This is a genomic window from Xanthomonas sp. CFBP 8152, assembly GCF_014199025.1.
In the GTDB taxonomy this organism is placed as follows: domain Bacteria; phylum Pseudomonadota; class Gammaproteobacteria; order Xanthomonadales; family Xanthomonadaceae; genus Xanthomonas; species Xanthomonas arboricola_B.
On sequence record NZ_JACHNO010000009.1, the window covers coordinates 1 to 57671 of the forward strand.

The window sequence follows — 57671 nt, forward strand, 5'->3', positions numbered from 1 at the left end:
GCGTGGCCTGGCACCGCATCTGGTCGGCCAACGCATCCATGGCGTCATCCTGCGGCGTCCCGACCTGCGCTGGCCCATCCCAGAACAGATCGAGCACTTGTTGCCCGGCGCGATCATCACCGATGTGCGTCGCCGGGCCAAATACCTGTTGATCGATACCGATGCCGGCGGCAGCGCGCTGCTGCATCTTGGAATGTCCGGAAGTCTGCGCGTATTACCCGGCGATACGCCGCCGCGAGCGCACGATCATGTGGATATAAGCCTGCAGAATGGCCGTGTCCTGCGCTTCAACGATCCGCGTCGGTTCGGTTGCCTGCTATGGCAGAACAATGCACGCGTGCATGATCTGCTGGCAGCACTTGGCCCGGAACCATTATCGGATACATTTACTGGCGATTATCTGCATGCGCTGGCGCGTGGCCGGCGCGCGGCGGTGAAAACCTTTCTGATGGATCAGGCTGTTGTCGTCGGCGTGGGAAACATCTATGCGGCAGAAAGCCTGCATCGTGCGGGAATCAGCCCATTACGCGAAGCCGGGAAGGTGTCATTGGGACGTTATCGGCGCCTGGCTGCGGCAGTGAAAGACATCCTCGGCTACGCCATCCAGCGCGGCGGAACCACGCTGCGTGATTTCATCAGCCCGGACGGGGCGCCCGGTTACTTCGAGCAGGAACTCACGGTGTATGGGCGCGAGGGTGAAACCTGCAAGCAGTGTGGACGCGTGTTGAAACACGCCACGATCGGGCAACGCGCGACGGTGTGGTGCAGCAATTGCCAGCGTTGAATGCCGGCCACGTGACCCACACTGATCGAAACACCAACCTCCAGTTCTGGATCAGTGACGACCGCTGGCCAGTAGCCCTCGGATAACAGCAAACGGCGCGCTTGGAGCCGCAGTGGCCGATGCTTGATGGTGCGTTGCCGTGCATCGCGCCACAATCGTGACGTCCTGCGATTGGAGTCGTCCATGCCTGCCTCACTGCGCTACTTTATGCCGATCGTGCTTGTGGGTGCATCAGCGTTGCCGCTGGCAACAGGCGCATGCGCGGATGAGCTTGCGTCCAACACCAAACCTGCAGTTGAGCGCATCCAGTTGCACAACGGGGTTGTTGAACTCAGTGCTACGCCCGCGTTCGGTGGGCGCGTGCTGTCCTTCAATTTGCGTGGACACCCCAACGTGTTGAAGACGGGTGAGGCGGTTGATCAGCAGCCCGCGCCAGAAGTATCCGCGACTGCCGGCGATATCCCGTACCTCGGCCACGATGTCTGGGTGGGGCCGCAGAGTCAGTGGTGGATGCACCAACAGGTCAACCCGACACGCAAGGCGACCACCGCGGTTTGGCCACCGGATCCGTATCTGTCGTTGGCAACCACACGTGCAGTCACACGTAGTGGCGATCAACTGATCCTGGAAGGCGTGCCTAGTCCAGTCACCGGCGTGCAGCTACGCAAGCGGGTGGCTCTTTCATCCACGCGTGCCGATACCGTCGAGGTGGAAGCAATCGCTCGGAATATTCGCAAGGAGCCGATCGCCTGGGATCTGTGGTTCAACACGCGGGTCGCGGCGGGCACGCGTGTATTCGTACCGGTGGCCAATGCAGCTGATATCCGTGTTCAGCCGCCGACCGAGGCCGGCACGGTTGCGCCGACCTACCGGCATCAAGGCGGTGTGTTTGCATTGCGTGCCGATGCACGACAGGACGGGCTGATTCAGCGCGGCAAAGTGTTGTTGCAGCCTTCGGCAGGCTGGATGGCGGGGTTTGCGGGCGACCAGGTGCTGGTGATCCGCTTTGCGCATCAGCCGCTGTCTGCGATCCATCCGGAGCAAGGGCAGGTGGAGCTGTACCTGGACGCGCCGCCGCAGCACCCCGAGCGCGGACTGCTGGAAATGGAAGTGCACGCACCGTACCGGCAGCTGGCGCCGGGCGAGCGCATGCAGGCGAGCGAGCAATGGACCTTGCTGCGCTACACCGGACCCGACGCGCAGCAGGCGCAACAACAGTTCCTGTGCAGCAAGGCGCAGGAGCTGCAGCTGACCAATGCGTGTGCGCCTTCGTCTGCGGCGCCCTGACCTGCGCATTCACCTGCGTGCCGCGCTGTGGCTATGATGGCGGCCATTCCCTGAGCAGACCGATGCGCATGCAACGACGCCACTTCCTGAAGAATGCCGCCGCCGCATTGGCCGCGCTCGGTTTGCCGGCGCTGCCGCAGTGGGCGTTGGCGGCCAAGGCCGTTGGTCTGCGTCGCCTGGGGCAGCCGCAACCATTCGACTATGGCTGGCTCAAGGGGCAGGCGCGTGCGTTGGCCACGGCGCCTTACAAGAGCCATAAGCAGCTGCTTCCGGGGTCGTTGGAAGCGTTGAACTGGGATCAGTACCAGTCGATCCGCTACCGCCAGGACCATGCGCTATGGGCCGACGGCAATGGCAAGTTCCAGGCGAAGTTCTTCCATCTGGGGCTGTATTTCCACACCCCTGTGCACATCTACGACATCGTCGACGGCCAGGCGCAGCAGCTGGCCTACGACCCGGCGGCGTTCGATTACGGCAGCAGCGGGCTGGGCGGCAAGCAGTTGCCCAAGGACCTGGGCTTCGCCGGCTTCCGTCTCAACACGCGCAAGGACACCGATCGCGATTTCTCGGCCTTCCTGGGTGCGAGCTATTTCCGTGCGGTCGGCAAGGAAGGCCAGTACGGGCAGTCGGCGCGCGGGCTGGCGATCGACACCGGTACCGGCGGGCCGGAGGAGTTCCCGGACTTCATTGCCTATTACCTGGAGCAGCCGGCCGACGATTCGAACACCGTGGTGGTGTACGGGCTACTGGACTCGCCCAGCGTTGCCGGCGCGTATCGTTTCGCCATCACCAATGGCGAGGTGCTGGTGATGGAGATCGACAGCGCGCTCTACCCGCGCAAGACCATCGAACGGCTGGGCATCGGTCCGTGCACCAGCATGTATCAGGTCGGCGAAAACGATCGCCGCATGGACTGGGACTGGCGGCCGGAAATCCACGACACCGATGGCCTGGCGATGTGGACCGGCGGCGGCGAGTGGATCTGGCGGCCGTTGTGCAACCCGCCGCAGCTGCGCTTCAACATGTTCGTCGATGAGAACCCGCGCGGGTTCGGCCTGTTGCAGCGCGATCGCAACTTCGACCATTACCAGGACGACGGCGTGTTCTACGAGAAGCGCCCCTGCCTGTGGGTGGAACCCAAGAGCGGCTGGGGCAAGGGCTCGGTACAGCTGGTCGAGATTCCGACCGTGGACGAAACCTTCGACAACATCGTGGCGTTCTGGAATCCGCAGGACAAGCCGCAGCCGGGGCAGGAGTTGCTGATGGGGTACCGGTTGTATTGGGGCGCGCATCCACCGGCCAGCTCGCCGCTGGCGCATTGCGTGGCCACCCGCACCGGCCTGGGCGGCATCGTCGGGCAGAAGCGCAGCCACTTTTCGTGGCGGTTTGCGGTGGATTTCGCCGGAGGCGAGCTGGCTGCGTTGACCAAGGACCCGAAAGCCAAGGTCGAGGCCATCATCCAGGTGTCGCGTGGCAGCACCGAGATCGTGTCCGCGCGTCCGCTGCATGAGCTCAAGGGCTACCGGGCGATGTTCGACCTGGTGCCGCCGGATGACGGTACCCAGCAGATCGACATCCGTCTGTTCCTGCGCGCCAACGGCAAGCCGCTGACCGAAACCTGGCTGTACCAGTGGACGCCGCCACCGGCGAGCGAGCGCAAGGTCTACTAGCGCACAGGCACGTCGCGCGCCCGATAAGGTGCGCGATTGTCAGGCAGGTGCGGATGTTGCAGTGACGACAGGCCGCGGATTTCGAATGTCGAGCGTGGCTGCGTTGCAGCCGCATAGTCGATGATGCGTCGCCCAGGCGCCGCGGACTCAGGCCGACGTCGAGCTGTTGACCAACTGCATGCGCGCACGCGGGCGCACGCAGGCCAGATCCACCCGGAAGCAGGTGCCGTCCTTGTCGCTGAGGATACGCAGTTCGCCCTGATGGGCGCGGGCGATCTGGGCGGCCATATGCAGGCCCAGATCCACTTCGGGCAAGGCGCGTCCGCCGGTATGCACGTGGGTGGAGGCGTGCAGCACGTCGAGCCGGCGCGGATCGATCCCGTCCAGATTGCAGACCTCGATGCGCAGGCGGCCCTGCTCGGTGACCGCGATCGCCTTGATCAGCGAGCTCTGTTGTCCCTGTACCACGGCGTTGATCATCAGGCTGCCGAACATCTGCGCCAGGCGCACCGCATCGCCATGCACCGGCTCGTCGATGGCCACATGCGTGGACAGCACCTGGTTCGGGTACGCGGCACGGGTTTCGTCCACAACCTGGGACAAGGCATCGAGCAGATCGCTGCCATTGCCGTAATCCAGTTGCAGCCAGTCGCGTTCGATACCGTGCGCGAAATCGCTGGCAAAGTCGATCAGTTCTTCCATGCGCCGCAGGCTGCGCTGCATCGACCGGATCGCACCGCCCTGGCGTTGGTTGAGCGGGTCGATCGCCAGCATGTCCACCACCGCATGCATGGACTGCAGCGGGTTGCGCAGATCATGGCCGAGGATGCCGATGAATTCTTCGCGCAGGCGGGCGGAGGCGCCGATACGCCCCAGCTCGCGGCGCGCACGCCGCGATTCCTGCGCGCTCTCTTCGGCGCGTTGTTCGGCCTGGATCTGCGCTGCCAGCAGTTGCGCTAGCAGCTCGACCTTTTCCACCATCGGCGCATCCATGACGCGCGGCAGGGGGTCCAGCGCGCACAAGGTGCCGAACACGCTGCCGTCGTCGAACTTGATCGGCACCGAGACATAGCTTTCGAAGCCGTACAGCTGCGGCGTGGGGTGGTCGCGGAAGACCGGGTGCTCGGAGGCATGGCCGAACCACAACGCGTTGCCCTGGGTGCGCACGCTGTCGCAGAAGGTGGTGACCAGGGGCAGCTCGTCACCCGGCGCCAGGCCGAACGACAGGTCGTCACGGACCTGGCAGGTGATCCAGCGCGTATCGGTCACGCGCGCAACGGCAGCGAACCCCATGCCGGTCAGACGGGTGAGAATGGTCAGGACATCGGGCACCGACGATAGCCGGCCAACGCGCGCGACATCTGCGCGTAACTCGGGGGGAAGCGGATCCATGGGTGCCTCCCGACAAGTGGATGGTCGCCATTTTACAGGACTGCCGTGCCCCTGGTTGCGCGTGGACCGCTGCAACGGCATGGCAACGATACGCTTGTTGCTGTGTGGCGGACATACGGCCGATAGCAAATGCCCGCAAGGGTTAGTGACGCATCACAAGCAGCATGCCGGAACCGCGTGCTGGCGAGATTGCGGCTGAATTCTTCAGCCGGTCACCACGCGGGTTACCTGTCCGACGAGCCCGCTGGCGGCAGCGGCAGCGCGATCTGCAGCGGGTCGATGCGGCCTTCGCCACGCATGATCTTCTTGAACTCGGCGCGGCTGACCGACACGTAGCGTTCGTTGCCGCCGATCTCCACCTGCGGGCCGTCCTGCACCGCGTGCCCCTGTGCGTCCACGCGCACTGTCATGGTGGCCTTGCTGCCGCTGTGGCAGATGGTCTTGATCTCCTCCAGCTCGTCGGCCCAGGCCAGCAGAAACTGGCTGCCCTCGAACAGCTCGCCGCGGAAGTCGGTGCGCAGGCCGTAACACAGCACCGGAACACGCAGACGGTCGACCACCTCGCTCAGCTGCCAGACCTGGCCACGGTTGAGGAACTGCGCTTCGTCTACCAGCACGCAATGCAGCGCGCCCTCGGCCTGGATGTCGCGTTCGATCAGCTGCTGCAACTCGGTGCCGCGATCGAAGGTGCGCCCGTCCGCGCGCAGGCCGATCCGCGAGGCCACCACGCCGCTGCCGGCGCGGTGATCGAGCTTGGGCGTGAGGATCAAGGTGCGCATGCCGCGTTCGCGGTAGTTGTGCGCCGACTGCAGCAAGGTGGTGGTCTTGCCGGCATTCATTGCCGAGTAGTAGAAGTAGAGCTTGGCCATCGGTGGATTTTAGCGGGCCGGGCGGCTTGCGGTGACAGCCATCTGCATGAACCGGCGGCGCAGGCCTGCCCGACGCGGCGCCGGTACAATGGCCTGCTCTGTTGGAAGCCTCTATGCACGGTCTCAATCCCCCGCAAAGCGCCGCAGTGCTGCACTGCGAAGGTCCCTTGTTGGTGCTGGCCGGTGCCGGCAGCGGCAAGACGCGCGTGATCGTGGAGAAGATCGCGCACCTGATCGCCACTGGCCGCTACCCGGCCAAGCGCATCGCGGCGATCACCTTTACCAACAAGTCGGCCAAGGAAATGCGCGAGCGTGTGGCCAAGCGCATCCGTGGCGATGGCGCCGATGGCCTGACCATCTGCACCTTCCACGCGCTGGGACTGAAGTTCCTGCAGATCGAGCACGCCGCTGCCGGCTTGAAGCGCGGCTTTTCGATCTTCGATTCCGACGATGCCGCCGCCCAGATCAAGGACCTGATGCACGGCGCCAAGCCCGATGCGATCGAGGATGCCAAGAACCTGATTTCGCGCGCCAAGAATGCCGGCCTGTCCCCCGAGCAGGCGATGGCGGCGGCACGCAGCAATCGCGAAAAGGAAGCCGCCAGCCTGTACGAGCGCTATCAGGCGCGGCTGACCACCTTCAACGCGGTGGACTTCGACGATCTGATCCGCCTGCCTGTGCAGATCCTGGAGGCCAACGAAGAGATCGTGATGGGCTGGCGCGAGCGCATCGGCTACCTGCTGGTGGACGAGTGCCAGGACACCAACGATGCACAGTACCGCCTGCTGAAAATGCTGGCCGGGCCGCGCGGCAACTTCACCTGCGTGGGCGACGACGATCAGAGCATCTACGCCTGGCGGGGTGCCAATCCGGAAAACCTGCAGCAGATGGGCCGCGATTATCCGGCGCTGCAAATCATCAAGCTGGAACAGAACTACCGTTGCTCCAACCGCGTGCTGCGTGCGGCCAATGCCTTGATCGCACACAACCCGCACGAGCACTTGAAGACGCTGTGGAGCGACCAGGCCGACGGCGAGCGCATCCGTGTGTGGGAATGCCGCGATAGCGAGCACGAAGCGGAAAAGGTCGCCGCTGAGATCTCGTTCCTGGGTACCGCCAAGCAGGTGCCGTGGAGCGATTTCTGCATCCTGTTTCGCGGCAATTTCCAATCGCGGCCACTGGAAAAGGCGCTGCAGCTGCTGCGCGTGCCGTATCACCTGACCGGCGGCACTGCGTTTCTGGAGCGGCAGGAAGTCAAGGACGTGCTGTCGTGGTTGCGGCTGATCGTCAACCCCGAAGATGACGCGGCGTTTTTGCGCGCGGTGCAGTCGCCAAAGCGCGAGGTCGGTGCGACCTCGCTGGCGCGGCTGGCCGAGCTTGCCAGTGCGAAGTCGGTGCCGATGTCGCGCGCGGCCGAGTCGATGGGCGCGCTGCAGCACCTGCCGCCGCGTGCGGCCAATGGCCTGAGTGCGTTCACCGATATCCTGCGCGATATGCGCGAGCATTCGGCCAGGCTGCCGGCGGGGGAGCTGGTACGCATGCTGGCCGACAAATCCGGCCTGCTCAACGACCTGCGCAACCAGTCCAAGGACGAAACCGGCTTCCAGCGGCGCAAGCGCAATCTGGACGAGCTGGCAGAGTGGTTCGAAGGCGGCCCGCGTGGTGCAAGTGCCAGCGATCTGGCCGCGCAGCTGGCGTTGTTGTCGCGCAACGACAAGGACGATGGCGGCAACCAGGTACGCATGATGACCATGCACGCGTCCAAGGGCCTGGAATTCCGTTACGTGTTCATCGTCGGCTGCGAAGACGGCGTGCTGCCGCATGAAGTGAGCCTGGAAGAAGGCAACCTGCAGGAAGAGCGCCGCCTGCTGTATGTGGGCATCACCCGTGCCAAGGAGCAGCTGTGGATGAGCCACAGCAAATTGACGCGCAAGTTCGGCGAGCATGTGCGGCTCAAGCCCAGCCGCTTCTTCGATGAGATCCCGGCCGAAGAATTGCAGCGCGATGGCGCCGACCCGGTGGCCGATGCCGAGCGCAAGAAAGAGCGCGCCAGCGCGGGCTTGGCGGCGATCCAGGCGTTGTTCGACTAGCGGTTGTTGCGTACCGCGCAGGCTTGCCAGCGACACGCCTGCACGGCAGTCTGGTTTGCCCTGATGCCGGAGTGCGCCGTGACTGTCGTGATCGAAACCCCGCGTTTGCGCCTGCGTACGTTGGATCCCGAGCGCGATGCCGATGCAGTGCTGACGCTGGTCAACGACCCCGGTTTCATCGCCGGCATCAACGACCGCGGTGTGCGCACCCGCGAGCAGGCGCGTGACCATCTGCGTGAGTGGGCGCAGGCGCACCAGGAAAAATACGGCTTTGCGCACTGGGCGGTGGAGACGCGCGCCGAAGGGGCGTTTGCCGGCACATTGGGGTTGTTGTGCCGCGATACCCTGCCGATGCCGCATATCGGCTTTGCACTGCTGCCCGAGCACCGCGGCAAGGGCTATGTCAGCGAGGCCGGGCGCGCAGTGCTGGACCATGCGCGCGATGTGCTGGGGTTGCCGCAGTTGTGCGCGATCGTGTCGCCGGACAATGCCGATTCGATTCGCGCGCTGGAAAAACTCGGATTGCAGCGGCAAGGTCTGCGCGTGTTGAGCCAGGAGGACCACCCGGTGCTGTATTACACGATCGCGCTCGCTCCGGCCGACATGGACAGCCGGGCAGGCCTGCGGCACCCTGGCGGCGACTCTCACCGCTGAACGCGGCCGACACAACGCAGCAAACAGTCGTCAGCGTGGCGGGCACGGCGCGCAGGCGCTTCGGTGGACGAGCGGCGTAGCGACTCCGCACCGCACCTGCCTGGCGATGAGCGCCGTCGTTGTGTCCGTCGCCCCAACAAGGACACTTGCATGCCATTGCTGGTCAACGCCTATTCCACGCTGCGCGAGCCGTTGTGGCCGGATTTCCTGCCGCGCGCCGCCGTGCAGCACCGTGACCACGCCGATCCGGAATTGGCCACGCATCTGCATGGCTTCGTCGGCTACGTGAGTCAGGCCGGCGACGGCCAGATGACCCAGCCGCGCTATCACCTGATGCGGCATGTGCAGCGGGTGCGTCAGCATTTCACTTTCGAGGTCGACGATGCGGCGTTCGGGGAATTGGCGCAGTGGGCCGAGCAGGCCAACGCAGTGTGTTTCCTGGCCGACGGCAGCGTGCGCGATCCGCACGGGCGGGTGCTGATCAGCCAGGGCGAGCCGGCGATCGATGAGCAGGCGCAGGTGCCGTATCCGCCGGATGCCTTGCAGCGGCGTGCGCAGCAACTCGCGCAGTTGACCGCGCAAGGCATCCGCGTGCCCCCCAGCCTGCCGCCGGTGCCTGGCGAGGCCGAAGCGCGGGTGCGCGATGCGGCGGCGGTGACGCAGCGCATGCTGGCGTTGTTTGCGGTGGCCTTGCGCGCGGAGATGCTGGCCTCCGGCGATACGCCACCGGCGTTGGAAGCGATGGACGCCCGCCTGCCCGGTGTGGCGGCGGCACTGTCGCCGCAGGAGCGCGCCTTTTTTGCCCAGCCCGTGCCGGAGCCGCAGCAGCTCGCCAACTTCGGCTGGCGCTACGAGAGCCTGGCCGTGCTGCAGTGGGCCCTGGGGCTGGCCGAGGCGCTGCCGGAGCCGACCAGCCTGTGCGATGTGCCTCTGGCTGCCCAGCGCGCGCTGGAGCATGCTGAGGCCGCGACGCGGCCGTTGCTGACGCTACGGCCGGTGCCCGAACTGCTGGATGCGCTGGACCGGCACTTGCGCCTGCATTGGGCGGTGCGTCAGGCCGGCCAGAGCGAGCAACCGCCACCGGCCGGCATCGTGCCGGGCGTGGTCTACGAGCGTCATTACACCCTCAACTGGCTGCTGCACTTCGAAGACGCCGACTGGGACGAGGTGGATACGCCGACCTGAGCGGAGCGGGCACCGCTGCGACGTTGGTGCTGCCAAGCCCCTCAGCGGCGTGCATCCGCATGGCGTCGTGGCGCGGTGGGATCTTGCGCGCTAGCCGAGGAAGGACAGGGCGTGGGTCAGCGAGCGGTCGGTCTGCAGATCCAGCAGGCGGCCGTGTGCGTCATGCAACAGCAGGTGGCCGGGCTGCTCGCGCACCTTGACCGCGATGCCCGCAGGCCAGTCCAGCGACGCCACGATGCCGCCGTCATGGTGGCGCACCAGGAAATAGCGCGCGCCGTGCGGCCAATGCAGGCCAACCAGGAATCCCAGTTCAAGCGCCACCACGCTCGATCCATCCGGCGCGCCGGATGCGTCGCTGCGGTGATGCAACCGGCACTGACGGGCGTTGCCGAGGTGCTGGTAGTGCAGGCAGATGTCGCCATCGGGATCGGTGCGCACATCCGCTTGCTGCACGCTGCCGAGCCGATGCGCGAGCACTGGCGTTTGCGGGTCCACGCGCAGGGGATCGCGCGCCTTGAGGCGTCTCTCGGGCAGGCTGTAGGTCCAGTCCTCCAGCTGCTCGCGGGCCTGCACCAGATACACCTCGCAATCGCTGAAGAATCCCGCCGCAATCACCGGGCCAGGCAGATCGCCGACATGCCACAGCACGCTGTGCAGATCCTTGTCGGTATCGACGACCAGTAGCCGGTTGTCGACCACGATGCTCCAGCCGATTCCGCTGTAGCTGGGCGCGGCGTATTGCAGCGCGATCTGGCCAAGGTCGCGCATCGCGTGGGTGATCAGATCCAGCCGATGGACGGTGGACACGCGCTCGCGGGGGGCGATTGCCAGGGCGACCTGTCCGCTATCGGCGATGACGACTCCGAATGCAGGCGCCGGGTAGCGCCGCAGCAGGCGCCCGTGCGCGTCCACCACCGCCGCACCGGCTTCGCCCAGGGCCAGCAGATAGCGGCGATCCGGGAGTGCGGCCACGTCGTGGATGGCCGCCAGGCCGGCCTGCGGTGCCTGCAGGTGCACGGTGGTGGCGCCCTCCCATAGCCTGGATTGGCTGGTCGCGGCGCGTGGTTTGAAGGCTGGGATATCGGCGCTGAGCAGGGGGTCCTTGGCCAGCTTCAGCAGCGTGGTCAGATCGCCGACGGACAGGCTGTTCCGTGCGAACGCATGATCGGCGGCGATCGCCGGCAGCAGCTGCCGCGCCAGCTGTTGCAGCGAGCGGTTGGGGGAAGCATCCACCAGCAGCGCCGCTGCCATTTCACTGCGCGGTGCGGCGTCGGCGGTGGGGTCTGCAAGCGCGGCGATGCGCTCGGCATAGTGTTCCAGCGTGTCCGGCAACAGCTGCGCGCGCTTGACCAGGGCGCGTGCGCGCAGCGTGCTGCCGGCCTGTTCGGCGGCCAGCAGCCACTGCGCGGCCTGATTGCGCGCCGCGTGCAATGGCCACACCGCGTCCACGGCGGCCAGCCAGTCGCCGGCCTGCACCAGTGCCTGGCCCCATTCCAGCCGCAGCGCGTCGGCCAGTGCGCGGTCGGTGCCGTGCAGCAGTCGGATTGCCGCGGCGAAGGCGCCATCGCGGCGCGCGACCTGCACGGCACGTGCATGATCGCCGGCCAGCATCAGCAGCCGGATGATCATCGCCGCCGGCATGTCCCAGCCCAGCGCCAGCTCTGCGGCCTGTGTGTAACGGGCGTGCTTGACCAGATAGTCGAGCGCCTCGTGGCGCGCATTGAGCAATTCGGCCAGGACGAACACCGCACGATCGATCTGCCCCTCGCGGTCCAGGCGCGCGAAGGCGCTGCGATAGGTCGCGCGCAGATGCGCCTGCAGGTCTTCGCCCAGACCGATGCGGGTGCCGGCGCCGCGCGTGCGCGACAAGCTCAGGTCGCTGCGCCGCTGTGGCACCCCGAACGCCTGCCCCAAGGACTCGCCCACGCCATCGAGCGGCAGCGCATTGCGCAAGGCTTCGTCCAGATCGCCGTTCTCGAACTGGCGCAGCATCCGGCGCATGTAGGCACCCTGGCGATGTCCGACCAGGCCGGCCAGCCGCGAGGCAACCAGTGCGCGGGCAAGCCGCGTGCGCCAGGCCGAGACCGCTGCTGCGTCCCGGCGTGCCGGCACGTGCGTGCGCTGCCCGGTGGCTGCGGATCGGTTCGATGCCGGCGCATGCGCGCTGCCCAGCGTGCGCTGAGCGCGCGCCAGCAGGCGTTGCCACAGCGTGCTGTTCTGCACCTCGGGGCGCTGCGTCTTCAGCGCGCGGAGGAACGCATCGCGCTCTGCGCTGGCTGGCGGGACGGCATCGCCCAGCAGTTGCCGCAGCGGTTTGCCGCGCAGCCGGTCCACCTCCAGCGGTGGCGCGCTCGGGCTGCAGTCGTAGGGCGTGTGCAGCGGGTAGCCGGTCATGTCGATCGCCTCGGCAGGATCCAGCGGTAGCGCCTGGTGCCACTGCAGCGCGATCACCTGGGCGCCATGTACCAGACCGATATCGGCGGGGGGCAACTGCGCCGCCTCGGCGGCGGTCAACGCGCCGGAAAACAGGCCGCCATGCGCCTGGCACAGCGCCAGGCCGGGCGCCTGCTCGCAGACCAGCGCACGCGGCGCGGCGAAGCACAGCACATCGCCGTCGGCGAAGCGCAGCGCCCGGCTGCCCGGTTGCCAGGCGCGTACGAGCCTGGCCAGGCGTTGCTCCGGGCCGAGCCACGCCGCCGAGAACCACAACGCCGACACCATCTGGCTGCCGTGCCATAGCGGGTACCGCACGCTGCCGCCAGCGTTGTCCGTGCGCGCGGGGCTAGTCATGGCCGGGTTGCTCTGCCTGGCCTTGCACCACCATCAACGGGGTCAGCCCGCCATCGCCCAGGATCCAGGCCTGCCCCTGCAGGGTGACCAGGGCGACCCGCGCGCCATCGCTGGACACCGCCGCAGCGCTGATCTCGCTGGCGGCGCGATGCAGTGTCCGGCGCCCGGTGGCGCCGATGGCGAGCAGTGCGCGACGATCGGCGCGCAGCACCAGCAGCAGGCTGTGTTGCGGCGCGTCGGGGTCGCCGATCAGGCCGATCGCCCTGTCGCCGGACGCCACGATCGCCTCGAATTCCTGGAAGCCATCGGCCGGCCCCCCGTGCAGTACCCGGTAGGCCAGCGAGCGGTCGCCGCCGGCCTGGCGGCTTGCCAGTTCCAGGGCGATGGCGCCACGCCATTGGCCCTCCTGGACCAGGTTGCGCAGCAACACGACCGGCGGACGCGACCCCAGCGCCCGCTGCAGGACGAGGTCCTGCTTGCCGGTGCGATGCAGGCGCAGCAGCCGCAGTTCGCCCGCGACATGGGTGGCGTAGACCGCGTGCTCGGCATCGCCTTGCGCCAGCGCCACCACCTGCCCGGCGATCTCGCTGCCGTGCGCAACCCGCTGCCGCTGGGCGCTATCGCGCGTCCACGACATCAGCCGGCCGTGCTGGTCCCACAGCAGGAACCGCTGCGGCTGGCCGCCGCTGTTGAGCCACACGCACGGACGCAGCCGCACCTGGCCGGGTACGGGACAGATGCTCTGACCGCCAGCCTCGATGGAGCGGGGCATGCCATCGAGATTCCAGCACTCGGCCTGCTGACCGATCGCGACGATGCCGCCCACGTGCTTGTTCTGCGCCGCAAGGCACAGCAGCTGTCCGCCCTGCGTCCATTGGTGATAGCGCGGCGCCCCCCGTTTGACGCTGTCGGCGGGCTGCACCTTCACCATCGCGCTGCGGTAGCCGTCTGCCAGCAGCAACGCGACATGGCTGCCGTCCGGGCTGAACAGCGGTGCGTGGCGCAGCGAGAACTTGCCCTTGACCACGTGTTTTGCGGCGTCGGCCTCGGCGGGGCGTTGGGTGTCGATGAAGTGCCCGCGCAGCAGCTGCGTGGCGGCCATGCTGGCAGGCACCGGCAACAGGCTGCTGCGGGTGCCGTGGCGCGTCTGCAGCCCCACCTGCAGATGCGCATCGGCTGCAGGCGCGATGCTGGCCTGGTGGTGGAACGGTGCTGCGCGCACCGGTTGCGCACCGATCCACCAGCACTCGCTGGTGGTCGGCGTGGCGGTTGCCAACTGCGTGGCCCAGGCGTGCGCGTGCTGCGTGCCGGTCGCCTCGAAGGTGCGGCCCTGCAGCAGCTGTTGCAGCCGGGCGGGGCTGTCGGCGTCGTGCAGCTCGCCGGGCAGATGCGCCAGGCCCCAGACCAGGCGCGCATTGGCCGCCTGCGCACGGCGTGCCAGCAGGATCCACAACGCGATCTGTGCCAGGCGCGGTGCGCCCCATTGCGCCGGGCCGGCATCGAAGATCGCCACCAGGCGCGCATCGCGCGTGCGGGTCTGCATCCGGGGCACCAGGAACAGGTGCTCGGCGTGTGCGGCGCGGCGCAGGAATTCCTCCGGCAGTGCGTCTGCCAGGGCCCACTCGCTCAGCAGCAGGTGCTCGTAGCTGCCGCGCCGACGCAGATCGTCGATGCCGTCCGGCTCGCTGTCGCCGTCTTGGCGGCGCAGGCGACTGGTGCGGCCGAGCAAGGGGTCCAGGCGCACCAACCAGGGACCGAGCTGGGCGGCGATCTGCGGGTCGAACCAGTCCAGCCACAGCCGCCAGGGCTGTAACGGTGCAGGCATCTGCAGCACGGCGCTCACGCGGCCTCCCAGCGCTGACGGATCTGCGCCACGACCTCGGCACGCGCCGGCAGCAACCGATGCAGCGGCAGCACCAGTGCCGGTGAGCGCAGCAGCAACAGCGGCTGCGCCCCGTGCTGGCGGCGCAGCGCACGCTCCAGCAGTTCCAGCGGCAGGTCGGGACGTTCGGCGGTGGGCAACCACAGGCCGGTGGTGTCCGCGCGCGGCGCCACGTACTGCACGCCGTCGGCCCAGGGGAGCTGCGGCGCAGGGCCGGTCAGCAGCAAGGCCTGCGCGGTGGCGGTGACCAGCAAGCCCGCGCCGTCGGACAAGCGCGCCCATGCCGCCAGCAACCCGCGTGCGGCATCGCCCACGCCGATCACCCCCTGCGGGGCGACCGGCACCGGCCCGTCCTGCCACGACCAGTTCACGCGCCGCTGCCGATCTGCTCGATCAGGCGCGTGCGTTCGTGGGCCAGCTCGGCCGGCAGCGAGGCTGCGGTGAAGTTGGCATCGATCTCGCGCAGCAAGGCTTCGGCCATGGTGCGCACGGCGGGATTGTGCTGATCCTGCAGGCAGCACTGGGCGGCCTCCACTAGCCGGGCAGTGCGCGAGAGCGGTTGCAGGGCGGCCTGTTCGACGGCCGCGCGCAAGGTGGGATTGGTGGCTGCGGCCAGGGTGCCGCGCAGCAGGTCGCGTGCGCTGGCTTGCTGCTCGCGGGTCGGCAGCACATAGAACAGCGGCCACAGATCGGCTTCGCTGGCCTGGGTGCGTCCGGCCAGCACGCAGGCGGCGGCGATCAGCCGCTGGGTCTTGACCAGGCGACGGTCCGACAGCTGCACGCCTGCGCCGCGCAATGTCCGGATCGCTGCGGCGAGCGCCGTGCGTGCGCCATCCATGTCCACCGCACGTGCCTGTTCGCACAACAGGTCCAGGTCGGCCAGCCCGGCGACCGGGTGCAGCGGCGCACGCTCGACCTGCCATCCGCCGGACAGCAGCGCTTCGAGCTGATGGTCCGCCACCGGGTCGACGAACAGATGCAGCAGGAAGCGGTCGCTGAAGGCCGCCAGCGCATCGTCGTCCGGCAGCGCGTTGGCCGCGCCCACGCACAGGCGCAACGGGCAGTGCAGGTCGGTCTGGCCACGCCGGAAGCGGCGTTCGTTGAGCAGCCCGAGCAAGGTGTTGAGGATGGCGGTGGAACCCAGGAAGACTTCGTCGAGGAAGGCGATGTCCGCCTCGGGCAACATCCCGGTCACGTCGATCTGCACGCTGCCCTCGCGCAATTTGCGCAGGTCCACCGGGCCGAACAACTCTGCCGGTTCGGTGAAGCGGCCCAGCAGATATTCGAAATAGCGACCGCCCAGTGCGGCGGCGACGCGCCGCACGACCGCGCTCTTGGCGGTGCCCGGCGGGCCGATGATCAGCAGATGTTCCTGCGCCACCGCTGCGAGCACGATCAATTCGGCCAGCTGATCGCGCTCGATCAATCCGGTCGTGGCGGCCTGGACGGTGGCGCGAATGCGCGCGGCGGCGGGATGGGCGTGCATGCGATCGGTCCTTCGAGCAAAACGTGCGGCGCGGTGCAGGCACCGGCGACCGCCTGTGGAACGGGTGATGAAGCGGTGGCGCATGGCATTAACGAGGCTGCCACGAGCGTGCGGGTATCCTGTGCGCTCACCGAGCCAGGGAGGCAATGCAATGACGATCGGCGAGTATTCGGAATTCTATCGCGGCAAGCGCGTGGTGGACTTCAGTGTGGACCAGCCCGCCAGCGGCGGCGACGTTGTGTACCGGCTGCGCCAGGACTACGAAGGCGAAGGCAGCCAGGCGGAGTTGCTCGACAGCCTGCTGGCGCAGGTCGACCCGGCCAGCATCCAGGCATTGATCATCGGCCCCTGGCGTGAATCCTACGAGGAAGGCCCCAGCGGCTATCTGCAGCGGCTGATCGAACGCCGCGACGAACTGACCGCGTTGCGCGCGCTGTTCGTCGGCGACATGGTCTGCGAGGACTGCGAGGTGTCGTGGATCATCCAGACCGACTACACCCCGCTGCTGGCCGCATTTCCGGCGCTGCAATCGCTGCGCGTGCGCGGTTCGTCCAAATTGGCGCTGACCCCGTTCACGCATACACAGCTGCAGGAACTGGCGATCGAATGCGGTGGGCTGCCGTCAGCCATCGTGCAGGCGATCGCCGACTCCACGCTGCCGGCGCTGCAGCACCTGGAGCTCTGGCTGGGCGTGGAGGATTACGGTTACGACGGCGATCTGGGCACCTATCAGCGGCTGCTGGCAGCCATCCGCCCGGAGCGTCTGCGCTATCTGGGCCTGCGCAATGCAGCCAACACCGACGAACTGGCGAGCTGGCTGGCCACCCAGCCGTGGCTGGGCAGCCTGGACACGCTGGACTTGTCGCTGGGCACCATCGGCGATGTCGGCGCGCGGGCCCTGGTCGAAAGCACGCAACTGGGCCAGCTGCAGCGGATCGATCTGAGCCATCACTACATTTCTGCCGACTGGCAGGCGCGTCTGACGACGTTGCCGGTCACGGTGATCCTGGAAGACCCCGAAGAGGAAGAAGAAGACGAGCGCTACGTCGCTGTCTCCGAATGACGTGAGCGCGCATTGGGTCTTGGTGGGGCCACGGGACAGCCGCAGGGTTGCCGCCCTGCAGCAGGCATTGCAGGCGCAGGGCCAGCCTGCGGCCAAGGTGTTCGATTATCTGCAGCTGCTGGACACCACAGCGCCGTTGCAGGACTGGCTGGCGCGGCATCCGGCCGCGCTGGTCAAGCTGGAATCGCCGGGCGAGGCGCCGGGGTTGCATCAGGCGCTGATCGTGCGCGGTTGGCAGTGTCTGGGCCGGCCTGGGCCGGCACCTGCGCCATTGGCGCATGGCGAACTGGCGCATCAGCATCTGTGGCATGCGGGGTTTGCGGACCTGTTTGCGACCTTGCCGGCGGCGCGCTATCTGAATCCACCGGCGGATCTGCTGGCAATGACCGACAAGCTTGGCTGCCAGCAGCGCCTGGCTGCGGCAGGTGTCACCGTGCCTGCCCTGCTGGGCACGGTCGACAGCTACGCCGGCCTGCGCGAACGCCTGCAGGCGAGCGGCTGCAACCAGGCATTTCTCAAGCCGCGCTACGGATCGTCCGGCGCGGGGGTGCTGGCGTATCGCTGGCACCGCGATGGGCGCCAGATCGCCAGCGGCTCGGCCGAGCTGGTGGTGCAGGGCGGCCAGGTGCGGGTGTTCAACGCATTGCGCCAGCGCCGCTATACCCGCACCGAGGAGATCGCGCCGCTGGTGGATGCGATCGCCGCGCAGGGCGCTTACCTGGAGCGGTGGATTCCCAAGCCGCGCGCGCCCGGCCTGCCCGGCTATCACTACGACCTGCGCGTGATCGCGTTCGACGGTGCGGCGCGGCAGCGTGTGGCGCGTGCCAGCCGCGGCCCGCTGACCAATCTGCACCTGGGCAACCGGCGCCTGCCGGCGCAGGCCTGGCAGCGTGCCGACGTGGATGCGGCGGTAGCCAGCACCGTGGCGCAGGCGGCCAGCGCGTTTGCCGACTGTCGCATGATCGGTTTCGACCTGATCCAGCGCGCCGGGCGCTGCCATGTGCTGGAAGCCAACGGCTTTGGCGACCTGCTGCCGCAGCTGCGCTGGCAGGGGCGCACGACTTACGAGGATCAGGCGGCACTTGGCGCCACCGTCGGCAGCGTCGCCGACACCGATTGCGAGAACCGCCTGCATGGTTGAGACGCTGCCGGACATGCGCGCCATCGTCGGTGCGTACGACATCGTGCTGATCACCTTGGATACGCTGCGCTACGACGCTGCGCAGCGCTGTTTTGCACGGGGCGAGCTGCCGGTGCTGGCGCCGTATCTGCCGGCCGATGGCTGGGAGCGGCGGCACACGCCGGGCAGCTTTACCTACGCGGCCCACATGGCCTTTTTCGCCGGGTTTTTACCGACCCCTGCGCGCCAGGGCCCGCACCCGCGCCTGTTCGCGCTGGCCTTCGACGGCAGCGAGACCATCGTCGCGCAGACCCAGGTGTTCGCCGACAGCGGCGATATCGTCGATGGGCTGTCGCGCTGCGGGTATCACACGCTGTGCATCGGTGGCACCGGCTTCTTCAACAAGGCCAACGCGCTCGGTGCGCAGTTGCCCGGCCTGTTCGGCGAGAGCCACTGGTCGCCGGCGTTTGGCGTCGCTGCCGCCGATTCGACCGAGCGCCAGGTCGCCCTGGCCTGCGCACGCCTGGGCGATCCCGCCCTGCGCGATACCCGCTGTTTTCTCTTCATCAACGTCTCGGCCCTGCATCAGCCCAATTGCCATTACCTCCCCGGTGCGGTACGCGACGACTTCGACAGCCACTGCGCCGCGCTGCGCTATGCGGATGCGGCGCTGGCGCCGTTGTTTGCCGCACTGCGTGCGCGTGGTGGCGCGTTTGCCATCGTCTGTTCCGATCACGGCACGGCCTACGGCGAGGATGGCTACCATGGCCATCGCCTGGCCCACGAGGTGGTGATGACCGTGCCTTATGCCCATTTCCTGGTGACCCCATGAGCCTGCCTTCGTTGGCCGAGTTGCTGCGCCAGCCGCCCTATCAGGCCTATTCGTACTCGTATCCGCACAAGACCAGTTACCGGCCGCTGCAGCCGGCCGTGCCGTTGTCGCAGGTCTGGGCCGACGAACCCCGGCAGGCGCTGTTTCTGTACCTGCATATCCCGTTCTGCTCGTACCGCTGCGGGTTCTGCAACCTGTTCGCGCTGGCACGCCCGGCAGCGGCGCAGGTGGAGGCCTATCTGCTGCAGATGGAGCAGCAATTGCGCGCCACCGTGCAGGCCTTGGGCACGCACCGCTTCGTGCGCTTTGCGATGGGCGGCGGCACGCCGAGTTATCTGACTCCTCCGCAATTGCAGCGCGTGTTCGACATGGTGGCGCGGCACGCGACGATTGCGCTGGACACCATTCCGGCCGGCATCGAGGTCTCGCCGGAAACCGTGGATGCCGAGCGGCTGCGGGTCTGCCGGCAGGCTGGGATCGATCGCGTCAGCATGGGCATCCAGAGTTTCAGCGCCGCCGAAGTGAGCGCACTGGTGCGGCCGCAGCAGCGCGACACGGTGGAGCGGGCGATCGCCACCATTCGCGCCCAGGACATCCCGACGCTGAATCTGGATCTGATCTACGGCATCGCCGGGCAGACCGTGGACAGCTTCCTGGCCTCCATCGACAGCGCACTGCGGCATGCGCCCGAAGAGCTGTATCTGTATCCGCTGTACGTGCGGCCGATGACCGGCCTGGGCCGGATCGAGGCCAAGAGCGGCGGGCGACGCAGCTTCATGCTGCACCCAGAGCCGCTGGACGAGCGCCTGGTGCTGTACCGGGCCGGACGCGATCATCTGCTGGCGGCCGGCTACACGCAGGTCTCGATGCGCATGTTCCGCGCCCCGCATGCGCGCGATGGCGACGCGCCGGTGTACTGCTGCCAGAGCGATGGCATGGTGGGCATCGGCTGCGGCGCGCGCTCGTATACCGCCGGCCTGCATTACTCCAGCGAATACGGTGTCAGCCGGCGCTCGGTGGCGGAGATTCTCGATCACTACCTGGCGCGCGATCCGGCCAGCTTCGCCTGCGCCGACTACGGCATCGCGCTGGATGCCGACGATGCCATGCGGCGGCATGCGATCCAGTCGTTGCTGGTGTTCCCGGGGCTGGACCGCGACGACTTCCGTCAGCGCTTCGGCCTGGATTGCCTGCAGGCCTTGCCGCAGCTGCAGGAGTTGCTGGCGCTGGGGCTGGCGCAGCAGCACGCAGCACTGTTGTCGCTCACCGCCGCAGGCATGGAGCGGGCCGACACCATCGGCCCGTGGCTGACCTCTGCGCCGATTGTCGAGCGCATGCAGCAGTACCAGGTCGGGTAAGCGGCCGATGCATCTGTCATTGCTCTATCGGGGACGGCTGAGCAGCTGCAATTACGCCTGCGATTACTGCCCGTTCGCCAAGACCTACGACAGCCCCGCCGCGCTGCGCCGCGATGCGCAGGATCTGGCGCGGTTCGTCGGCTGGGCGCAGGCACAGACGCGGCCGTTGTCGATCCTGTTCACGCCCTGGGGCGAGGGTCTGGTGCGGCGGCATTACCGCGACGCGATGGTGCAGCTGAGCCAGTTGCCGCAGCTGCGCCGCGTGGCGATCCAGACCAACCTGTGCACGGGCATGCGCTGGCTGGACGCGGCCAATCTCGACCGCCTGGCGCTGTGGTGCACCTACCATCCCAGCCAGGTGACGCGCGCGGCCTTCCTGCGGCGCTGCCAGGCATTGCGCGAACGCGGCGTGCGCCACAGCGTGGGCATGGTCGCCTCGCACGCGCACATGGACGAGATCGAGGCGCTACGTGCTGCACTGCCTGCCGCCACGCCGATGTGGCTCAACGCCTTCGATCCGCGCCCGCCGAACTACTACACGCCCGAGCAAGTGCAGCGTTTGAGCCGGATCGATCCGCATTTCGGCTACAACCTCGCCCCGCCGCCCAGCTTCGGCGCGCCCTGCCTGACCGGCGAGTCGGTGCTGTCGGTGGATGGCGATGGCACCGTGCGGCGCTGCCACTTCGTCGCTACGCCGCTGGGCAATCTCTACGACGGCAGTTTCGCCGCGCAGCTGCGTGCCCGCAGCTGCCCCAATACGCGGTGCGATTGCTTCATCGGCTATGTGCATCGGCCGGACCTGCCGTTCCAGGCCGACTATGCGGGCGGCGTGCTGGAACGGGTGCCGGCGACGGTGTGATCCGTCAGTGCCGAGCGGTGACCTGCCCGGAGCGGCTCGCACCGTGGCGGGCAGTTGTCAGGGACAGCGCGCAGTTACCGCAGTGCACGCGCGGGCCGTGCCGCACCTGGCATTGGCCGCGTGCGACTGGCGGCGGGGCGAGCGCTTCGCTTCCTGCGCTTACTCGCCCAGGCGGGTAAGCAGCGCGGTCACCTGCTCGCGCAGTTCCTGCAGCTGCTCTTCCAGGCTCTGCACGCGCGCTTCCAGGGCAGCGCTGTCGGCGCCGCGCGGCGTGCTCTCGCGCGTGGCAGCTGCGGCCTGCAGTGCGTCCAGATCCAGCTCGCCGCTGAGCAGATGCATGTAGCGGTCCTCGCGCTGGCCGCTGGCACGCGGCAGTTGCACCGCCAGGCCGCGCTGGATGAGCCGGTCCAGATGGTGGCGTACGTCGTCGGCATCGTTGAAGCGCGCCAGCCGCTCGCTGCGCGCGAACAGCTCGCCCAGCGTCTGCGGGCCGCGCAGCAGCAACAGGCCGATAAGGGCCACCTGCTGGCGGGTCAGGTCCAGAACGCTGCCCAGCCGGTGTTCGTAACGCTCAGCGCGCGAGGAGAACTGCTGGCGGACCAGCCCCAGGGTTTCGAGTTGACGCAGGGCGTGATGCACCACGCCGGTCTGCAGGTTCAGCACCGGCTCGCGCGCGGTCTTCTGGTTGGCGGCCACCTGCGCGGCGTTGACCGTGAGCGGATATGCATCCGGCGTGGTCGCCTCTTTTTCGATCAGGCAGCCAAGCACGCGGGCCTGGGCGGTATCGAGGACGGGCGGGGAAGGTGCATCTGTCATGGGGGCGACTCCGGGGCAATCAGCTCACAAGCATATGCCGATCCTGCATTGGCGTTCTTCAGGCCGCGATCCCATGTAGGGCAGCCAGAGCGGCAACGGGATCGAAGCGGCCGTCAGTCGTCGCAGGCGCATGAAGCACGCGTGCAACGCCAGCAAATCCCAAAGTGGCCACGTCGCCGTGCGTGCGCACGTGCCGCTGCCCGCAGCACTGCCGTCGGCCGGAGCGGGCGGTGCGGCGCGAACCCGCTAAAATCGCGGTCTTCATTGCCGCTCCTGTTCTGGTGGATGCCATGCGCCCCTCGCTTTACGCCCCGTTGTCCCTGCTCGCCTGCACCGCGCTGGCCCTGAGCGCCTGCAAACCCGGCGACAAGGAGCTGGCACAGCGCGCGCAGGACGCCGCCGTGTCCGCCAATGCGGCCGCAGGCGCCGCCGCAGCCAAGACCGCCACGCCGCCCGTGGCCGCCACCGCGCCGGCCGGCGACGACAACCTCAACGCGGTGCTGTGGATGCAGCGCTCGGAGGAATACCGCGCCGTGGCCGAGCAGACCTACCGCGCCGCTGCCGACAAGCTGGACGCTGCGCTGAAGCAGCCCAACTGGGACGCGCTGGTGCCCGAGGAACGCGGCAATGCCGCCACCGGGCTGAAGCCGGCGGTGGTGCTGGACGTGGACGAGACGGTGCTGGACAACTCGCCCTACCAGGCGCGCCTGCTGCGCGACGGCAAGGAATACGACGAGCTGAGTTGGGACCAGTGGGTGGCGGAGAAGAAGGCCACCGCGATCCCGGGCGTGGTGGATTTCGCCAAGGCCGCCAACGCCCGCGGCATCACCCTGGTCTACATCTCCAACCGCGCCGTGCACCTGAAGGACGCCACGCTGGCCAACCTGCGTAGCGTCGGGCTGCCGGTGGCCGATGACAGCGTGTTTCTCGGCCTTGGCACCGTGGTCCAGGGCTGCGAGCAGAACGGCAGCGAGAAGAACTGCCGGCGCCAGTTGGCCGGCCAGAAGTACCGCGTGCTGATGCAGTTCGGCGACCAGTTGGGCGACTTCGTGCAGGTCACTGCCAACACCGGCCAGGCGCGTGGCGCGCTGCTGCAGCAATACCACGACTGGTTCGGCGAGCGCTGGTGGATGCTTCCCAACCCCAGCTACGGCGGCTGGGAGCCGGCGCAGTTCAACAACGATTACGCCCAGCCCTGGCAGCAGCGCCACGATGCCAAGCGCGCCGCGCTGGAGGTGGCCCGATGAGCCGCGCCCCGCTGCCGCTGGCCGCGCATGAGCGGCTGATCTTTGCGCTGGATGTGCCCGGCCACGACGAGGCGATCGCCTGGGTCGACCGCCTGGGCGAGTCGGTGTCCTTCTACAAGATCGGCATGGAACTGCTGGCCTCCGGCGAGTATTTCCAGGTGCTCGACGCCCTGGCCAGGCGCGACAAGCGCGTGTTCGTGGACCTGAAGTTCTTCGATATCCCCGCCACCGTGGCCGGCACCATCCGCCGGCTGGCGCAGTGGCCGGTGAGCTATTGCACCGTGCACGGCTGGCACGCCGGCATGCTGCAGGCCGCTGCCGAGGCCAACCACGGCGACATGCGCCTGCTGGCGGTGACCGTGCTGACCTCGATGGGCCGGCCGGACCTGGCGGCGATGGGCATCGACCGCGAGCCGGTGGAGGTGGTGGTGGAGCGCGCGTTGGCCGCGCAGGCCGCCGGCATCGACGGGGTAATCGCCTCTGGCCAGGAGGCCGGCCCGATCCGGCGCGCCACCGGATCTGCGTTTTCGATCGTTTGCCCCGGCATCCGCCCAGGCGGCCCGGTCGGCGACGATCAGCAGCGCACCGTGGGTGTGGCACAGGCCTTCCACGACGGCGCCGATGCCATCGTGGTCGGCCGGCCGATCCGCCTGGCGGCCGATCCGGCCGCTGCGGCGAATGCGATCCAGGCAGAGATCCAGGCAGTGCTGCGAGCGGAGCAGCACTGACGGAGCATGGAATAGTGCACGCTGCGCATGGTGCAAGCGTGCAAAATCAATAAGTTAAAGCGATAGAATTAAAGTGTTGCTTTAACGTTAAAGCCTGCGTACGATGCCCCTCGTCCGATGTCAGTCGGAAGCTGTGCCACTCATTGTCCACCGGGCTTGTCCCGGTTTTCGAAGGGATCGGGCCTTGTGCCCGGTCCTTTTTTTTGCCTGCCGATCGGTGCCTGCGCCGGCGGTGCCGTCGCTCAACGCGGCGCGGCCGCCTTGCAGTAGCGATCGATGAACTGCTGGTGGGTCGGCATGACGTCCACGCAGTGGCCGATGGTCTGCGCCACGCTGGCCAGGAAGCGTTCGGCGTCGTGATCGGGCACCTGGTCCACCAACGGGTGGTAGCCCTGCGGCAGGATGCCCTGGCCGACCATCACCTGCACCCAGCTGATCTCGGCGAACATCTCCTCGGCATTGCGGTAGAAGCGCCCGCTGTCGCGGAACAGGTCCAGCGTGGTCTGCAGTTCCGGGGTGATCGGCATCGTGCGGCAGTGGCGCCAGAACGCGCTGTCGTCGCGCTCGGTGGCGTGGTAGTGCAGCACCAGGAAATCGCGGATGCGGTCGAACTCGAACGCCAGCCGGTCGTTGTAGCGCTGCACCAGCACCGGGCTGATGCCCTCGCGCGGAAACAGCTCCAGCAGCCGGGAAATGCCGGCCTGGATCAGATGGATGCTGGTCGATTCCAGCGGTTCCAGGAAGCCGCTGGCCAGGCCCAGCGCCACCACGTTGCGGTTCCAGAACTGCTTGCGCCGGCCGGTGGTGAAGCGCAGCGGGCGCGGGTCGGCCAGCGGCTTGCCCTCCAGGTTGGCCAGTAGCGTAGCGGCGGCTTCGTCGTCGCTGATGTGCGCGCTGGAGTACACATAGCCGTTGCCGGTGCGGTGCTGCAGCGGGATGCGCCACTGCCAGCCGGCCGCGCGCGCGGTGGAGCGCGTATACGGCGTGGGCGGGCCGACGTTTTCGCTCGGCACCGCCAGGGCGCGGTCGCAGGGCAGCCAATGGCTGAAGTCGTGGTAGCCGGTGTGCAGCGCTTCTTCGATCAACAGCCCGCGGAAGCCGGAGCAGTCGATGAACAGGTCGCCGCTGACGACCTGCCCGGAGGCCAGCTGCAGCGATTGCACGTGGCCGCTGTCCGCATGCAGCTGCACCTGCTCGACCAGGCCTTCGATACGGGTGACGCCGCGCTGTTCGGCGTAAGTGCGCAAGAAGCGCGCGTACTGCGTGGCGTCGAAGTGATATGCGTAGGCGATATTGGCCAGCGGCGAATTGGCCGGCACATCGCCGGCCGAGGTCATGAACTTGCCGCGCACCGCGGCCACGGTGTTGAGCGTATAGGTGCCCAACGGCTGCGCCTTGCCGCGCGCGTGCTGCTTGATCCAGTACTGGTGGAACGGCAGCAGCCCGAGCGGGTGCCCGATCTGGGTGCCGAAGCCATGGATGTACGACGTGCCGGGCCGCTGCCAGTCGACGAACTCGATGCCGAGCTTGAAGCTGCCCTGGGTCTGGCGGACGAATTCGGCTTCATCGATGCCGAGCAAATTGTTGAAGGCCTTGATGTGCGGCACGGTGGCCTCGCCGACGCCGACAGTGCCGAGCTGTTCGGACTCGATCAGCTGCACCTTGAAGCCGGGGCCAAGCACGCGCGCGAAGGCCGCGGCGGCCATCCAGCCGGCGGTGCCACCGCCGACGATGACGATGTTGCGGAGGGGAGCGGGGATCATGGAAGTCCGGTCCTGAGAAGAAGAGAAGCTGCCAACAAAACGTCTGTGATCATTGCCAGGCAGTTGCAATCGATACACGGGACAACATGCACCGCGTGCACACCGTTACGTCGCAAGTGTGTGATACCCAACAGACGACTGCCCGCTATGTTTTGTTCGCCACTTTGAAAGCTGACATGCGAACGGGGCCACGCGGCCCCGTTCGACTCACGCGCATGCAGGCGCACGCGCGTGCACGTTGCAGTGGATCAGAACTTTGCACCCACTTCGAAAATCACGCTGCGTGGCACGTAGCTGATCTCGCCGTCGTTGACCACGGTGATGTCCGGCTCCAGCCGACCATTGCTGCCGAAGCTGTTGTACTGGTACTGGGTGAAGTTCTTGAAATCGAACACGTTGAGCACGTTCACCCGTGCGGTCAGCTTGAAGTCGCCAGCCACGGTGAAGTCCTTGGTGGCCTGCAGATCCACGGTGCGGTAGCCCCAGATCTTGCCGCCCAACAGGAACTTGCCGTTGCCCGGCGGAGTGACGCCGATCTGCTGGCAGGTGCCGCCATCGGGATCGGTGAAGCCGTAGCAGGCAATCGTGTTGATCGGCTCAGGCGTTGCCAGCACCAGCTTGGCACCGAAGGTGACGCCCCACGGACCATCCAGCGAGCCGGAGGCCACGAAGCGGTGCGCCGAGACCGCATCGGACTTCACGAACGGATAGTCGCGGATGGTGGCCTTGTCGAATGCAAACGGCTCGTCGATGTTGCGGTTCTGGCGCGCGCTGGTATGCGTGTACGCCAGGTTCAAGCCCCAGCCAGATTCCTTGGTGTAGGGCTTTTCCGCCGACAGCAACACCTGGCTGCTGCGCTGCTCCAGACCGTTGTTGCCGATGATGGTGTTGCGATAGCCCGGCACCGGCTCGCCCCACGGCACGCCGCCGTTGGCATCGAAGTACGCGCCGTTCGGATAGCGGTTGACCAGGCTCATCACCAGCCCGTCGTAGGACAGGATCCGCTGGAAGGTGACATCGGTCAGCCAGTCGCCGACCTGGTTGCTGATGCCGATGCTGTACTGGTCGCTGTACGGGGTCTTGAGCTTGTTCTTGAACATGAAGAGCTCGGAGCTGTCGCTGGTGCCGGGGATCGTGTTGAGCTGATCGATGCCGGTGAGAAACGCCGGATTCCAAGGCGCACAGGCGCGGTCGTCGCGGAAGCAGCCCTGGCCGCTGGCGGCATCGCTGAAGTACACCACCACCGGCGACAGCGCGGCCTTGACCGATTCCAGCGCGAGCTGTTCGAACAGGTTGCGGTCGTAGGAACGGCCTGCGCCACCGTGGATCACTGCCGCCTCATCGCCGAACAGGTCGTAGGAGAAGCCCAGACGCGGTGCCCAGGCGTCCTTGAAGTTCTTGCGGTTGTTGCCGGTACTGATGTAATCGGCAACGTTGACGCCGCTGGGCAGCAGGCGGTTGGCCCACGGCTGGCCGGGGTTTTCCGGGTCGTCGGAATACAGCGCATCCACGAACGGCTGCGAGGTCACGAAGTCGGTATAGGCCGGGGTGTCTTCGTAGTCGTAGCGCACGCCGATGTTGATCATCAGCTTGTCGGTGGCGGCCCAGTCGTCCTGCAGATAAATGCCGTACTGCTTGGACGGCGACTCGACTACCGGCAGCTGGCCGGGGTTGTCAAACGCGCGGATGTAGCGCACCTGGAACGGCACCGGCGCCACGCCGTTCTGGCCGACTTCATAGCTGAACTGCGGATTGAGCGAGCTCGATTCGCGCGAGGTCAGCTTGATGTCGCGATAGGTCACACCGGTCTTGATGGTGTGCTCGCCATGCCACTGCAGTGCGTTGAAGGTCAGATCGTTCTGGAACGACCAACCCTTCTGGCTACGCAACTTGAAGTCTTCGCCACTGGCAGCGCCGGTGTTGAGGAACACCCATTGGCGCGGATCGGCCTGGGTGCGGTCGATGTAGGTGTAGATGGAGCCGTTGCCGACACCGCGCGGCGTCGGCACATTGCGCGAATCTTCGGTGGTGAGGATGGCTTCGTTGAACCAGCTGTCGGCACTGTGCTGCCAACGCAGGCTGGTGCGCTTGTCCTTGTTGATCTTGTCCACCGCGCGGTCGGGCGCGTTCTGGCCGCCCACATTGCTGACCTGGGTTTCGTCGCGATACTGCGTGGCCAGTTCGATGCGATCGTTGTCGGTCGGTTCGAAGTCGATCTTGCCGAAATACAGATCTTCGGTGAACGGCATGTTGGACGCGCCGTATTGGTCGCGCAGGTTCGACGGCAGCAGGCCGACGAACGGTGCCGCTTCGGCACTGGGCTGCACGCTCTTGGGCGCGACATTGTCCTTGCCTTCGTAGGCGAAGAAGAAATGCATGCGGTCCTGGATCAGTGGGCCGCCGATCGCAAAACCATATTCCTTGGTCTGCGAATCGACCTTGCCATCGGCTTCGTCCGGGCGTTGTTTGCGCAGGTCCTGATTGGTGAAGCGGTAGAACGCTTCGCCATGGAACTCGTTGGTGCCGGACTTGGTTGCCGCGGTGATCGCTGCGCCGCTGATCTGGCCGTATTCGGCCTTGTAGTTGGAGGTGACGACCTTGTACTCACCGATCGCCAGCTGCGGGAACGGATTGCCCTGGGTCTCGTCCTGGCCGGCAATACCGCCACCGGAGACATAGCTCTTCTGGCTCACGCCATCGATGTACAGATTGCTGGAGCTGGCGTTGGACGCACCGCCGCGCAACTTGGTGTTGCCGTCCTGGTCGATGGTGAACACCATGCCCGGCACGGTGTCGGCAAATTCCAGGAAGTTGCGCGTGGCCTGCGGCAGCTGCTGGATCTGGCGCAGCGACACCGTGTTACCCACCTCCGAGGTCTTGACGTCGCGAATCATCGGCGCGCTGACCGTCACCGTGTCCAGTGTGGTCGCGTCGCCGGCGGGTGCTGCGGCCGCCTCGGTGCCGAGATCGACAGTGGCGCTGGAGGCCACCGACAGGGTCACCGTGCGGCTGGCGCCGTTGGATTCGACCTTGTAGGTGCCCGGCTGCAGACCGACGATGGTGTAGTTGCCGTTGGCATTGACCGGTGCGCGTCGCACCGAGCCGGTGGCGAGGTTGGTGACGACGACCTCGCTGCCGCTCTGTGCGGAAGCGACCTGTCCGCGCAACGTGGCGTTGCTGGACTGGGCCATGGCCGGGGTGGTGGCGAACAACGAGGCAGCCAGGGCGCAGCACAACAGGCTACGTGCCGGCAGGGTGGAGACGGTACGGTGAGTCTTCATGACTTTCCCCCTCCCAGGGGTAAAGCGCGAACCAGTGAAGTGACTGGCGCGTCAGGTTGATGCTTGGTGTGGATGGAACGGGTACAGCGGGCAACAGACAGCAGGGACGGCAAACAACAAAAACGATCGCCAACGGGAGCGTGCTGTCTGCAGCATCGTTCGCATCGCGCGTCGCGCCTCAGGAACACACCTCAATCGGGACAATGAACAACCATGCAGGCGGCCCCGCCCCATTGCCGTGGGGCCGTGCAGCGTCGGCAGCGGTTGCGGCACCGGCGCCGAGACGCCGGATGCCGCCAACACAGCCGTTACCAGATGATGCGTGCGCTCATGAACAAGGTCCGTGGCGGAGTGGACATCGCGCCGTACTGGTTGATGCTCACGCGCGGGTCGTACGTGCCGGCACTGCCCCAGTCGATGCTGTACTGATCGTAGTTGCGGAAGTTCAGCGCATTGATCAGATCGCCGCGCACCTGCACCGTCACCGCATCGGTGATGTGCATGTCCTTGGACAACGACAGGTCCAGCTGGCGGGTGCCGAAGATGTCGCCGCCGGCGATGAACTTGCCGCCGGGCGCATCCACCGAGACCACGCGGATGTTGTCCGAACTCGGGCCGCCGTACTGGTCGTAAGAGATCGCTTCGTTGCGCGGCGGCACCGTGGCCAGGGTCAGCTTGGCCGAGCCGCTGATGCCCCAGAACAGGTCGTAGATGCCGGTGAGCACCAGGCGGTGGCGCGGCACCGCGTTGAGGTCCAGGAACGGATAGTCGGCAATGGTGGCCGCATCGAATCCGTAGCGATCGTCGTTGCCGCGATTGCCGCGCGCGCGCGAGAAGGTGTACGCCGCGGTCAGGCCCCAGCCGCTTTCCTGCGTATAGGCCTTGTCCGCCGACAGCAGCAGCTGGCCGGTCTTGGTCTCCACGCCGTTGTTGCCGATGATCAGGTTGCCGAAGCCGCGGGGCGTCTGTCCGAATGCCTGGCCGCCGTTCTGGAAGAAATCGCCGTTGGCATAGCGGTTGCCCAGGGTGAAGATGAAACCGTCCTTGCTATGGATGTAGGACACCGTGGCCGAGGTGTTCCAGTCGCCCAGCTGGGTACGCAGGCCCAGCGAATACTGGTCCGCATACGGCGTCTTCAGATCGTTGTTGAGCAGGTCGATTTCGCCGTTGCGCACGCGCGCATCGACCAGGTTGCCCAGGCTGTCGGGATTGCTCACATAGGTCGGATCGAAGGCGGTGCAGGTACCCGGCGCCGGGACGCAGTTGGTGGGCCCGGCAAAGCGGATCGTGTACTGCGCCAGCGCGGATTTGATCTGCTCCAGGCCCATCACGTCGAACAGGTTGCGGTCGTAGCTGCGGCCGGCACCGCCGAACAGCACCAGCGACTCGTCGCCACGGAAGTCGTAGGAAAAGCCCAGGCGCGGTGCGAAGTTGTTGTTGTCCTGTTTGCGATTGCGCCCGTTGCTGATGTAGTCGTTGATATCCACCCCGCCCTTGGCGAGCTGCTCGGCGTAGGTGGCGCTCACGGCCGGATCGGTGCCGGGGCCGTTCAAGGCCGCCACCACTTCCGGCGGGGTCACGTTGTCCAGGTACGAGGGAATCTTTTCGCCATCCCAGCGCACGCCAAGATTCAACTGCAGCTTGTCGTTGACGTCCCAATCGTCCTGGATGTACAGGCCCAGCTGCTTGCTGGTGGTGGTCACCGACGGCGCGGCACCGGCGAACGGCAGGTTGAAGCGCACCTGGTAGGGAATGGCCGAGGTGCCCGTGCCATCGCCCACCGCGTAGTAGAACGACGGGTTGGCCGCAGAGTTCTCGCTCTGGGTCAGCTCCACTTCCTTGTACTTCACGCCCATCTTGATGACGTGATTGCCGTGCCACTCGAGGTTGTTGAAGGTCAGATCGTTCTGGAAGCTGGGGCCTTTCTGGCCCTTGCGCTGGATCGCCAGGCCGCTGGTGGCGCCGTCGTTGAGCAGCACGTCGTCTTCGGCGATGCCGCGCGTGTACACGCTCTGGCTGCCCACGGTGTAGGCGGTAGGATTGAACAGGATGTCTTCATAAGACACGCGCGCTTCGTTGACGTAGCGCTCGCCGTAATGCTGCCAGCGCAGGTCGACGCGTTTTTCGGTGTTGAGGTTGATCTTGGAGGCGATCGCAGTGGTCTGGCCGCCGACGCTGTCGCGGCTTTCCTCGTCGCGGTACTTGCCGGTGAGCTCCAGGCGGTCGTTCTGGCCGACGTCCCAGTCGACCTTGCCGAAGTACAAATCTTCGTTGAACGGACGGGTGACCGAGCCGAGCCGGCTCTGCACGCCGGCCGGCAGGTCGTCGCTGAGCGCGCTGAAGCGGTCGGGCACGGCGACCGGATCGGCCGAAACCTCGAAGCCCTTGCCTTCGTAGCTGAAGAAGAAATGCGCCTTGTCCTGCACGATCGGCCCGCTCAGCGCGAAGCCGTATTCGTCCTGGTGGGTCTTGCGCTTGCTGCCATCGGAGTTGGGCGCGCCGGCGCGTTCGTCGGGCTGGCGCGCGCGGAAATCGGTATTGCTGGTGCGCCCGAAGATCTCGCCGTGGAATTCATTGCCGCCGGACTTGGTCGAGGCCACGATCGCCGCCGAACCGACCTGGTCGAACTCGGCCTTGTAGTTGGAGGTGATGACCTTGTACTCGCCGATGGCCAGCTGCGGGAACGGGTTGCCCGCGCTCTGCTCCTGCCCGGACACGCCGCCGAACAGGTAGCTCTTCTGGCCGACGCCGTCGATGTACACGTTCACCGCCGAGCTGCCCTGCGCGCCGCCGCGGATCTGGCTGTTGCCGTTGGAGTTGGTCTCGAACTGCATGCCCGGCACGGTGTCGGCGAACTCCAGGAAGTTGCGCGTCAGCTGCGGCACCGTGCTGATCTGTTTCAGCGACACATTGGTGCCCACTTCGGAGGTCTTGACCTCCTGCAGCGTGGTGGCGGTGACCTGCACCGCGTCCAGCGTGGTGGCATCGCCGGCAGGCGCCGCCGCCGCGCCGCCGCCCAGGTTCAAGGTGACCGACGAGGCCACCGACAGGGTCACGGTCTGCTCGCTGCCGGGGCCGGCGTCCACCTTGTAGGTGCCCGGCGGCAGGCCGACCAGCGCGTAGCTGCCGTCGGCACCGGTAGGCACGCGGCGGACGGCGCCGTTGGCGACATTGGTCGCGGTCACGGTGGTGCCGGCCTGTGCCGCGGCGACCTGGCCGCGCAAGGTGGCGTTGCTGGACTGGGCCATGGCGGGCGTGCTGGCCAGCAACGAGGCGGCCAGCGCACAGCACAACAGGCTGCGCGCTGGCAGGGTGGAGACGGTGCGGTAATTCTTCATGACTTTCCCCCTCCCAGGGGTAAAGCGCGAACCAGCGGAGTGACTGGCGCGTCGGTACGGCGTAAAGCGGAACAGCTGGCAACAACGGCAGGGACTGCAAGCAACACACGTGCGGCAACGCGCGGTGGCGCGTCTCAGAGGGGAGGCGCCGCACGCGGCGCGCTGGACGCGCGCACGATCAGTTCGGGAACCATCTCGGAAAACGCCGGTGGTACGGCGTCGGCGGGCGGGGCAGGCGCATCGATCAGTTGCTGACCCAGCAACAGCTGCAATGCACGTGCGCCCAGCCCGGCGATATCCACCCGCATGGTGGTCAGCGCCGGCAGCACGTAGCGCGCCATCGGCACGTCGTCGAAGCCGGCCAGCGCGATGTCCTGCGGCACCTTCAGCCCCGCATGGCCGAGCGCGAACAGGCAGCCCAGCGCCATCATGTCGTTGGCCGCGAACACCGCATCCGGGCGCGCGTCCTGCGCCAGCGTCTGGCCGGCACGGTAGCCGGACTCTTCGTCGAAGTTGCCCGGCAGCACCCAGGGCTGCGCCTGCGCATCCAGCGCCAGCTCGTCGCGGTAGCCGCGCAGACGCTCGTGCGCATCGAAGTTGTCGGCCGGCCCGGCGATGAAGGCGATGCGGCGGTGGCCGCTGTCGCGCAGATGTCGCGTCATCGTCCGCGCGCCGCCGTAGTTGTCCACGTTGAGCACCGGGCGCTGGCTGGCCGTGCCGGCGCAGTTGAGCAGCACCGCCGGCAGGCCGCCGGGCAGGGCGTCCTCATGCACGCCGGAGTCGCCTAGCGACGGCGACATCACCACCACCCCGTCCACGCGTCCGGGCAGGCGTTCCAGCGCCCGGCGCTGCGCCTGCGGGTCACCGTGCGAGCTGGACACCAGCAGGTGGTAGCCCTGCTCGCGCGCCACCTGGTCGATGCCGCGGATCAGTTCGGAAAAGAATTCGCCATGCAGGTCCGGCAACACCACCCCGATGGTGTGGGTGCGCCGGCTGCTGAGGCTGCGCGCGGCGTGATGCGGGATGTAATGCAGCGCACGGGCCACCTGCAGCACGCGCTCGCGCACCGACTCGGCCACATGCTGATGCCCATTCATGGTGCGCGAGACCGTCGCCACCGACACCTGCGCTTCGCGCGCGACGTCCTTGATGGTGACGCTACCGCCTTCGGAGCGTGGCCGACTCATGGCGAAACCTCCAGAACAATGCGGTATGCACCGCACGCCGGAAAGGGGCGCACGGTCCGCTGGCGCAGAACGTTCGTGTCACACGTGCACATGAATGACATCGGCCCCAACCGATGGCGACCTCAGAGCGAGATGGCGCGCACGCTAGCAGGAACTGCAAGCGCTTACATGATGCGCTGCAGCATTGGGCCAAACGCTGGTGGCACAAGGGCTTACCAGCATCGTCTGGACAAGTTTGTCCGGAGGGGACAACGCCGGTCAACATCGGACACTGGACGGCAATATGCCCGGAACTACGAAAAACTAACGTTTTCAGAACCGTACCCGGGCGCACGGTGGTGGCGCGCCTTGCCGCCAACGCATTCAGACAGCAAGATGCGCCGATCGATCAGGGGAACAGCGTGCGCATGTCGCCATCCACCGTCCGCGCCGGCCGGTTCCAGTCCATCGCGTGGGTGCTGCTGGCAGCGCTCTGCCTGGGCAGCTGCCAGCGCGCCGACAACACCGCTGCCTTGCCAGGCGCCAGCGCCGAGCCGGCCGCGGCGATGCAGTCGATGACCCTGCCACTGCGGCGCAACGACCTGGTCGCCTATGCGCGGATCCGGGTCACCCCCGCGCAGTACACCCAGCTGGAGGCGGCCTGGCGCAGCGGTGCCAGCCGCTGGCCGCTGACCGAGCTGCCGCTGCCCAACGAGGTCGGCAGCCTGCTCGGCAGCTTGTCCGCGCCCGGCGCCGAGCGCCAGCTGCAGCAGGCCTTCGATGCGCAGCTGGCCGGCCAGTCGCAGGGCATCCGCCAGGCCGCGCAGTCGCTGGGCCAGTTCGGCGTGCAATACCTGCGCAGCCGCAGCGATTATCAGTCCGAGCAACGCGCTCACTACGTGCAACTGGTCGATGCCTTGAGCGACTGGGCCGCCACTGCGCCGCTGGCCGATCGCGCGCGCGCCAGGGCCAGCATCACCGACCTGGTAACCGCCGCCCGCGCCACCGGCATCGGCTCGGACGCCGATCTGCAGCGTTTGGGGATGGAAGAGAGCCTGCGCCGGCTGGGGCCGTTCTGGGCCGCGGCCAAGCAGGTGCTGGAGCGTTACGGCCTGTCGCTGGACAGCAGCCTGGATGCGTTGCGCACCGGCCTGATCAGGCAGGACGGCGACCGCGCCCAGGTGCGGCTGCGCTATCCGCTGGCCGCGCACGACATCGACCTCAGCATCGGCCTGATCAAGCGCGAGGGCCACTGGTACCAGCAGCAGACCCAGGACGAGGTGCAGGCGCTGCTCGGCGCCGCGCCGGTGGCGCCCGTACCCGACGCCGCTGCAACGCCTGACACCCCGGCGGCCGCGCCCGCCACGCCCGCCGCCACCGGGCAAGGCCCCGCTAGGCGATAATGACCGTGATGCCAGACCAGAATCCCCTGCCGTTCCCGGACGGCCAGCCCGCCCCGCCCACCGCTGCCGCCGATCTCGGTGACACGGCCGCCGCATTGCCGACCGCCGTTCCGGTTCCGCCGGACGCTGCGCCGTCGATCGCGCCCGCCGTCGCCGCCGCCCGCAGCGCCAAACGCCCGTGGTGGGCGCGCCTGCTCGGCCGCCTGGCCGACCCCTGGCTGAGCCTGACCATCGAACCGGATCAGCCGAGCCGCTACGACGACGGCACGCCGGTGGTCTACGTGCTGGAAGACTACGGCCTGTCCAGCGCCCTGATCCTGGACAAGGCCTGCCGCGAGGCCGGGCTGCCCTCGCCACTGGTGCCGCTGCCGGGCGACCCGCTGCAGCGCAAACGCGCCTACCTGGCGCTGTCGCGGCGCAGCAGCAGCAATTCGCTGATCCCCGAGCAGCGCGGCGGCAAGACCCATTCGGATTCGCTGGCCAAGCTGCTGCAGGCGCATCGCGTGCGCGCCGACCTGGACGTGCACCTGGTGCCGGTGTCGATCTTCGTGGGCCGCGCACCCGATAAGCAGAGCGGCTGGTTCGCGGTGCTGTTCTCGGAAAACTGGGCGCTGGTCGGCCGCTTCCGGCGCCTGCTGGCGGTGCTGCTCAATGGCCGCACCACCATCGTGCGTTTCGCGCCGCCGATCTCGCTGCGCCAGACCATGGCCGAAGGCCTGCCGCCCGAGCGCACCCTGCGCAAGCTGCAGCGGGTGTTGCGCACCCACTTCCGGCGCATCCGCGAGGCGGTGATCGGGCCGGACCTGTCCACCCGCCGCCTGCTGGTGGACCAGGTGCTGGCGGCCGACTCGGTACGCGAGGCCATCGCCACCCAGGCCAAGCGCGACAACTCCAAGCCGGTCGATGCCTGGCGCAAGGCGCATGCCTACGCCTGGGAAATCGCCGCCGACTATTCCAGCCCGGTGGTGCGCTCGGCCAGCTTCCTGCTCACCCATGTGTGGAACCGCATCTACGCCGGCGTGCTGGTGCATCACCTGGACAAGCTCAAGCAGGCCGCGCCTGGGCACGAAGTGGTCTACGTGCCCAGCCACCGCAGCCACATGGATTACCTGCTGCTGAGCTACCTGCTGTACGAACGCGGCATCGTGCCGCCGCACATCGTGGCCGGCATCAACCTCAATCTGCCGGTGGTCGGTACGCTGCTACGCAAGGGTGGCGCGTTCTTCATCCGCCGCTCGATCAAGGGCAATGCGCTGTATTCGGCGGTGCTGAGCGAATACGTCGCCCAGCTGGTGGCCGGCGGTTACTCGATCGAATACTTCGTCGAAGGCGGGCGCTCGCGCACCGGGCGTCTGCTGCAGCCCAAGGGCGGCATGATCGCGATGACGCTGCGTGCCTACCTGCGTCAGCCGCGCAAGCCGGTGCTGTTCCAGCCGGTCTACATCGGCTACGAGAAGCTGATGGAAGGCAACAGCTACTTGGACGAGCTCACCGGCCGGCCGAAGGAGAAGGAATCCATCTGGGGCCTGCTGTGGTCCATCCCCAAGGTGCTCAAGCAGAACTACGGCCAGGTGGTGGTGAACTTCGGCGAGCCGATCGCGCTCAACGACGTGCTGGCCAGGCACGCGCCCGACTGGGACGGCCAACCGCTGCCCGACGACGAAAAACCCACCTGGCTGGCGCCGGCGGTGGACACGCTGTCCACCCAGATCCAGACCCGCATCAACTGCGCCGCCGACGTCAACCCGATCAACCTGCTGGCGCTGGCGCTGCTGTCCACGCCCAAGCACGCAATGGGCGAGGCCGACCTGATCGCGCAGATCGAGCTGTGCAAGAAGCTGCTGGCGGAGATGCCGTATTCGAACCGCGTCACCGTCACCCCGCACACCCCGGCGCGCATCATCACCCACGCCGAAGAGATCAACGTGCTGACGCGTGTGTCGCATCCGCTGGGCGATGTGCTGAGCGTCAGCGGCGACACCGCTGTGTTGCTGAGCTACTTCCGCAACAACGTGCTGCACCTGTTCACGGCGTCGTCGTGGGTGGCGTGCTGCTTCCAGAACAACCGCCGCATGAGCCGTGCAGGCCTGCTGCGCCTGGGGCGTACCGTGTACCCGTTCCTGCAGGCGGAGTTGTTCCTGCCGTGGAGCGAGGACCGCTTTGCCGAACGCATCGAGCAGACCATCGAGATGTTCGTGCGCGAAGGTCTGCTGCTCAACGTCGCCGACGACGATGGCGGCGTGCTGACCCGCAACACCGGGCAGACCGACGAGGTGTTCCGCCTGCGTGCGATCGGCCATTCGCTGCAGCAGGCCTTCGAGCGCTATTACATCGCCATTTCGGTGCTGGTGAAGAACGGCCCCGGCGTGCTCGGTGCCGGCGAACTGGAAAGCCTGTGCCAACAGGCCGCGCAACGCCTGAGCCTGTTGTACGCCCCGGCCGCCCCGGAGTTCTTCGACAAGACCCTGTTCCGCAGCTTCATCCAGAAACTGCGCGAGCTGCGCCTGGTGTGGCCGGACGAGAACAGCAAGCTGCTGTTCGACGAGCGCCTGGATGCCTGGGCCAAGGACGCCAAGTTCATCCTCGGCCGCGAATTGCGCCACACCATCGAGCGGGTCAGCCCCGAAGCGGTAAAGCCGGAGGCGGTGCTGCCGCCGGCCGAGTGAGGCGGCGCTGCAAACGCCAGCATCTCTCTGTTGCGTGTAAGGGTGGGCACTAGCAGTACAGCGCAGATGCGCACGACGCTCACCTTCTCTCTCTCCGGGAGAAGGCGCCCGACGGGGCGGACGAGGGCCGGTCAGCACGCATGTGGTGCTGCCGCCGGCTGCGTAAGGTGGCGGTGCGCTGCCAGGGCAGCCGCAGGGCAGACTGGCACTCGCCGATGTCGCTTCTCCCTTCTCCCCCTGGGAGAAGGTGCCCGAAGGGCGGATGAGGGCCGTTCAGCACGCAAATCATCCAGCGCCGCAGCAATGCAAAGCACGACCGGCGCGCTCCACGCGTCCCAACAACTTCACACAACAGTTCCGTCCGTTTCATCCTCCGCTTGCAGCCCCGCCGATAGCATCGCGCCACCTTTCATCACGATCGGGTGCGTTGGACCACAGGCGTGCCCGGCAGGAGATCTCCATGCGCGCAGCCATCCACACCCAATTTGGCGACCCCGCCAAGGTGCTAGAACCCGGCCAGCGGCCCACCCCGCAACCCGGCAAGGGCCAGGTGCGCATCGCCATGCGCCGCTCGCCGATCCACAACCACGACCTGTGGACGGTGCGCGGCAATTACGGCTACAAGCCCGAGCTGCCCGCCATCGGCGGCAGCGAAGCGGCCGGCGTGATCGACGCACTCGGCGAAGGTGTCGACGGCCTGCAGATCGGCCAGCGCGTGGTCGCCGCTGGCGTGCACGACAGCTGGGCGGAGTTCTTGCTCGCCGACGCGTCGGGCGTGGTGCCGCTACCCGACGCACTGGATGACGACCGTGGTTGCCAATTGATCGCCATGCCGCTGAGCGCGTTGATGCTGATCGAGTTCCTGCAGGTCAAAAAAGGCGACTGGATCGTGCAGAACACCGCCAATGGCGCGGTCGGCAAGACCGTGGCCATGCTCGCCGCTGCGCGCGGCATCAACGTGATCAACCTGGTGCGCCGAGATGCCGGCGTGGACGAGTTGAAAGCGCTGGGCATTGGCAATGCAATCTCCACCGCGCAGGAAGGCTGGCAGGACAAGGCCCGCGCGCTGGCCGTCGACGCACCCATCGTGCGTGCGATCGACTCGGTCGCCGGCAGCGCGGCCGGCGAGCTGATGGGGCTGCTGGCCGAAGGCGGCGAGCTGGTCTCGTTCGGCTCCATGACCGGCGAGCCGCTGCAGATTTCCAGCGGCGATGTGATCTTCAAGCAGGCCAGCGTGCGCGGCTTCTGGGGCAGCAAGGTCATGGCCGCCACCAAGCCCGAGGACAAGCGCCGCATGATCGGCGAACTGCTAAAAGCCGCCGTCGATGGCAGCCTAGCCCTGCCGGTGGAAGCGGTGTTCGACCTGGAAGATGCCGCCAAGGCCGCCGCAGCCAGCGCCGAGCCGGGCCGCCGCGGCAAGATCCTGCTGCGCGCAGGCTGAGCGCTGCACGCAGGAGTCTGATTGTCTCGCCTTGGCGCTTCCTTATCCCGCTTGCGGGGGGGGGGGTGCCCGAAGGGCGCATGCGGGAAACGCAGCGACAGTTGGTCAACGTCTGCGGACTCGCAGTCAGGCGGTTACGTGCGCGCAACGCCACGCCAAGGCCACGCTTGCTCAACCAGCCATGACACGCCGCGTCCCCCATCGCGAATCACATGCCGCGCATTCGCAGCCCCGCCAGCCAATCTGCTTACAGGCACCGTAGGAGCGCGCCTGAGCGCGACGGGCCTTCCAGGGAAACGCCTCATCGCGCCCAGGTGCGCTCCTACGCAGGGGAATTGGCCCCAAGAGCGGGCAGACGCCGCGATCAGCGCGCCGGTGTCGACAAGCGAACTCAAATGAAGGCATGGCCTCACGCCGGCTCGTCAGGCACCAGCTCCATCTCCAGCCGCGTGATGCAGTCCTTCAGATGCAGCTTGCGCTTCTTCAAGCGCTTCATCTGCAGCTCGTCCTCCAGGTTCGCGGGCACGCGCTGGATCTCCTCGTCCAACGCGCGGTGGGCGCGTCGCAACTCGGCGATCTGCTCGGCGATCTCGGCGGGTGAGAGGGTGTCCACGGCTCCGAGCATACACAACCGCGGCCCGGTCGCGTCACCTGCTTGCCAAGTCGCTCGGGGCTGCGACAATGCCGGCGCGCCGCCGGGGAAACGGCGGCGCGCCTGATCCCCTCGTTGCCGCGCGGCCACGGCCGTCGAGAAAGGAGTCTTACGATGCGTCTGCGTTCTTCCCTGCTGGCCCTGAGCCTGCTCACTGCCGCCAACCTGGCCAGCGCCGCCGACGTCGCCAAGTACGATGGCTTTCTGTGCTGCAACCTGCGCACCGACGGCAGCTGGATCAGCGACAGCAACTACGCCGAAGACGGCAAGCGCCTGCTCCCCGTCGGCACCCCGGTCAGCGTCACCGGCTTCGGCCGCAACCGCGTCAACCTCAAGATCGCCGGCGAAAAGCAGTCCATCGGCAACGATTACAGCCGCGACCTGGACAACACCGCCTTCGCCGCCCGCTATGTCGTCACCGCCGACACCAAGCTCAAGCTGGCCACCTTTCCGCCCAAGATCCGCCAGGCCATCAATGACGGCAAGCTCACCGGCGGCATGACCCGCGAACAGGTGCTGATGGCGGTCGGCTACCCGATCAGCAGCGAAAACCCGAATCTGGACGCCTCGCTGTGGCGCTACTGGCGCGACAGCTTCTCCGAGTACCAGGTGCAGTTCGGCCCCAGCGGCAAGCTGGTCAAGGTGACCGCCGATCCGCAGTTGATGAATTTGATTTGGGTGCCGTAACAATCACTGGCAGAGGCGATAGGTGCCTCCGCTTCTTGGCTTTTGCTGAGACGGTCAAAATATCAAATTAATCCGCTCTTTTTTAGCTTCATCGTTGGGTGGCCACAAAACCCAGGTCCCATGAATCGATTTGGTCCTGCGGTATGTAATGAAATGCGTGATTGCAAATATTTTATGATCCGTGCCGGAAACGCTTTCCTCATGGCAGGTCCGCTCAAACAGCGAGGTTTTCTTGAATAGTAATAAAATGATTTTTTCAGCTATTATTTTTTGCTGTGTGTCTGGTTGCGCAACTGGATCGGTGAGGATGATAGGCGCAGCTAACAACTATAAGAGCGGCAGCTGCGAAGTGACGGTCTATCAAACAAAGAGTCAGGCCATAGAGAGTGGACTGAAAAGAGAAGTGTGCGTTGTCGAAGGAAGTAGTGCATTTAGCTTCAACCACAGCATCGAAGGCGCCATCAAGAACAACATCAAGAAAGTCTGCCAGTGTGGGGTCAATCGCGCCTACGTTGAATCAGGCCACACCGAATCTCAGATGGGCGTCAAGGGGGTGTCTTATATAAATTTGGTTGGTTTCGAATAATCGAAGGAGAGGCTGCAGTTGCGGGCTGGGCACCTTGGGGTGCAAGCCCCCGATCTTGCCGCCGCTACTGCGTCAAGTTAGGTCCTAGAAAATCATCGGGCGTCAGCGTCTGGTTCAACACGTTTTCCAACTGCTCAGCCAACAGATCAAAGCAGAATGCAAGTGCATTCAGGCTCACATGCGGCTCATTGAAATGACTCTCGATGGTTGCACTTGGCTGCGCCAGCGTCGCCAGGAAACGCAAATGATCGCGCGTCTGCAGCAACCGAAGCTGTGCGCCTTCCGGCAGCAGGTAATACCCGAACAGAGACTGCTCCATGCTCACTCCTCCGGAACAGGCTCCCGCCGCACGATGCGGCGGGATGCCGGGAGGTTAGCAACCGCAGACAGTCGGCGGGCTTATTTCCCTTGCGGGTGTTGTATTCGCCGCCCTCCCGGCGTGGAGACGCCGAGCATGTGCCCGAACATCAGGCACAAAAAACCACCGCTTGACGGGGGTGGCACCGCTGTCTACGGAGTTGCTACGCTCCGTGAAGGAGTGTGCTACCGATGCATGGAGGAGTCAAGATGCAGGCCTGGAATCCTTGTGCTCTTTGGATTATCAATGCATTGTCGCAAAGATATAAGTATTAATATCCAGACATTTCAGCTCAGCGGGATACTTGAGTGAATCGAATGCGCCAGCTCCTGATGCAAAAAATGATGTGATCGTCAAAAATATAGTGAGCTCGAAGGGCGCTCTGACACCATCTGATTTCAGACCGCAGTTAATGACAGGCTTCACAAACCAGGCGCTAGAATTCTTCCTCTGCCAACCGGCCGCCAAAGACCGAAGCCCCCATGCAACGACACCCAGACTTCTACCCTAACGACGACAACGGCGACACCCTCTGGCACATTGCCCAGCAAGGGGTGGATCTATCCAAGCCACGCGAGATTGCGTTCTCCGTGGTCTTCCCCACGAAGGAGTCGGCCTTGGAGTTCTCGGTGATGCTGCTGCGCTTCGAGCAAAAGGTGCGTTGCTGCCACTATCCGGAAAACACGGCGTTTCCGATGGATGTGACGGTGTATCCGACCATGATTCCGTCGTACAAGGCGATTTCGGCGTTCGAGGAAGAACTCGCAACCGAAGCCAAGCCCTTGGGTGGCTTGAATGACGGCTGGGAATTTTCCGTGGATGACAAGGACGCCTGACGCAGCCCGTGTGCGAGCTTGGCGATGGAGTCATTGCATCGCTAAGCTCGTTGCCGTTTTTCCGAGTCACGGCATCACCGCATCAGCGCTGCGACTGCGGTACGCGGCGCAGCTGCGAGACGTCGTAGCCCATGGCGGCGATACGTTGAACGGCCTGCTGATAGTCGGCCTCGGAGACCTGTGGCGTGCGCGCCATATACCAGACGTAATCGCGCTTGCTGCGTGCCACGATGGTCTGCGCGTAATTTGCATCCCGCCAGGCGATCACGTACTCGGCCTTGAACGGCCAGAAGAATTGCATGCTCCACAGCGCGCCATTGCCCTCCTTCGCCACCTGGCCGATCGGATGCATGGACTTGAGCGGTGCCTCGAAACTTCCCTTGCGGAATGTAAACGTGGTCTGGATGCGGCCATCCGGTCGCAGCGCATAGCGCTCCACGGCATCGTAGGCCTTGCGCTCGGGCCGGGTAGGAATGTGCGCGATGACGTACCAGTCGCCCATGAAGCGTGGCACGTCAACGGTGTCTGCGCGCGGCAGGGCAGCGCGTGAGTCGCTTGCGCTAGCACTCCCGTAGACCGCAAGCGTCAGTAACAACAGCATCGAACGATGTCGCATGGCAACCTCCATCAAAAGAGCAAGTACATAGGCCTACGTAACTGCAACGCGCTTGGATGCGGCCCCATGCGATGCAGTTCCGGCTCAGGCGCAAGCTGGCCCTCGGTGCCAGTAACATGACGGTACCGTGCGAGAAGTCGTGGCAGCGTTTGGTCGTCGTCTGTCCAGCTCTAGCGAACTGAGGCCGATCTTGTGCCTGCCTATGTACCGGTGTGATAGGGTCCCGCCCCTCTATGAACATGGGTGATTGTCCATGCAGCAGTCGGTGACGCTGGCAAACTATCTGCAAACGCACTTCGTGGACAAGCCAACGTTCGCGTCGCTTGCCGGCATTACGGTTGATCGGCTCGATGCGCTTCTGGAAGCGGATGCCATACCAAAACCGACGTATACGTGCGACGGACATTCCATCCGTTCGGCGGCGTTTGGAGTCACACACATCGACGAGCGCCTTGTGGGCGACTACTTCCGTCCCGAATGCAGGAAATGGGTGGACATCGCCGACCGAGTCGCAAAGGGGGACGCGCGTGATGCCGTGCTTGCGGCATTGGGTCGGGAATTGGAGACAGGGTTGCGCGCGCACATCGAGAACACGGATGCCATTGAAAAAAAGATCCAGGGGTTCATCCCCTATTTTCTTGATGGGACCTTTGGCCTGTGCGTGGCAGACCCGTCCCTCGGCATGGAGATCGCCAGGAAGGAAATGCTCCAGGAACGGCTGACATCGCTGACCGAGGCCGGCACTAATCCCGCGCCGGAGGAGATTGGCAGCGACGCACTCTTGCAGCTCATCGATGCCTACGCAGACTCGGCAATGCCGTTCTCCCCGGTCGAGTACGCGCGTAGCAGCAGAAAGCGCCTTGTGGACGATCTGCGTCCCTTGGTGGCCATGCGCGGGGCGTGAGGCGTGCGCGATGGAGACAAGGCCTGAATGGCTGGCTGCACAAAGCATGCAATGCAGTATCGACGCGCCACAGGACGCCCCACGGAGGATCGCCAGTCAGCGGCAACGAGCGGGACATGGCTCACTTGCCTTGGCGCCAGCCAATGACTAGCGTCTGCAACTGACCGCACAGCGGCGACCATTCACCAGGGCGACACCGCGTCTTCCCCATATGGATAAATCGTCGCGATCCTTCCGTCGGCATCGTGCTGCAACGGTGCCATCTTGATGCTGCGCAGATGCGTCTGCCCGCCCGACAAGACAGCGTCGTGATAGAACAGATACCACTGGCCGTCGAACAGGCAGATGGAGTGATGCGTGGTCCAGCCGATCACCGGTGCGAGCAGCACGCCCTGGTAGGCGAATGGCCCGTACGGGGAGTCGCTGGTGGCGTAGCAGATCAGGTGGGTGTCGCCGGTGGAATACGACAGGTAGTAGCGGCCTGCGTGGTGGTGGACCCAGGGGCCTTCGAAGAAGCGGCGGGCATGGTCGCCGGCACGTAATGGTGTGCCGTGTTCGTCGAGGATGATGATCTCGCGGGTGGGTTCGGCCAGTTGCGTCATGTCCTCGCGCAGGCGGGCGATGCGCGGGCCGAGTGCGGGCGCGTCGTCGCCCGGCTCATGATGGGCCGGCGCATAGACGTTGTCGCGGTAGTGCTGCAGCTGGCCGCCCCAGATGCCGCCGAAGTACAGGTAATGCGCGCCGTCATCATCTGCAAACACCGCCGGGTCGATCGAATAGGTGCCGGCGATGGGCTCGGCTGCGGCGACGAACGGGCCTTGCGGGCCATCGCCGACCGCCACGCCGATCTGGAAGATGCCGTCGGCACGCTTTGCAGGGAAATACAGGTAAGTCTTGCCGTCGCGCTGCGCGGCATCCGGTGCCCACATCTGGCGCTGCGCCCAGGGCACGTCGCGCACGTGCAGGACCTGCCCGAGGTCTTCCACCGGCGCGCCCGGATGCGCCATGCGGAAGACGTGGTAGTCGGCCATGTCGAAGTGCGAGCCGTCGTCGCTGAAGGCAACGCCGGCATCGATGTCGTGCGAGGGGTAGATGTACAACGCGCCATCGAACACGTGTGCGGAAGGGTCGGCGGTATAGAGGTGGGTGACCAGCGGTGCGGAAATGGCGGTGCGCGCCAGCGCCTGCAGTGCAGCGGTGTGCAGTTCATCGGACATGCGCGTACCTGTGCATGAGGTGGGAGGGAGAGGGCGTCAGCTGGTGGCGAGCGCGGCGCTGCGTCGGCGCAGGCCCAGCTCGTGTTCGATGCGGGTTTCCAGAGGCTTGTCGATCTCGTACAGCGCCAGCAACGCGGTGCCGAGCAGGAACGGGATGGACGCATACACGCTGATGGCCAGGCGAATGCCGTTTGTCACCGCATCGCTTTGCAGCGGCAGGGTGGCGTCGTAGCCATAGAACGCCAGGATGCCGGCGACCAGCGCGCCGCCGACGCTCAGGCCGATCTTCAGGCCGCACAACATCGCCGAGAAGATGATCGCGGTAGCGCGGCGGTGGTTCTTCCATTCCGAGTAGTCGGCCACGTCGGCGATCATCGCCCACAGCAGCGGGATGGTGATGCCGTAGAAGAAGCCGTGCAGCACGTAGGAGGCGAACACCCAGGCGATCGCAGTCGGCGGATACACGTAGAACGCCAGCAGGAACAGCGTGGAGATCAGCAGCGCGCCGCCGAACACATTGCGCTTGCCGTAGCGGTCGGCCAGCCGCTTGGAAAAGCCGATGCCCACGATCATCGCCAGGATGCCGCCGGCGCTGAACACGCTGAAGGCCGAGGTCGGTGCGTCCTGCGGCCATTGCAGCGCGCTCATGCCGGTGCCGGTGAGCACGCCATTGATTCCAGCGATGAAGCGGTTGAAGCCGGCGTTGTCGAGGAACTGCGCCAGCGCGCCGACGTCGAGGTAGTACTTGAAGTAGTAGATGTACATCCCCCCCTTCATGGCAAGGTTGATGAACACCAGGATGGTCAGCGCCAGCATCACCAGCCAGGGTCTGTTGCGGACCAGATCGCTGAGGTCCTGGCGCACGCTGGTGCGCTGTTCGCTGATCGGCAGCACGCGCTCGCGCGTGGTGAAGAAGGTGATCAGAAAGCACAGCGTCCCCACCGCGGCGAACAGCGCCATGGTGTTGCGAAAGCCCTGCGCCTTGTCGCCATTGCCCAGGATCAGCACCAGCGGCAGCAGCAGCACCTGGATGATGAACTGCGCGAAGGTCACCGCCAGGAAGCGATACGCCGACAGGCTGTTGCGCTGCTCCATGCTGCCGGTGAGCACGCCGCTCAATGCCGAGTACGGCAGGTTGTTGGCCACGTACACCAGCATCAGCAGCGTATAGGTAGCGAAGGCGTAGGCGATCTTGCCCTGCTCGCCGAGTGCGGGCGTGTTGAACGCGGCCAGCGACAACGCACCGAACGGCACTGCGGTCCACAGGATCCACGGGCGGAACTTGCCCCAGCGCGTGCGGGTGCGATCGGCCAGGACGCCGATGATGGGCGTGAACACGAACGCGCCGAGCATGCCCACCACGAAGATCAGGGTGGCGGCCACACCCGCCGGGATGCGGAACACATCGGTGTAGAAGAACGCCAGGAAGGTGACCAGTGTCTGGAAGATCAGATTGGCCGCCAGGTCGCCCAGGCTGTAGCCGATCTTTTCGCGCAGGGAGAGCTGTTGTGACTGATCGTTCATGAGGCGGGGCGGGCTCGAGGAGTGCTGCGGGAAACGCCGCGGCGCGCGCCATGCCGTCGACCGCGATCGGTCCGGATCGCGGCAGCAGGCATGGCGCCTGAAGTGTCCGGTAAAACCGCGTGCGCCGTCGCCAGGGAGGCGGCAGCGGCATGCGGCGCGCGGGCCATGCAACAAGACCACGCGCTCCCCACGGATCGGCCGCACCCGTCTGGCCTCTGTGCTGTCGTGTCGATGACCACGCTCAGAAGGTACCGCGGATGCCGAGCATGACCGTGCGCCCGGGCTCGTACAGATCGTAGGTAGCGTTGGGCCAGGCGTAGGTGGTGCGCAGCGGCTCGTCGGTGAGGTTGGTGACGTTGAGGGTGAGCTGCGGTTTGGACGGCAGCCAGTCCAGTGCATAGCTGGCCGACAGATCCAGCTGGCCACGCGCATCGGCGTTGAGGCGCGCATACGGAATGCCGTTCTGGTTGGCGCCGGAGATCACCATGTCGTCGTTCCAGGTGTAGGACAGGCGCACCGAGGCGGCGTCCTTTTCCCAGTACACGGTGCCGTTCCACAGGTTGGGCGCGACACCGACCGCCACTGCCGGAATGCCTTCGCCTTCGGAGGATTGGGTGACGTGGGTGTAGTTGACGCTGAAGCCCAGGCCGTCGACCAGCTTGTCCAGCGGCTGCACCCAGATCGCCTCGGTGCCGCGGATGTTGAGTACCCCGTCGGCATTGACCTGGGTCTGCACATCCACGGTGGCCGTATTCGGGCCGCCGCGCTGGTCCAGGCCGGCCTGCTGGATCGGCAGCAGGCTCTCGTACGGCACGCCCAGGTCGTTGAAGGGAATGCGCCGCACGCCGTTGACGGTGAAACCGCTGATGCGCTTGTTGAACAGCGTCAGGCCCACATAACCTTCGCCGCCGGTGTACCACTCGCCGCCGAAATCCACGTTGGTGGACAGATACGGCGCCAGGTTCGGATTGCCCTGGGTTGCGGTCTGCGCGGAGGGGTCGCTGAAGTTGGTGTTGGGCAGCATCGCGCTGGGATCGGGGCGGGTGAGCGTGCGCGAGCTGGACAGGCGCAGCACCACGTTGTCGGCCACGTCCCAGGCGGCGTTGAACGAGGGCAGGGTTTCCTTGTAGTCCGAATCCAGCACCTGGATGCGGCGGATGCCGTTGATGGTGACCGGGCCGGTGATGGTCTGGTCGGTGGTCACGTAGCGCACGCCGGCGTTGAAGCGCAGCGTACGGTTCCACACTTCGGTTTCGGCGTTGGTTTCGATGTAGAAACCCCAGTTCTTTTCGCGGATGCCGCCGGCCGAGGCGCCGGTGTTGGCGGCGTTGGTTTCCGGTGCGGAATCGCGCAGCGCGTAATAGTTGGTGTCGCCCAGGAAGCGGTCGAAGTCGGCGGTGATGAAGCCGTCCGGGCCGGGGCGCAGATAGCCGGCCAGGGCCGCATTCGGAATCGCCGAGCCGGGGCCGCCGTTGCAGATGGTGCCGCCGCCGCCGCGGCAGACCACCTGCTCCCAGGCAATGCTGTTGTCGAAGCCGCGAATGGTGCGCTCGGCCTGGTCGTAGGCGGCGCCGATCTTGATGTTGCGCTTGTCTTCGCCGAACTGCAGATCGGCACGTCCACCACGTGTCGCGGTCACGCGTTTTTCGTTCTGGATATTGACCCGGCCACCGCTCCAGCCCCAGCCCAGATTGGGGTCGTTGAGATCGAGCGGGCTGCTGATCGAGGGGCGGTCGCCGCCTTCGTTGCGGTAATCGACGGTGGTGAACGGCGAGGTCACCAGAATGCTGGGCGACTCGCGTTCCAGCCAGCTGCGCGTGGCATTGGCCTGCACGTTGAGCTTGATGTCCTGATCGGCACCGAACAACAGTTCTGCACCCGGATTGACGCTCCAGAACTTGACCTCCTCGCGATACGGGCGCGCTTCCAGGAAGTACTGCGCATTGGCAAACGTGGCACTGGTGACCACGTTGTTCTGGTCCAGCTGCATGCCGAGCGGGATCATGTTGCCGTTGCGGCCGATCAGATTCATGCTGATCCGCTCGGTGGTCCGCTCGGCTTCCGAATACAGCGTGTCCAGGTAGAAATGCAGGCTGTCGGACGGGCGCCATTCCAGCGACATCACCGAGGCATCGCGGTCGCGATCGCCATTCATGTAGACGCTGCGGCCCAGCCGTGGAATCAGCGCGTCGCTGATCTGGTCGATGCTCAGGCCCGGGTTGCGCGCCAGCAGCCAGGCCGCATCGATGGTCTCGCCGGTGGTCAGGCCGTTGCCGGCGGTGGCCGGCACGCGGTCGGGAATGCGCCAGTTGCCGCCGCCATTGACGTTGCACGCGGCCGGCTGATTGGTGGCCGGGGTGCCGGCAGGCGGGGTGAGACCGCATTGGGTGTAGGTGAGGCCGGGATTGGTCCAGCCCACGCTTTCGAAGCCGCGCACGCCCAGCTTGCCGCGCACCGAGGCCACGCCCAGCAATGCGCCGAAGATGCCTTGCTCGTTGGTCCAGCTGCCCATGAAGGCGCCGCGCGGGGTGGTCTTTTCGCTGGTGCTGTTCCAGTCCGCCTGGGCCTGATAGGTGAAGTGCACGCCGGGGCGATCGAACGGGCGCGCGCTGCGCATGTCCACCACGCCGGAGACGCCGCCTTCGAGCATGCTGGCGGTCGGCGTCTTGCTGACGGTGAGCTGGGTGAAGAACTCGGTGGGAAACAGGTTCAGATCGACTTCGCGGTTCTGGTTCTGCGCGTTCAGGCCGATCGAGGCGGTGGCGATGCTGGCGCCGTTGAGTGTGGTCTTGGTGAAGCTGGTGCCCAGGCCGCGGATGGCGATGTTGAGGCCCTCGCCATTGACGTCGCGCGAGAGCTGCACGCCGGGGATGCGGTTGAGCGACTCGGCGATGTTCATGTCCGGGAACTTGCCGATGTCCTCGGCAAACACGGTGTCGGCAAAGCCCACCGAGTCGCGCTTGGCGTCGGTGGAAAACTGGATGCTGCGTCGGTAGCCGGACACAGTGACGGTGTCGAGCTGGGTCACCGCATCGCTGCTGGCAGCGGCGGCCGCGGGCGGTTGTGCGGGGGCGGCAGCGCTGTCGGCAGCGCTGGACTGTGCCCAGGCGGCAGTGCTGGCCATGCCCAGCAGGATGGGGCCCAACGCGCAGGACAACGCGGTTCGTGCGTAGCTGTTCTTCACCGTAATCCCTTCCCTAACAGGTGAGCAGATGTCCCACGCATCGCCCCTGCGCAGGGAGTGCCGCTGCCGATCAGCGGCGCGGCGATGGTGCGATGGGGGAGACGGGCGATCAGCGGTGGCCGATGTTAGCGCTACCAAATTCAGAACATCACGCTGCAGGGCAACATAGGCGACGGAAGGCATCGCGGCGGGTGCGACAGTGGCACTGATCGAAACCGTGTCGGCCGCGGACGGCGCACCGGCGTGCTGCACTGCGCGATGGTTTTTGCCCGGCAGCGTGATAATGGTAGCGCTATCACCCGTGGCGCGAGGCCACCTTCGTGCAGGTGCAGTGCTCGATGAATCGAACCGAAGAACGCGGCAACCAGCCGTCGGGCTGTACTCGACACGCGGCAGCGCGCTGCAGTGGTCGTTGCGCGATTGCCCATCGCACACTGCGTCCAGCAGCGCTGTGGCGCTCGCGCACATGAGCGAGTTACCGCAAGCGGCTGCCGCTGCCGGCACGCTGGCGCGCCTGGGCCGTATGCGTTGGCGCGTCTGCGCACTGCTGCTTGCCGCCACCACCATCAACTATGTCGACCGCCAGGTGCTGGGCGTGCTGGCGCCGTTTCTGCAGACGCAGATCGGCTGGAACGAGATCCAGTACGGCTACATCGTCACCGCGTTTCAGGCCGCCTACGCGCTGGGCCTGTTGTGCAGCGGTGCGGTGATCGACCGCTTCGGCACGCGCGTCGGTTACGCGCTGGCGATCGGCATCTGGAGCCTGGCGGCAATGGGGCACGCGCTGGCCACCAGCATGGTGGGCTTTGCGATCGCGCGCTTCTTTCTGGGGCTGGGCGAGTCCGGCAACTTCCCCGCTGCGCTGAAGACGGTGGCCGAGTGGTTTCCGCGTCGCGAGCGCGCACTGGCCACCGGCATCTTCAATTCCGGCTCCAATATCGGTGCAATCGTCGCACCGTTGCTGGTGCCGCTGATCGCCACCGCCTGGGGCTGGCAGGCGGCATTCCTGTTCACCGGCGTGCTCAGCGCCACCTGGCTGCTGGTGTGGTGGCTCAGCTATCACCCGCCCGAGCAGCAACCGGGCCTGTCGGCGGCAGAGCTGGCGCATATCCGCAGCGATGCGCACGCGTCGGTGCAGCGGCGGCTGTCGTGGTTGCAGGTGCTGCGGCACCGGCAGGCCTGGGCGTTCGTGCTGGGCAAGTTCATCACCGACCCGATCTGGTGGTTCTTCCTGTTCTGGCTGCCCAAGTTCCTGCATGCCGAATACGGCTTGAGTCTGTTGCAACTGGGCGCGCCGTTGATCGTGATCTTTGTGCTGGCCGATATCGGCAGCATTGCCGGCGGCTGGGTCGCCGGGCGCTTCATCGCGCGCGGCTGGAGCGTCAACCGCGCACGCAAGAGCGCAATGCTGATCTGCGCACTCTCGGTGGTGCCGATCGTGTTCGCCGCACGCGCCGATAACCTGTGGCTGGCGGTTGGCCTGATCGGCCTGGCCACCGCTGCGCACCAGGGGTGGTCGGCCAATCTGTTCACGCTGCCGTCGGACATGTTTCCACGCCACGCGGTCGCCACCGTGGTCGGCATCGGCGGCTTTGCCGGCGCGGTCGGTGGGATGCTGATCGCCACCTTCATCGGGTTCCTGCTGCAGGCGACCGGCAGTTATGTGCCGGTGTTCCTGATGGCAGGCTCGGCGTATCTGCTGGCGCTGGCGGTGGTGCACATGCTGGTGCCACGCTTGGCGCCGGCGCAGCTGCCGGCAGATGCCGCACCGACAGCCAACGCATCTTCCTGAGGGGATCATCATGCAACTACGCACACTGGCAGTGGGGTTGTTGTTGGCGGCGAACGCCGCAACGCTTGCGCAGGCCGCACCGCTGGCTTCCGGCGCGCCCAAGTTCCTGGGCAGCGCCTACAGTCCGCAACAGTCCCCGGGATTTGCGCAGTACTGGAACAAGCTCACGCCGGAGAACAGCGGCAAGTGGGGCAGCGTGGAAGCGGTGCGCGACCAGATGGACTGGAGCGGGCTGGATGCCGCCCACCGGCTGGCCAAGGCCAACGGCATGCCGTTCCAGATGCACGTGATGGTATGGGGCAATCAGCAGCCGGAGTGGATCAAGTCGCTGCGGCCGGCCGAGCAGCGCCGCGAGATCGAGCAGTGGTTTGCCGCGGTGGCGCAGCGCTACCCGGATATCGACCTGCTGGAAGTGGTCAACGAGCCGCTCAACGACCCGCCCAGCAAGGACGACACCGGTGGCGGCAACTACCTGCAGGCCTTGGGCGGCGACGGCGCCAGCGGCTGGGAGTGGGTGCTGCAGTCGTTCCGGCTGGCGCGCCAGCACTTTCCACGTGCGCGGCTGATGATCAACGACTACAGCATCACCAACAGCCCCCAGGCCACGCAGAAATACCTGCAGATCGTGCAGCTGCTGCAGCGCGAGCAACTGGTCGATGCGATCGGCGTGCAGGAGCATGCCTTCGAAACCACCCCGAATGTGGCGATGTCGGTGCACCGCGACAATCTCGATGCACTGGCCGCGACCGGCTTGCCGATCTACATCACCGAGTTCGACCTGGACGGGCCCACCGATGCGCAGCAGCTGGCCGCCTACCAACGTGTGTTCCCGGTGTTCTGGGAGCACCCCGGCGTGCGCGGCATCACGCTGTGGGGCTTTCGCCCCGGCCTGTGGCGCGACAAGGAAGCGGCGTACCTGATCCGTGCCGATGGCACCGAGCGGCCCGCGCTGACCTGGCTGCGTAGCTACGTAGCCGCGCACCGCACTGCAACGCCGTGAGCGCTGCATCACGCATCTTCCGCCTGTTTGTTGACTGACTTATGCCCACGCCCACACCACTGACTCTGCACGCCGATCGCCTGTTCCCTGCCGACCCCGGCACGCGTGCGGTCGCGCGCCGCCTGTACGCGCAGATCGCCGCACTGCCGATCATCAGCCCGCACGGCCATACCGACCCGGCGTGGTTCGCTACCGACGCGCCGTTCGCCAATGCCACCGCGTTGTTGCTGGTGCCGGATCACTACGTGTTCCGCATGCTCTACAGCCAGGGCATCGCACTGGATGCCTTGGGAATTGCGCGTGCGGATGGATCGCGCGCGGCGGTGGACCCGCGTGCGGCATGGCGCGTGTTCGCCGCGCACTACCACCTGCTGCGGGGCACGCCCTCTGCGTTGTGGTTGAATCATGTCTTCCATGAGGTGTTCGATCTGCGCATCCGGCTGGATGCCGGCACTGCCGATCAGTACTACGACCACATCACCGCTGCGCTGCAGACGCCGGCATTCCGCCCGCGTGCCCTGTTCGCGCGCTTCAACATCGAGGTGATTGCCACCACCGAGTCGCCGCTGGACACGCTGCAGCACCACGCGGCCATTGCCGACAGCGGCTGGAAGGGGCGCGTGCTCACCGCATACCGCCCGGACCCGGTGGTCGACCCGGAGCACGAGCAGTTTGCCGGCGCGCTGCAGCAGTTCGGCGCGCTCACCGGCGAGGATGTGCTGAGCTGGCCAGGCTATCTGCGTGCGCACCGGCAGCGCCGCACGTTCTTTGCCGCGCATGGCGCCACCTCGACCGACCACGGCCACCCCAGCGCGGCCACCGCCGATCTGTCGCCGGCCGAGGCGCAACGCCTGTTCGATACCGTGGTGCGCGGTGCCGCCACGCCGGCACAGGCCGAGCTGTTCCGCGCGCAGGTGCTGACCGAGATGGCGGCGATGAGCCTGGACGATGGCCTGGTGATGCAGCTGCACCCGGGCTGCTTTCGCAACCACAACCGGCAGCTATTCCAGACCTTCGGACGCGACAAGGGCGCCGATATTCCGATGCGCACCGACTACGTGCACGCGCTCAAGCCCTTGCTGGACCGGTTCGGCAACGACCCGCGTCTGCGCCTGATCGTGTTCACCCTGGACGAAACCAGCTACAGCCGCGAGCTGGCGCCACTGGCCGGGCATTACCCGTCGCTGCTGCTGGGGCCGGCATGGTGGTTCCATGACGCGCCGGAGGGCATGTGGCGCTTCCGCGAGCAGACCCTGGCCAGCGCCGGTTTCTACAACACCGTGGGTTTCAACGACGATACCCGCGCCTTCCTGTCGATTCCGGCACGACACGATGTGGCGCGGCGCGTGGACAGCGCGTTTCTCGCCAAGCTGGTCGCCGAGCATCGGCTGGATGAGGACGAGGCGGTCGAGGTTGCGATCGATCTGGCGTATCGCTTGCCCAAGCAAGCCTACAAGCTGTGAGGCTGAGCGAGGCAGCACGCAGCGATGCCTGCACGCGTGCACGTGGGGCGGGATGGGCCACGCATACGCGCATGGTCGAAGCGAGGCGCGATATGACGCACACGGGCATGCAGGCGAGGGTGATGCGCGCGCGCAGGGACTGCGCACGCCTTGCACGTGTCGCGATGCTTTGCATCTGCGTGGTAGTGCCCGCGCTGGCAGCGCCACCGGCGCCGACCCAGTTGCCGCGCGAGCGTGTCTCGCTCAACGCGCAGTGGCGCTTCCATCGCGACGATCCTCCAGGCAATCGGCAAATCCTGGACTACGACATCCGCCCGCACGTGCTACGCAGCGAAGACGGCAAGGTGGCCGACGCGCAGCCCGAGCAGGCGCAGCATCTGGATCCCGCCGCAACACGCGTGCTCAAGCCGTGGATCCTGCCTACGGCCAATGCGTTGATTGCAGACCCGGCAAAGCGCCATGTCCGCCCGCCCGGCCACCCTGGCAGCAGCGTCGCCTTCGTGCAGCCGCAGTTCGACGACAGCAGTTGGGAGCGCGTGGATCTACCGCACGATTGGGCCATCGCCGGGCCGTTCCTTGCCGATGGTCCCTACGGTGGCATGGGGCGCCTGCCAAGCTGGGGCGTGGGTTGGTATCGCAAGCGCCTGGACATCCCCGCCAGCGATCGCGGGCGCGCGCTGTTTCTGGATCTCGATGGTGCGATGGCCTATGCCACGGTCTGGCTCAACGGCAAACTGGTCGGCGGCTGGCCGTATGGCTACAGCTCCTGGCGCGTGGACCTGAGCCCCTACGTGGTGTTTGGTGCGCGCAACCAGCTGGCGATCCGCCTGGACAATCCGCCCGACTCGGCGCGTTGGTATCCGGGCGGCGGGCTGTACCGCAATGTGTGGCTGACCAAAGCTGCGCCGCTGCATGTGGCGCACTGGGGCACGCAGCTCACCACGCCGCAGGTGTCGGCCGACACCGCGCAGGTGCAACTGGCAGTCACGCTGGACAATGCCGCGCGCAGCGCGGTGCAGGCGCAGGTCAGCACCGCGATCTATGTGCTGGACGATACACGCGGCACGCGCAGCGGCGAGCCGATCGCGCGCGTCGCGGCCATGCAGGTTGCGGTTCCTGCCGGTGGCAGCGCACGCGTGCAGGGCAGCACGCAGATCGACCGCCCGTGTCTGTGGGGCCCGCCGCCGACCCAGCGCCCGCACCGCTATATTGCGGTGACCGAGGTCAGTCAGGACGGGCACGTGGTGGATCGCTACGAAACACCGTTCGGCATCCGCAGCATCGTGTTCGATGCCGACCAGGGCTTGCTGGTCAACGGCGAACACGTGCCGATTCGCGGCGTGAACAATCATCACGACCTCGGCGCGCTGGGTGCGGCGTTCAACCTGCGCGCCGCCGAGCGGCAACTGCAGTTGCTGCAGCAGATGGGCGCCAATGCCATCCGCATGAGCCATAACCCGCCCGCGCCGGAGCTGCTGGAGCTGACCGACCGCATGGGCCTGCTGGTGGTGGACGAGGTATTCGACAGTTGGGAAATGAAGAAGACCCCGCTGGATTTCCACCTGGTGTTCCCGCAATGGCACGAGCCGGACCTGCGCGCGATGCTGCGGCGCGACCGCAATCATCCCTCGGTGATGCTGTGGAGCGTCGGTAACGAAGTCGGTGAGCAGTACACCGGCGAGCAGGGCGCGGCGATCGAACGCACACTGCACGCCATCGTGCACGAGGAAGACCCCACGCGCCCTGCCACGTTGGCGATGAACTACGCCTCGCCCGAGATGCCGTTGCCCGCTGCGCTGGATGTCATCAGCCTCAATTACCAGGGCGAAGGCATCCGCGACACGCCGGAATTCGCAGGCACCGAGCGCATCCGCAAACAACCGCAGTATCCCGCGTTCCATGGCAGGTTCCCGCACAAGCCCATTCTCAGCAGCGAGACCGCCTCGGCGTTGAGCAGCCGCGGTGTGTATCTGTTTCCGGTGACGCCGGACACCAGCGCGCCGGTGCGCGATGGACGCGGCGGCGATTCGGTCGCGCACCAGGTCAGCGCCTACGAACTGCATGCGGTGGACTTCGGCTCCAGCGCCGACAAGGTGTTCGCGGCACAGGACCAGCATCGGTATGTCGCCGGCGAATTCGTCTGGACCGGCTTCGATTATCTGGGCGAGCCCACGCCGTACTACAGCTCGCGCAGTTCGTACTCCGGCATCTTCGATCTGGCCGGTTTTCCCAAGGATCGCTACTGGCTCTATCAATCGCGTTGGCGCCCCGACCTGCCGATGGCGCATCTGCTGCCGCACTGGACCTGGCCCGGCCGCGAGGGGCAGGTCACGCCGGTGCATGTGTTCACCTCCGGCGACGAGGCCGAGCTGTTCGTCAATGGCGTCTCGCAGGGGCGCAAGCGCAAGGGTCCGCTGCAGTACCGGCTGCGCTGGGACGCGGTGGTCTACCAGCCCGGCGAGCTGCGCGTGCAGGCGTACAAGGAAGGTAAACCCTGGGCCGACGACCGCGTGCAAACCGCCGGCAGCGCCGCGCGCATGCAGGTCACGCCGGACCGCAGCAGCATCCGTGGCGACGGGCAGGATCTAAGTTTCGTCACCGTGCGTTTGCTCGATCGCGCAGGACGCCCTGCGCCGACCGCCGGCGACCGCCTGCGTTTCCGCATCGACGGCCCGGGCGAGCTGGTCGCCACCGACAACGGCGATCCCACCAACCTGGAATCCTTCGCCGCGCCGCAGCGCAATGCGTTCAATGGGTTGTGCCTGGCGATCGTGCGTGCCAAGCCCGGCGCGCGTGGCACCATCACGCTGCATGTGGACTCCGACAGCTTGCAAGCGGCCAGTGCGCAGGTGGTGGTGGAGTGATGGAATTCCCGATCACGCTATACCTGCGGGACCTGCACAGGAATCCGGCGATGCAGCACACCCACAATCGCCCAGCAGCGCGCTTGCGTTTTGTTCTGGCCCTGATCGGCGCTGTCATGGCAGTGCCGGCCTTGGCTGACTGCGACACCCGCAGCACCTCGCTCAGGCACGCCTACGCCGATGGCTTTCTGATCGGCACCGCCGTCAATGCCGACATCGTCTCCGGCAAGGACGCCGCCTCTGCCGCACTGGTCGCCTGCCACTTCAATGCCGTCACTGCCGAGAACGTGATGAAGGCCGAAGTGGTCGCCCCGCGCCCGGGCGTGTCCGACTTCAGCGCGGCCGACGCCTTCGTCGCCTATGGACGCGATCACGCCATGTTCGTGGTCGGCCATACCCTGGTCTGGCACAACCAGACGCCGGACTGGTTCTTCACCACCGCTGATGGCCGGCCCAATACGCCGGCACAGCAACTGGAGCGCATGCGCCAGCATATTGCGTTGGTGGCGGGTCGTTATGCCGGCAAGGTGCAGGCCTGGGACGTGGTCAACGAGATCATCGACGAAGACGGCAGTTACCGCCCCACCAACTGGGTGCAGCGCGTGGGCGATGGCGACACCGTGGTGCGCAACGCCTTCGCCTTTGCTCAACGGTATGCGCCGAATGCGGAGCTCTATTACAACGATTTCAACGCATGGCGGCCGAGCAAGCGCGATGGCATCGTGCGCATGGTCAGGATGCTGCAGCAATCCGGCATCCGCATCGATGGCGTCGGCATGCAGGGACACTGGGGGCTCAACTATCCCAGCCTGCGCGAT

At 66.4% G+C, this 57671-nt stretch carries 42 protein-coding genes (1 of these 42 running past the window's edge); 25 read left to right on the forward strand and 17 right to left on the reverse strand.

Going from position 1 to position 57671, the window contains the following annotated elements:
- From mutM to FHT09_RS19460, 3 genes are all read left to right on the forward strand, one after another.
- The coding region (gene mutM / locus FHT09_RS19450) for a bifunctional DNA-formamidopyrimidine glycosylase/DNA-(apurinic or apyrimidinic site) lyase (protein ID WP_184417088.1) at positions 1-784 on the forward strand (784 nt) is incomplete at its 5' end.
- 183 nt (positions 785-967) lie between these two features.
- Positions 968-2071 (forward strand): DUF4380 domain-containing protein, encoded by a 1104-nt coding sequence (locus FHT09_RS19455; RefSeq protein ID WP_104607415.1) that lies wholly within the window; start codon positions 968-970, stop codon positions 2069-2071.
- Positions 2072-2139: 68 nt separating this feature from the next.
- Positions 2140-3741: a glucan biosynthesis protein D gene (locus tag FHT09_RS19460; protein WP_104607417.1), complete on the forward strand. Its 1602-nt coding sequence runs from the start codon at positions 2140-2142 to the stop codon at positions 3739-3741.
- 147 nt (positions 3742-3888) lie between these two features.
- Here the strand turns inward: FHT09_RS19460 and FHT09_RS19465 are convergent, their stop codons facing one another.
- Entirely contained in the window at positions 3889-5133 is a 1245-nt protein-coding gene (locus FHT09_RS19465) for a GAF domain-containing sensor histidine kinase (RefSeq protein ID WP_104537763.1), read from the reverse strand.
- Between the two features lie 224 nt (positions 5134-5357).
- Positions 5358-6002, reverse strand: coding sequence for a thymidine kinase (locus FHT09_RS19470; RefSeq protein ID WP_104607414.1), 645 nt, complete (start codon positions 6000-6002; stop codon positions 5358-5360).
- A gap of 113 nt (positions 6003-6115) precedes the next feature.
- Between FHT09_RS19470 and rep the strand changes: the two genes are divergently transcribed.
- From rep to FHT09_RS19485, 3 genes are all read left to right on the forward strand, one after another.
- A complete protein-coding gene (gene rep / locus FHT09_RS19475; protein WP_104607413.1) occupies positions 6116-8092 on the forward strand; it encodes a DNA helicase Rep in 1977 nt (658 codons plus the stop codon).
- A gap of 63 nt (positions 8093-8155) precedes the next feature.
- The gene (locus FHT09_RS19480; RefSeq protein ID WP_065048643.1) at positions 8156-8746 is read left to right on the forward strand and encodes a GNAT family N-acetyltransferase; all 591 of its coding nucleotides are present in this window, start codon (positions 8156-8158) and stop codon (positions 8744-8746) included.
- 150 nt (positions 8747-8896) lie between these two features.
- The gene (locus FHT09_RS19485) at positions 8897-9931 is read left to right on the forward strand and encodes a DUF4272 domain-containing protein (protein WP_104607412.1); all 1035 of its coding nucleotides are present in this window, start codon (positions 8897-8899) and stop codon (positions 9929-9931) included.
- A gap of 90 nt (positions 9932-10021) precedes the next feature.
- Here FHT09_RS19485 and FHT09_RS19490 read toward each other — a convergent pair whose 3' ends face one another.
- Genes FHT09_RS19490 through FHT09_RS19505 form a run of 4 tightly spaced genes read right to left on the reverse strand, consistent with a single transcriptional unit; the run spans position 10022 to position 16089 of the window.
- A complete protein-coding gene (locus tag FHT09_RS19490) occupies positions 10022-12721 on the reverse strand; it encodes a bpX6 domain-containing protein (RefSeq protein WP_184417090.1) in 2700 nt (899 codons plus the stop codon).
- Positions 12714-14564: a hypothetical protein gene (locus FHT09_RS19495; protein ID WP_104607410.1), complete on the reverse strand. Its 1851-nt coding sequence runs from the start codon at positions 14562-14564 to the stop codon at positions 12714-12716. The genes FHT09_RS19490 and FHT09_RS19495 overlap by 8 nt, the downstream gene beginning before the upstream one ends.
- Positions 14561-14974 (reverse strand): hypothetical protein, encoded by a 414-nt coding sequence (locus tag FHT09_RS19500; protein WP_104607409.1) that lies wholly within the window; start codon positions 14972-14974, stop codon positions 14561-14563. Before FHT09_RS19500 ends, FHT09_RS19495 begins: the two co-directional genes overlap by 4 nt.
- Positions 14971-16089, reverse strand: coding sequence for an AAA family ATPase (locus FHT09_RS19505; RefSeq protein WP_039520911.1), 1119 nt, complete (start codon positions 16087-16089; stop codon positions 14971-14973). Before FHT09_RS19505 ends, FHT09_RS19500 begins: the two co-directional genes overlap by 4 nt.
- Before the next feature lie 151 nt (positions 16090-16240).
- On the opposite strand from FHT09_RS19505, the gene FHT09_RS19510 reads away from it, so the two are divergent.
- From FHT09_RS19510 to FHT09_RS19530, 5 genes are read left to right on the forward strand one after another with little or no spacing between them, the layout of a single operon-like run.
- Positions 16241-17152: an STM4015 family protein gene (locus FHT09_RS19510; RefSeq protein WP_039520906.1), complete on the forward strand. Its 912-nt coding sequence runs from the start codon at positions 16241-16243 to the stop codon at positions 17150-17152.
- 19 nt (positions 17153-17171) lie between these two features.
- The gene (locus FHT09_RS19515) at positions 17172-18293 is read left to right on the forward strand and encodes an STM4014 family protein (RefSeq protein ID WP_065033353.1); all 1122 of its coding nucleotides are present in this window, start codon (positions 17172-17174) and stop codon (positions 18291-18293) included.
- Positions 18286-19104, forward strand: a complete 819-nt coding sequence (locus tag FHT09_RS19520; RefSeq protein ID WP_104607408.1) for an STM4013/SEN3800 family hydrolase — start codon at positions 18286-18288, stop codon at positions 19102-19104. The genes FHT09_RS19515 and FHT09_RS19520 overlap by 8 nt, the downstream gene beginning before the upstream one ends.
- The gene (locus tag FHT09_RS19525) at positions 19101-20462 is read left to right on the forward strand and encodes an STM4012 family radical SAM protein (RefSeq protein ID WP_102252907.1); all 1362 of its coding nucleotides are present in this window, start codon (positions 19101-19103) and stop codon (positions 20460-20462) included. The genes FHT09_RS19520 and FHT09_RS19525 overlap by 4 nt, the downstream gene beginning before the upstream one ends.
- Positions 20463-20469: 7 nt before the next feature.
- Positions 20470-21321, forward strand: coding sequence for an STM4011 family radical SAM protein (locus FHT09_RS19530; RefSeq protein ID WP_024937646.1), 852 nt, complete (start codon positions 20470-20472; stop codon positions 21319-21321).
- 159 nt (positions 21322-21480) lie between these two features.
- Here the strand turns inward: FHT09_RS19530 and FHT09_RS19535 are convergent, their stop codons facing one another.
- A complete protein-coding gene (locus FHT09_RS19535; RefSeq protein ID WP_054592236.1) occupies positions 21481-22137 on the reverse strand; it encodes a DUF480 domain-containing protein in 657 nt (218 codons plus the stop codon).
- Positions 22138-22418: 281 nt separating this feature from the next.
- On the opposite strand from FHT09_RS19535, the gene FHT09_RS19540 reads away from it, so the two are divergent.
- Together FHT09_RS19540 and pyrF are read left to right on the forward strand one after the other, a co-directional pair.
- Positions 22419-23384 (forward strand): 5'-nucleotidase, lipoprotein e(P4) family, encoded by a 966-nt coding sequence (locus FHT09_RS19540; protein ID WP_102256375.1) that lies wholly within the window; start codon positions 22419-22421, stop codon positions 23382-23384.
- The gene (gene pyrF, locus FHT09_RS19545; RefSeq protein ID WP_104607407.1) at positions 23381-24112 is read left to right on the forward strand and encodes an orotidine-5'-phosphate decarboxylase; all 732 of its coding nucleotides are present in this window, start codon (positions 23381-23383) and stop codon (positions 24110-24112) included. Before FHT09_RS19540 ends, pyrF begins: the two co-directional genes overlap by 4 nt.
- A gap of 242 nt (positions 24113-24354) precedes the next feature.
- Here the strand turns inward: pyrF and FHT09_RS19550 are convergent, their stop codons facing one another.
- The 4 genes from FHT09_RS19550 to FHT09_RS19565 all read right to left on the reverse strand — a co-directional run bounded on the left by FHT09_RS19550 (position 24355) and on the right by FHT09_RS19565 (position 33681).
- Positions 24355-25875: a tryptophan halogenase family protein gene (locus FHT09_RS19550; protein ID WP_104607406.1), complete on the reverse strand. Its 1521-nt coding sequence runs from the start codon at positions 25873-25875 to the stop codon at positions 24355-24357.
- 248 nt (positions 25876-26123) lie between these two features.
- The gene (locus tag FHT09_RS19555; protein ID WP_104607405.1) at positions 26124-29156 is read right to left on the reverse strand and encodes a TonB-dependent receptor; all 3033 of its coding nucleotides are present in this window, start codon (positions 29154-29156) and stop codon (positions 26124-26126) included.
- Positions 29157-29464: 308 nt separating this feature from the next.
- Entirely contained in the window at positions 29465-32494 is a 3030-nt protein-coding gene (locus FHT09_RS19560; RefSeq protein ID WP_104607404.1) for a TonB-dependent receptor, read from the reverse strand.
- 134 nt (positions 32495-32628) lie between these two features.
- Positions 32629-33681, reverse strand: a complete 1053-nt coding sequence (locus FHT09_RS19565; RefSeq protein ID WP_184417092.1) for a LacI family DNA-binding transcriptional regulator — start codon at positions 33679-33681, stop codon at positions 32629-32631.
- Positions 33682-34088: 407 nt separating this feature from the next.
- Here FHT09_RS19565 and FHT09_RS19570 point away from each other — a divergent pair, with 407 nt between their 5' ends.
- The 3 genes from FHT09_RS19570 (at position 34089) to FHT09_RS19580 (ending at position 39170) form a co-directional block, all read left to right on the forward strand.
- A complete protein-coding gene (locus tag FHT09_RS19570) occupies positions 34089-35063 on the forward strand; it encodes a hypothetical protein (RefSeq protein ID WP_184417094.1) in 975 nt (324 codons plus the stop codon).
- Positions 35063-37729 (forward strand): glycerol-3-phosphate 1-O-acyltransferase PlsB, encoded by a 2667-nt coding sequence (plsB, locus tag FHT09_RS19575; protein WP_104607187.1) that lies wholly within the window; start codon positions 35063-35065, stop codon positions 37727-37729. Before FHT09_RS19570 ends, plsB begins: the two co-directional genes overlap by 1 nt.
- 460 nt (positions 37730-38189) lie before the next feature.
- Positions 38190-39170 carry a zinc-binding dehydrogenase gene (locus FHT09_RS19580; RefSeq protein ID WP_104607207.1) on the forward strand — a complete coding sequence of 327 codons (981 nt, stop codon included), beginning with the start codon at positions 38190-38192 and terminating at the stop codon, positions 39168-39170.
- 409 nt (positions 39171-39579) lie between these two features.
- Here FHT09_RS19580 and FHT09_RS19585 read toward each other — a convergent pair whose 3' ends face one another.
- Complete coding sequence (locus FHT09_RS19585) at positions 39580-39783, reverse strand: YdcH family protein (protein ID WP_166763564.1); 204 nt, start codon at positions 39781-39783, stop codon at positions 39580-39582.
- A 153-nt stretch (positions 39784-39936) separates the two neighbouring features.
- Between FHT09_RS19585 and FHT09_RS19590 the strand changes: the two genes are divergently transcribed.
- Both FHT09_RS19590 and FHT09_RS19595 read left to right on the forward strand, forming a co-directional pair.
- On the forward strand, positions 39937-40509 hold the full coding sequence (locus FHT09_RS19590; protein ID WP_104607189.1) for a hypothetical protein: 573 nt from the start codon (positions 39937-39939) through the stop codon (positions 40507-40509).
- A 232-nt stretch (positions 40510-40741) separates the two neighbouring features.
- On the forward strand, positions 40742-41095 hold the full coding sequence (locus FHT09_RS19595; RefSeq protein ID WP_146096577.1) for a hypothetical protein: 354 nt from the start codon (positions 40742-40744) through the stop codon (positions 41093-41095).
- 64 nt (positions 41096-41159) lie between these two features.
- Here the strand turns inward: FHT09_RS19595 and FHT09_RS19600 are convergent, their stop codons facing one another.
- On the reverse strand, positions 41160-41414 hold the full coding sequence (locus FHT09_RS19600) for a hypothetical protein (protein ID WP_104607190.1): 255 nt from the start codon (positions 41412-41414) through the stop codon (positions 41160-41162).
- 521 nt (positions 41415-41935) lie between these two features.
- On the opposite strand from FHT09_RS19600, the gene FHT09_RS19605 reads away from it, so the two are divergent.
- Positions 41936-42289 carry a ribonuclease E inhibitor RraB gene (locus FHT09_RS19605; protein WP_104607191.1) on the forward strand — a complete coding sequence of 118 codons (354 nt, stop codon included), beginning with the start codon at positions 41936-41938 and terminating at the stop codon, positions 42287-42289.
- 82 nt (positions 42290-42371) lie between these two features.
- Here FHT09_RS19605 and FHT09_RS19610 read toward each other — a convergent pair whose 3' ends face one another.
- Positions 42372-42905 (reverse strand): lipocalin family protein, encoded by a 534-nt coding sequence (locus FHT09_RS19610; protein ID WP_104607208.1) that lies wholly within the window; start codon positions 42903-42905, stop codon positions 42372-42374.
- 253 nt (positions 42906-43158) lie between these two features.
- Between FHT09_RS19610 and FHT09_RS19615 the strand changes: the two genes are divergently transcribed.
- Positions 43159-43809: a DUF6058 family natural product biosynthesis protein gene (locus FHT09_RS19615; protein WP_104607192.1), complete on the forward strand. Its 651-nt coding sequence runs from the start codon at positions 43159-43161 to the stop codon at positions 43807-43809.
- Positions 43810-43991: 182 nt separating this feature from the next.
- Here the strand turns inward: FHT09_RS19615 and FHT09_RS20380 are convergent, their stop codons facing one another.
- From FHT09_RS20380 to FHT09_RS19625, 3 genes are all read right to left on the reverse strand, one after another.
- Complete coding sequence (locus FHT09_RS20380) at positions 43992-45026, reverse strand: glycoside hydrolase family 43 protein (protein ID WP_258077276.1); 1035 nt, start codon at positions 45024-45026, stop codon at positions 43992-43994.
- Positions 45027-45062: 36 nt separating this feature from the next.
- Positions 45063-46550: an MFS transporter gene (locus tag FHT09_RS20385; RefSeq protein WP_258077277.1), complete on the reverse strand. Its 1488-nt coding sequence runs from the start codon at positions 46548-46550 to the stop codon at positions 45063-45065.
- A 241-nt stretch (positions 46551-46791) separates the two neighbouring features.
- Entirely contained in the window at positions 46792-49734 is a 2943-nt protein-coding gene (locus FHT09_RS19625; RefSeq protein ID WP_181141437.1) for a TonB-dependent receptor, read from the reverse strand.
- Positions 49735-50200: 466 nt separating this feature from the next.
- Here FHT09_RS19625 and FHT09_RS19630 point away from each other — a divergent pair, with 466 nt between their 5' ends.
- The 5 genes from FHT09_RS19630 to FHT09_RS19650 form a co-directional block, all read left to right on the forward strand.
- Entirely contained in the window at positions 50201-51526 is a 1326-nt protein-coding gene (locus FHT09_RS19630; RefSeq protein WP_181141438.1) for an MFS transporter, read from the forward strand.
- Positions 51527-51536: 10 nt separating this feature from the next.
- Entirely contained in the window at positions 51537-52526 is a 990-nt protein-coding gene (locus tag FHT09_RS19635; RefSeq protein WP_104607193.1) for an endo-1,4-beta-xylanase, read from the forward strand.
- 41 nt (positions 52527-52567) lie between these two features.
- A complete protein-coding gene (gene uxaC / locus FHT09_RS19640) occupies positions 52568-53989 on the forward strand; it encodes a glucuronate isomerase (protein WP_104607194.1) in 1422 nt (473 codons plus the stop codon).
- 164 nt (positions 53990-54153) lie between these two features.
- Complete coding sequence (gene galB / locus FHT09_RS19645; RefSeq protein WP_258077278.1) at positions 54154-56853, forward strand: beta-galactosidase GalB; 2700 nt, start codon at positions 54154-54156, stop codon at positions 56851-56853.
- Between the two features lie 50 nt (positions 56854-56903).
- Positions 56904-57671: the 5' portion of an endo-1,4-beta-xylanase gene (locus FHT09_RS19650; RefSeq protein WP_104537941.1), read on the forward strand. 417 nt of this gene lie beyond the right edge of the window; the window shows 768 of its 1185 coding nt (coding positions 1-768); the start codon lies at positions 56904-56906; its stop codon lies beyond the right edge, outside the window.

Bases quoted from the DNA above. Each gene is read 5' to 3' on its own strand.
- FHT09_RS19530 (WP_024937646.1), top strand. From the start codon at position 20,470: ATGCATCTGTCATTGCTCTATCGGGGACGGCTGAGCAGCTGCAATTAC.
- FHT09_RS19580 (WP_104607207.1), top strand. From the start codon at position 38,190: ATGCGCGCAGCCATCCACACCCAATTTGGCGACCCCGCCAAGGTGCTA.
- uxaC (WP_104607194.1), top strand. From the start codon at position 52,568: ATGCCCACGCCCACACCACTGACTCTGCACGCCGATCGCCTGTTCCCT.
- FHT09_RS19525 (WP_102252907.1), top strand. From the start codon at position 19,101: ATGAGCCTGCCTTCGTTGGCCGAGTTGCTGCGCCAGCCGCCCTATCAG.
- FHT09_RS19480 (WP_065048643.1), top strand. From the start codon at position 8,156: ATGCCGGAGTGCGCCGTGACTGTCGTGATCGAAACCCCGCGTTTGCGC.
- galB (WP_258077278.1), top strand. From the start codon at position 54,154: ATGCTTTGCATCTGCGTGGTAGTGCCCGCGCTGGCAGCGCCACCGGCG.
- FHT09_RS19635 (WP_104607193.1), top strand. From the start codon at position 51,537: ATGCAACTACGCACACTGGCAGTGGGGTTGTTGTTGGCGGCGAACGCC.
- FHT09_RS19465 (WP_104537763.1), bottom strand. From the start codon at position 5,133: ATGGATCCGCTTCCCCCCGAGTTACGCGCAGATGTCGCGCGCGTTGGC.
- FHT09_RS19510 (WP_039520906.1), top strand. From the start codon at position 16,241: ATGACGATCGGCGAGTATTCGGAATTCTATCGCGGCAAGCGCGTGGTG.
- FHT09_RS19565 (WP_184417092.1), bottom strand. From the start codon at position 33,681: ATGAGTCGGCCACGCTCCGAAGGCGGTAGCGTCACCATCAAGGACGTC.
- FHT09_RS19470 (WP_104607414.1), bottom strand. From the start codon at position 6,002: ATGGCCAAGCTCTACTTCTACTACTCGGCAATGAATGCCGGCAAGACC.
- FHT09_RS19555 (WP_104607405.1), bottom strand. From the start codon at position 29,156: ATGAAGACTCACCGTACCGTCTCCACCCTGCCGGCACGTAGCCTGTTG.
- rep (WP_104607413.1), top strand. From the start codon at position 6,116: ATGCACGGTCTCAATCCCCCGCAAAGCGCCGCAGTGCTGCACTGCGAA.
- FHT09_RS19615 (WP_104607192.1), top strand. From the start codon at position 43,159: ATGCAGCAGTCGGTGACGCTGGCAAACTATCTGCAAACGCACTTCGTG.
- FHT09_RS19630 (WP_181141438.1), top strand. From the start codon at position 50,201: ATGAGCGAGTTACCGCAAGCGGCTGCCGCTGCCGGCACGCTGGCGCGC.
- FHT09_RS19610 (WP_104607208.1), bottom strand. From the start codon at position 42,905: ATGCGACATCGTTCGATGCTGTTGTTACTGACGCTTGCGGTCTACGGG.
- FHT09_RS19570 (WP_184417094.1), top strand. From the start codon at position 34,089: ATGTCGCCATCCACCGTCCGCGCCGGCCGGTTCCAGTCCATCGCGTGG.
- FHT09_RS19560 (WP_104607404.1), bottom strand. From the start codon at position 32,494: ATGAAGAATTACCGCACCGTCTCCACCCTGCCAGCGCGCAGCCTGTTG.
- FHT09_RS19600 (WP_104607190.1), bottom strand. From the start codon at position 41,414: ATGGAGCAGTCTCTGTTCGGGTATTACCTGCTGCCGGAAGGCGCACAG.
- FHT09_RS19520 (WP_104607408.1), top strand. From the start codon at position 18,286: ATGGTTGAGACGCTGCCGGACATGCGCGCCATCGTCGGTGCGTACGAC.
- FHT09_RS20385 (WP_258077277.1), bottom strand. From the start codon at position 46,550: ATGAACGATCAGTCACAACAGCTCTCCCTGCGCGAAAAGATCGGCTAC.
- FHT09_RS19505 (WP_039520911.1), bottom strand. From the start codon at position 16,089: ATGCACGCCCATCCCGCCGCCGCGCGCATTCGCGCCACCGTCCAGGCC.
- FHT09_RS19460 (WP_104607417.1), top strand. From the start codon at position 2,140: ATGCAACGACGCCACTTCCTGAAGAATGCCGCCGCCGCATTGGCCGCG.
- FHT09_RS19605 (WP_104607191.1), top strand. From the start codon at position 41,936: ATGCAACGACACCCAGACTTCTACCCTAACGACGACAACGGCGACACC.
- FHT09_RS19535 (WP_054592236.1), bottom strand. From the start codon at position 22,137: ATGACAGATGCACCTTCCCCGCCCGTCCTCGATACCGCCCAGGCCCGC.
- FHT09_RS19455 (WP_104607415.1), top strand. From the start codon at position 968: ATGCCTGCCTCACTGCGCTACTTTATGCCGATCGTGCTTGTGGGTGCA.
- FHT09_RS19485 (WP_104607412.1), top strand. From the start codon at position 8,897: ATGCCATTGCTGGTCAACGCCTATTCCACGCTGCGCGAGCCGTTGTGG.
- FHT09_RS19590 (WP_104607189.1), top strand. From the start codon at position 39,937: ATGCGTCTGCGTTCTTCCCTGCTGGCCCTGAGCCTGCTCACTGCCGCC.
- pyrF (WP_104607407.1), top strand. From the start codon at position 23,381: ATGAGCCGCGCCCCGCTGCCGCTGGCCGCGCATGAGCGGCTGATCTTT.
- FHT09_RS19490 (WP_184417090.1), bottom strand. From the start codon at position 12,721: ATGACTAGCCCCGCGCGCACGGACAACGCTGGCGGCAGCGTGCGGTAC.
- plsB (WP_104607187.1), top strand. From the start codon at position 35,063: ATGACCGTGATGCCAGACCAGAATCCCCTGCCGTTCCCGGACGGCCAG.
- FHT09_RS19550 (WP_104607406.1), bottom strand. From the start codon at position 25,875: ATGATCCCCGCTCCCCTCCGCAACATCGTCATCGTCGGCGGTGGCACC.
- FHT09_RS20380 (WP_258077276.1), bottom strand. From the start codon at position 45,026: ATGTCCGATGAACTGCACACCGCTGCACTGCAGGCGCTGGCGCGCACC.